The sequence below is a fragment of the uncultured Bacteroides sp. genome, assembly GCF_902491285.1.
GTDB lineage: Bacteria > Bacteroidota > Bacteroidia > Bacteroidales > Bacteroidaceae > Bacteroides.
Genome location: NZ_CABUHK010000040.1, coordinates 1 through 49,774, shown reverse-complemented (window position 1 = coordinate 49,774; position 49,774 = coordinate 1). Strand labels below are relative to the sequence as shown.

General features: G+C 43.0%; 28 protein-coding genes. 10 read left to right on the top strand and 18 right to left on the bottom strand.

The genetic code is table 11. The features are described 5' to 3' along the window. The 3 genes from RDN93_RS11910 to RDN93_RS11900 all read left to right on the top strand — a co-directional run. A partial coding sequence (locus tag RDN93_RS11910; RefSeq protein WP_308745741.1) for a nucleoside hydrolase occupies positions 1 to 1,620 on the top strand: 1,620 nt, incomplete at its 5' end. 10 nt (positions 1,621 to 1,630) lie between these two features. Then, positions 1,631 to 2,635 (top strand): GRP family sugar transporter, encoded by a 1,005-nt coding sequence (locus RDN93_RS11905; RefSeq protein WP_308745740.1) that lies wholly within the window; start codon positions 1,631 to 1,633, stop codon positions 2,633 to 2,635. Between the two features lie 2 nt (positions 2,636 to 2,637). Beyond that, positions 2,638 to 4,587: a glycoside hydrolase family 97 protein gene (locus tag RDN93_RS11900; protein ID WP_308745739.1), complete on the top strand. Its 1,950-nt coding sequence runs from the start codon at positions 2,638 to 2,640 to the stop codon at positions 4,585 to 4,587. Between the two features lie 76 nt (positions 4,588 to 4,663). On the opposite strand, the gene RDN93_RS11895 is transcribed toward RDN93_RS11900, so the two are convergent. The 3 genes from RDN93_RS11895 to ahpC all read right to left on the bottom strand — a co-directional run bounded on the left by RDN93_RS11895 (position 4,664) and on the right by ahpC (position 8,825). After that, positions 4,664 to 6,490, bottom strand: a complete 1,827-nt coding sequence (locus RDN93_RS11895; protein ID WP_308745738.1) for an endonuclease/exonuclease/phosphatase family protein — start codon at positions 6,488 to 6,490, stop codon at positions 4,664 to 4,666. A gap of 132 nt (positions 6,491 to 6,622) precedes the next feature. Further along, positions 6,623 to 8,173 carry an alkyl hydroperoxide reductase subunit F gene (gene ahpF, locus RDN93_RS11890; protein ID WP_308745737.1) on the bottom strand — a complete coding sequence of 517 codons (1,551 nt, stop codon included), beginning with the start codon at positions 8,171 to 8,173 and terminating at the stop codon, positions 6,623 to 6,625. Between the two features lie 85 nt (positions 8,174 to 8,258). After that, positions 8,259 to 8,825 carry an alkyl hydroperoxide reductase subunit C gene (ahpC, locus tag RDN93_RS11885; protein WP_308745736.1) on the bottom strand — a complete coding sequence of 189 codons (567 nt, stop codon included), beginning with the start codon at positions 8,823 to 8,825 and terminating at the stop codon, positions 8,259 to 8,261. Positions 8,826 to 9,094: 269 nt separating this feature from the next. Between ahpC and RDN93_RS11880 the strand changes: the two genes are divergently transcribed. The 5 genes from RDN93_RS11880 to RDN93_RS11860 all read left to right on the top strand — a co-directional run bounded on the left by RDN93_RS11880 (position 9,095) and on the right by RDN93_RS11860 (position 17,180). After that, entirely contained in the window at positions 9,095 to 9,619 is a 525-nt protein-coding gene (locus tag RDN93_RS11880; protein ID WP_308745743.1) for an NUDIX domain-containing protein, read from the top strand. A gap of 94 nt (positions 9,620 to 9,713) precedes the next feature. Beyond that, positions 9,714 to 11,261: an ATP-binding protein gene (locus RDN93_RS11875; RefSeq protein ID WP_308745735.1), complete on the top strand. Its 1,548-nt coding sequence runs from the start codon at positions 9,714 to 9,716 to the stop codon at positions 11,259 to 11,261. A gap of 932 nt (positions 11,262 to 12,193) precedes the next feature. Beyond that, complete coding sequence (locus tag RDN93_RS11870) at positions 12,194 to 12,397, top strand: hypothetical protein (protein WP_308745734.1); 204 nt, start codon at positions 12,194 to 12,196, stop codon at positions 12,395 to 12,397. Between the two features lie 23 nt (positions 12,398 to 12,420). Then, positions 12,421 to 15,438 (top strand): tetratricopeptide repeat protein, encoded by a 3,018-nt coding sequence (locus tag RDN93_RS11865; protein WP_308745733.1) that lies wholly within the window; start codon positions 12,421 to 12,423, stop codon positions 15,436 to 15,438. A 20-nt stretch (positions 15,439 to 15,458) separates the two neighbouring features. Then, the gene (locus RDN93_RS11860) at positions 15,459 to 17,180 is read left to right on the top strand and encodes a TonB-dependent receptor (RefSeq protein WP_308745732.1); all 1,722 of its coding nucleotides are present in this window, start codon (positions 15,459 to 15,461) and stop codon (positions 17,178 to 17,180) included. A gap of 65 nt (positions 17,181 to 17,245) precedes the next feature. Here RDN93_RS11860 and RDN93_RS11855 read toward each other — a convergent pair whose 3' ends face one another. From RDN93_RS11855 to RDN93_RS11790, 14 genes are all read right to left on the bottom strand, one after another. Then, entirely contained in the window at positions 17,246 to 19,246 is a 2,001-nt protein-coding gene (locus RDN93_RS11855) for a glycoside hydrolase family 97 protein (protein ID WP_308745731.1), read from the bottom strand. A 155-nt stretch (positions 19,247 to 19,401) separates the two neighbouring features. Next, the gene (locus RDN93_RS11850; RefSeq protein ID WP_308745730.1) at positions 19,402 to 20,490 is read right to left on the bottom strand and encodes a hypothetical protein; all 1,089 of its coding nucleotides are present in this window, start codon (positions 20,488 to 20,490) and stop codon (positions 19,402 to 19,404) included. Positions 20,491 to 20,499: 9 nt separating this feature from the next. Beyond that, positions 20,500 to 22,695: a glycoside hydrolase family 3 N-terminal domain-containing protein gene (locus RDN93_RS11845; RefSeq protein ID WP_308745729.1), complete on the bottom strand. Its 2,196-nt coding sequence runs from the start codon at positions 22,693 to 22,695 to the stop codon at positions 20,500 to 20,502. A 217-nt stretch (positions 22,696 to 22,912) separates the two neighbouring features. Next, a complete protein-coding gene (locus RDN93_RS11840) occupies positions 22,913 to 25,759 on the bottom strand; it encodes a sugar-binding domain-containing protein (RefSeq protein WP_308745728.1) in 2,847 nt (948 codons plus the stop codon). A gap of 31 nt (positions 25,760 to 25,790) precedes the next feature. Then, positions 25,791 to 26,879 (bottom strand): hypothetical protein, encoded by a 1,089-nt coding sequence (locus RDN93_RS11835; protein ID WP_308745727.1) that lies wholly within the window; start codon positions 26,877 to 26,879, stop codon positions 25,791 to 25,793. Between the two features lie 10 nt (positions 26,880 to 26,889). Beyond that, complete coding sequence (locus RDN93_RS11830; protein WP_308745726.1) at positions 26,890 to 28,062, bottom strand: hypothetical protein; 1,173 nt, start codon at positions 28,060 to 28,062, stop codon at positions 26,890 to 26,892. 15 nt (positions 28,063 to 28,077) lie between these two features. Next, positions 28,078 to 29,727 (bottom strand): BACON domain-containing protein, encoded by a 1,650-nt coding sequence (locus RDN93_RS11825; RefSeq protein ID WP_308745725.1) that lies wholly within the window; start codon positions 29,725 to 29,727, stop codon positions 28,078 to 28,080. A 32-nt stretch (positions 29,728 to 29,759) separates the two neighbouring features. Continuing rightward, positions 29,760 to 31,496: a DUF1735 domain-containing protein gene (locus RDN93_RS11820; RefSeq protein WP_308745724.1), complete on the bottom strand. Its 1,737-nt coding sequence runs from the start codon at positions 31,494 to 31,496 to the stop codon at positions 29,760 to 29,762. 17 nt (positions 31,497 to 31,513) lie between these two features. Next, positions 31,514 to 33,379 (bottom strand): RagB/SusD family nutrient uptake outer membrane protein, encoded by a 1,866-nt coding sequence (locus RDN93_RS11815; RefSeq protein WP_308745723.1) that lies wholly within the window; start codon positions 33,377 to 33,379, stop codon positions 31,514 to 31,516. 11 nt (positions 33,380 to 33,390) lie between these two features. Beyond that, the gene (locus RDN93_RS11810) at positions 33,391 to 36,531 is read right to left on the bottom strand and encodes a TonB-dependent receptor (protein WP_308745722.1); all 3,141 of its coding nucleotides are present in this window, start codon (positions 36,529 to 36,531) and stop codon (positions 33,391 to 33,393) included. 362 nt (positions 36,532 to 36,893) lie between these two features. After that, positions 36,894 to 38,105 carry a 6-bladed beta-propeller gene (locus RDN93_RS11805; protein ID WP_308745721.1) on the bottom strand — a complete coding sequence of 404 codons (1,212 nt, stop codon included), beginning with the start codon at positions 38,103 to 38,105 and terminating at the stop codon, positions 36,894 to 36,896. A gap of 192 nt (positions 38,106 to 38,297) precedes the next feature. Further along, positions 38,298 to 39,875, bottom strand: coding sequence for a hypothetical protein (locus RDN93_RS11800; RefSeq protein WP_308745720.1), 1,578 nt, complete (start codon positions 39,873 to 39,875; stop codon positions 38,298 to 38,300). A 53-nt stretch (positions 39,876 to 39,928) separates the two neighbouring features. Next, positions 39,929 to 40,534 (bottom strand): DNA-binding protein, encoded by a 606-nt coding sequence (locus RDN93_RS11795; protein ID WP_308745719.1) that lies wholly within the window; start codon positions 40,532 to 40,534, stop codon positions 39,929 to 39,931. 310 nt (positions 40,535 to 40,844) lie between these two features. Further along, the gene (locus RDN93_RS11790; RefSeq protein WP_308745718.1) at positions 40,845 to 41,030 is read right to left on the bottom strand and encodes a hypothetical protein; all 186 of its coding nucleotides are present in this window, start codon (positions 41,028 to 41,030) and stop codon (positions 40,845 to 40,847) included. Between the two features lie 233 nt (positions 41,031 to 41,263). On the opposite strand from RDN93_RS11790, the gene RDN93_RS11785 reads away from it, so the two are divergent. Together RDN93_RS11785 and topA are read left to right on the top strand one after the other, a co-directional pair. Beyond that, positions 41,264 to 45,331, top strand: coding sequence for a two-component regulator propeller domain-containing protein (locus RDN93_RS11785; protein WP_308745717.1), 4,068 nt, complete (start codon positions 41,264 to 41,266; stop codon positions 45,329 to 45,331). A gap of 185 nt (positions 45,332 to 45,516) precedes the next feature. Then, on the top strand, positions 45,517 to 47,868 hold the full coding sequence (topA, locus tag RDN93_RS11780) for a type I DNA topoisomerase (RefSeq protein ID WP_308745716.1): 2,352 nt from the start codon (positions 45,517 to 45,519) through the stop codon (positions 47,866 to 47,868). A 65-nt stretch (positions 47,869 to 47,933) separates the two neighbouring features. Here the strand turns inward: topA and argS are convergent, their stop codons facing one another. Next, the gene (gene argS, locus RDN93_RS11775) at positions 47,934 to 49,751 is read right to left on the bottom strand and encodes an arginine--tRNA ligase (protein WP_308745742.1); all 1,818 of its coding nucleotides are present in this window, start codon (positions 49,749 to 49,751) and stop codon (positions 47,934 to 47,936) included. Positions 49,752 to 49,774 lie beyond the last annotated feature (23 nt).

The following is a 49,774-nucleotide window of genomic DNA, read 5'->3' as shown; positions in this document are numbered from 1 at the left end:
TTCAAATCTTTTGAAGAAGTGGTGGCAGATAAAGATACTCGGGAATATGTCATGGAACAGATCCGAAACTTGCATTGCAATCATTTAGGCGGAATCACCTGGGCAGACTTCAACGAACCGGAATTTCAGAAAAATGCAGAGATATTACAAAAAGCTATGGGGTACCGGTTCATTATCAATGAGTTCTCTTACCCGAAAGAAATAAAAACGGGAGCACAATTCCCTATTTCTTTCAAAGTTGTCAACACCGGCTCGTCTCCATTCTATTATAACTGGCCGGTAGAAGTAGCTTTACTAGACCCTGAAAGTCATCAAAAAGTGTGGGGAAAAATAGTAGAAGGAGTAAACATCTCCGAATGGATGCCCGGAGATAATTGGTCAATGGATGAACATAAATACCAGACGGCTCCGAAGACTTACCATATCCGGAAGAATATCTCTATTGACGTCCCCATTGCTAAAGGAAAATATATCCTGGCTTTAACGGTGCTCGATCCGGCCGGCATGCAACCTTCGCTCCGATTTGCCAATGAAAATTATTTCGAAGGCGGTTATCACCCAATGGGCTATATCGGCATTGATGAATCAGTTACCGAGACCCGTCTGAATCCGGATTTATTCTTCGACATTCAAAGCGACAAGTCTTTAAAATATCAATTCGAACGACCCGTTCCTGTGATATTCGACACGGATGTCGGCAATGACATTGACGACGTGCTGGCTATGCAAATGCTATTCAACTATGAGAAAGCCGGAACAATAGATCTGCTAGGTATCACAATCAGCAAGTCCAACCCTTATTCAATTGAATATATTGACGGATATTGCCGCCTCAACGAGAGGGGAGACATTCCATTGGGATATGCATACAACGGAGCTACTCCCGAAGACGGAGGTTATCTCCGCCAGACTTTGGATACCATTATTGAAGGCAATAAGATACTGTATCCTCAAAGAAGCATAAAAGACAATCTGCCGGAAGGATATAAGTTATTACGGAAATTACTGGCTTCACAACCAGATAATTCCGTGGTATTTATTGCCGTAGGACCGGAAACGAACCTTTCACGCCTGCTACGCTCAGAAGCCGACGAATACAGTCCTTTGGACGGCAAATCACTCGTTGCCCAAAAAGTGAAGCTGTTGTCCGTAATGGGAGGACTCTATGGGAACGAGTTCGATTTCCCCGAATGGAATCTAGTACAGGATATAAATGCCGCACAAACCGTATTCAGCGAATGGCCCACTCCGGTCATTGCAAGCGGCTGGGAACTAGGCAACAAATTGTTGTATCCGCATCAGAGTATCTTGAATGATTTCCCGAACGCTTACAAACATCCTCTTTGTGTATCTTACCAGATATATGACAAAATGCCATACGACAGGCAAACTTGGGATTTGACTTCTGTCATACAGGCCATAGAGCCGGAGAAGGATTATTTTGAACTGTCAACAAAAGGAACGATTACAATAGACAGTGCAGGACACAGTCTATTTAATGCGTCAGACAAAGGACAACATCAATATCTTATGATTCAAGGAAATGAGAATATTCAGAGAACATTAGGTGCCATTGTCCGCCAGGTGACAGGGAAAGAAGAAAAGAATATAAACCAATAAAGAAAGAGTCATGTTTATAGTCAATAGTTATACACTAGCCATTATCTTTTGCTTCATAACCATGATATGTTGGGGTTCCTGGGGTAACACCCAGAAACTGGCCAGCAAGAACTGGCGTTATGAGCTTTATTACTGGGATTATACAATCGGTATCTTATTATTTGCCTTACTTCTGGTTTTCACACTCGGAAGTTTCGGAGATTCGGGTAGAGGTTTTCTGGAAGATATCCGGCAAGTAGATACCAGATACATAGTCAGTGCCTTGATCGGAGGAATTATTTTCAATGCTTCCAACATCTTACTTTCAGCTTCGGTCTCCATAGCCGGAATGGCGGTTGCTTTTCCGTTGGGCGTAGGACTTGCCTTGGTCCTAGGTGTGTTCATCAACTATTTCAGCACTCCTAAAGGAGATCCGTTCTGGTTGTTTACTGGAGTAATCTTGATTGTTATCGCTATCATCTGCAATGGAATAGCGGCAGGCAGACAACAAAAAAAGGGAAATAATAATAGCAAGAAAGGGATTATTCTTGCGGCTATTGCCGGCATACTTATGTCTTTCTTCTACCGTTTTGTGGCTGCTGCCATGGACCTTAACAATTTTGACTCTCCGACTCCGGGCATGGCTACTCCATACACCGCTTTCTTTATATTCTCAATCGGTATCTTCCTGAGCAACTTCCTATTCAATACAGTTGTTATGAAACGCCCGTTTGTAGGAACTCCTGTAAGCTATAAAGAATATTTTGCAGGAAAAGCAAGCACACATCTGGTAGGTATCCTCGGAGGATGTATATGGGGATTGGGAACTGCTTTAAGCTATATAGCCGCAGGAAAAGCGGGAGCTGCCATCTCCTACGCTCTCGGTCAGGGAGCACCTATGATTGCCGCCTTATGGGGTGTATTTATCTGGAAAGAGTTCACCGGTAGTTCCAAATCAACCGACAGGCTTTTAGGAGTCATGTTTATCCTGTTCATCACAGGATTATCATTCATCGTTTTATCCGGAGGAAACTAATTATGAAAATGAACCATATTCTTTTCCTACTAACAGCAGCCTTCTGTTTTCCTTCGATAACAGTTGCTAAAATAATTGAGGCCGGTTCGCCGGACAAGAAAAATGTGATAACTATCGAGACTGACAATCAGGTCAGTTACAGCTTATCCCGGAATGGAACAAAGATTCTTGATACTTGCCCGCTCTCACTTACAGTCGGAAACGACATTTGGGGAACAGACAAATGTAGAAAGGTAACCCATAAAAGCATTTCGGAGAAAGTGGAATTTATTGTGCCGCGTAAATATAAAGAAGCAATGAATAGTTATAACCAGGTTGAGCTAATCTATAAAGACTATAAAATCGAATTCAGAGTCTACAATGACGGAGTGGCCTATCGTTTCGTAAGTACTGCGAACAATAAACAACCTGTAAAGAAAGAGTCTGTATCTTTCCGCTTCAGACAGGATCATACCTCATACACTCTTTTAACCGACCAGCTACAAAACTGGTTTGAGCAGGATTATACGGTAAAGCCGATCAATGCATTACCCAAAGACAGTTTCTCCGTAGCTCCTGTAATGGTTGAAGTAGACAAATACAAAGTATTATTAGCTGAAGCCAATCTCTATAATTATCCGGGAATGTACTTACAACCCGCCCAAGAATCCTTCCATGGCATTTTTGCCAATTATCCGGATAAGGAAGTGCCATACGAAGGGGATAATAAAATCTATGCCTCCACACGCAAAAACTATCTTATCCCCAACTGCGGGAAACGGGTCTTTCCATGGCGGGTGACCGGTATCTTCGACAATGCCTCTTCCATATTACAAAGCGAACTTATATATTTACTCTCCGAAGAGAAAGAACAATCTGCCGATTATACTTGGGTTAAACCCGGTAAGGTTTTATGGGATTGGTGGAATGACCGTAATATCTATCATATAAATTTCAAGAGCGGCATTAACACCGATACATATCTCTATCTGGTAGACTATGCAGCCAAACATCATATCGAATATGTTCTGATTGACGAAGGCTGGTCAGCACGTAACGATCTGTTAACCCTCAATCCCGATGTTGACATTCCGCGTATCTGTAAATATGCAACAGAAAAAGGAGTAGGTATCCAATTATGGTCAAAATGGGTGAACATTATACGGCAAATGGATGAGGCTTTTGCACAATTCAGCAAATGGGGAGTGAAGGGAGTCAAAATAGACTTTATGGACCGTAATGACGCCAAAATGGTTAACTTCTACGAACAAGTAGCCGTTAAAGCCACTCAATACAAATTATTAGTAGACTTTCACGGTTCTTACCCCAACGAAGGCATGAGGCGCAAATATCCGAACTTGATGACACGTGAAGGCGTGATAGGGTTGGAGTATAATAAATGGAGTAAGAGAGCCACAGTTACACATGATGTAATCATCCCTTACCTGCGTATGTGGGTAGGTCCAATGGACTATACTCCCGGAGCTATGCTTAACGCACATCCGGAAACATTCTATGAAAATCAACATGAACCGATGAGCCAAGGCACACGTAGCCACCAGTTAGCAATGTATGTAGTCTACGAAAGCCCATTGCAAATGATTTCAGACAGTCCGACTAAATATGACGAGAATCTCCGGAGTTTCGAATTTATCAAAAGTATTCCTACGACCTGGGACGAGACAGTCCCTCTGGAGGGAGAAGTAGGTGAATATATCGCTCTTGCACGCCGGCATGGCGATACATGGTATATCGGAGTAATCAACGGAGCTGCCCCACGGCATATTGAGATTGATTTATCATTCATAGGAAACGGCCCGAAGAAAATAAAAGCGCATATAGACGGAGTAAATGCCGGACAACAGGCGAAAGACTCACAAATAATAGAACAAATAATCAAGAACAATGAAAAACTGCCCATAGATATGAGCAGAGGAGGAGGATATACAGGTATTATTCATATAGAGAAGTAACATTTTACGGTTACTCAACAAAGCAGGCTGCCTCTTTATATCGAGACAGCCTGCCTTTATTTTATTCCCAATCGTTTCAGACGGTAATATCCAGTAAAATCTTTCCTTTTGCGTTCAGAACTTTCACTCTCAGTTCGTCTTTTTTCTTTTCCAGAATCATCACCGTAGCGCCATCCATTTTATACCCGCCACCGATAATAACCGGATAATTGTTGCCCAGCTCACCTTTCGGATGATAAGCATATTTATGAGTATGTGCATTCAGACTGATATTGAAAGGTGCCTTCTCCAGTACTTTAGTCCACAAGTCGGCACAGAGATTCACTCCATCATTGCCATAAAGTGGAATATGGTGAATAAGAACACGTTTCTTGGCTTTTTTGAATTCTTTGGCAGACAGTTCTTTTTTCAGGAAATCCACTTGTTCATTACGCAATTGGGTAAAATCATTCAGACCATAATACACCCAATGAGAGTCCAGTTTGTCTTCTCCGCAGTCCAGCATAACGATACGGGTATCTCCCCAGTCAAAAGAACCGTAAGTCTTGTTTCCTACATAGTCATAGTGGTCACGCAGACCGATAGAATAGGCATTTCGTATTTCATGGTTACCACGCATAAAAAAAGTTGGTATGCGGTCGCCACGGACACCTTCGGTAAGTTCGCTGATAAAAGTGGTTGCCTGATTATGGTCAACAGGGTCGTCTACACAATCACCGTTGAAAACAACGAAGTCATAGTCGATATCCTGTATTTGCTTGCACAGGGCACGGAAAGTTTTAGTATGCTGATGCAAGTCATTAAAAACAATGGCAGTAAAAGAATCCGCATCTATTTCCGGAAGGGTAAACTCACTGAAAGACGACTGTGCCGTATTGCCGAACACTTTTTTATACGCCTGATAAAGTAGTATTTCTTGTGAGCATACACGGTAATAATATTTCTGACCGGGTTGCAAACCGTCTATGCGTATTTTGTGCAAGTAGTTATTGCAAACCACCTGTCCGTCTACGATTGTACGCGCACGTTTCAGTTGAGTAGTGTCCGTTCCATATTCTACCCAGCAATAAGCAGGTACAGTAGTTTCCCACATTACAGTTATGCCATTACCTACCGGATTCTGCAAATAAGGTTTAGTGCGAAATATTTTATTTTCCTTTTCAGCAGTCCGGAGTTCTACTAATATAGGACGATGGTCGGAAGCCATAGGTTCATGCAACACCTGCGCAGATATAAGAGCAAAACCGTTTGCATTGGATTTTAATGTCGCAATATAGTCTATCGTTTCCTTTGGCTCAGGAGCCGGATAAGTATGCTGTTTGGGATTGGAAAGAATCTGAAAATCCTTTTGCAGCTCTTTAATAAAGTCGGATTCAGGTTCGGCATTCATATCTCCGGCCAGGAAAAGAGGCTTTTTATAAGGAGTAGTAAACGATTTCACAATCTTCAATGATTCCATTCGGTCTTCTTCCGTCAGCGACATATGAGTGCAACAATAAATATAATCTTCAAACTCTGCGAGAATCAGGGCACGTACTTCTTCTCTTCCCGGCAAGGGGATAGTTTGCAGACGCACTGGAACTTGCCTGGTCAGTAACCCGATTCCATATTTTCCACCATCATAATCGATAGCAGGTGCAAAGTAAGCATGCATTTGTGTGCGTTCGGCAATTTCACCTAAGACATACTTCTGTCCGCTCCGGTTCGTCATGCTGTCCACTTCCTGTATAGCCACCACATCGGGAGAAGCGTTGTTTATCACATTCGCTACACGCTGGAAATCACAGACATCATCCATGCCATTTGCATTTTTGATATTGTAGGTCATCAGTTTTAATGTATTCTGAGCCTGTAACGGAAAAATAAATAGAGTAGCAATAATTAATAAAAGATTCTTTTTCATGTTTCTCATTTTGGGGGTTAATGTTAAGCGGCTCAAAGGTAGTGAAAAAACAAAAAGCCGCAAAGATATGTGTCCATACCTTTACAGCTTTTACCATGAATTGCTTGTGTGTGTCTATTATATCTGCACGTTTCAAATAACGCCCCGCACTCTGTCATCAAAAGCGGAAAGCGCAGCTTTCGCCCCTTCTCCCATAGAGATAATGATTTGCTTATAAGGTACGGTCGAAACATCTCCGGCTGCATAGATACCTGTCACGTTAGTTCGACAGTGCGCATCAATCACAATCTCACCCGGACGATTGGTTTCCACCACTTCGCGGAATGCGCTGCTATTGGCAGAAAGCCCGATTTGCACAAATACTCCGTCGAGTTCCACCAGACGTTCTTCCTCCGTTTTACGGTCCTTGATACGTAGAGCAGTCAGTTTATCACCGTTTCCTACCACTTCGGTAGTTTGTGAGCTGACAAAGACTTCTACGTTCGGCAATGTTTTAAGCCGTTCCTGAAGTACATTATCTGCCTTCAGTTCATCCATAAATTCAAAGACGGTAACTTTAGAGCAGATACCAGCCAAATCTATTGCCGCTTCGATTCCTGAATTTCCACCGCCAATTACCGCTACGTGCTTTCCTTTATAGAACGGACCGTCACAGTGAGGACAGAAAGCAACACCACGACCGATATACTCCGCTTCTCCCAAAACATTCAGCCTACGCCAGCTTGCGCCGGTCGCAATAATCAATGCCGGAGCCAGGAACTTTTCACCGACAGAAGTAGTTACCTGTTTCTGCTTTCCAAGTATTTCTACTTTCTCCACTTTACGATGCTCCAACAAATCCACCGGATAACGCAGTAAATGAGTTTTCAGATTATCAGCCAGCTCATTTCCTGTTGTTTCGGGTACAGAGATTAAATTCTCGATACCGACAGTTTCCTTCACTTGTCCGCCGACACGTTCGGCTACGATAGCTACACGCAATCCTTTACGAGCCGAATAAATGGCTGCCGATACTCCCGCAGGACCTCCTCCGGCAACAATCACATCATATTCTTTTACCTCAGCCACCGCTTTAGTTTCATCAACACCGTATTGTCCTTCCAATTTCGCAAGCAGCTCGCCAAATTCGCCGCGACCTACATGCAGCAGTTTACCATCTGCAAATACGGAAGGAACTCCCTGTATCTTCAACGCGTCTACTTCGTCCTGATAAAGCGCACCGTCTACCATCTCATGGGTGATGGAAGGATTCAGCGTTGTCATCGCATTCAAAGCCTGCACGACATCAGGGCAGTTCGTACAAGTCAGCGAGACGTAAGTTACCAAATGTATCGGGCCTTTCAATGCTTTAACCCGGTTGCAGACAGCCTCATCGGGGAAGTTCTTTCCTTTACCGTCCAGATTCAAGATAGCCAACAATAACGAAGTAAACTCGTGCCCGTTGGGGATTCCCCGGAAAGTGATTCCTGTACGGTCACCGTTCTTCAATAAAGTAAACTCGAGTCCGCTTCCTTCATTCACTACACAAGTGATATGGTCGGAACAGTCCGCTACATCTCCCAGCAGTTCAACCAGTTCAGTTCTGTTTTCGTGACTGGATGATACGGATATATCAAAAGTAAAGTTCGCCTCCAGTCCGGCAAAGATACCCTTCAATTGTTCTTTTAATGCAGATTCTAACATACCTGTTCTCCTTTCGTTTTTTGAGAAGAAAGGCCGGCAGCGTTTCCCGTTACCGGCCTTCCATAATCATCATTATCAAGATCTATCAAATCTTACCTACCAGGTCGATGCTTGGCTTCAGAGTAGATTCACCCTTCTTCCATTTGGCCGGACAAACTTCTCCGTCATGGCTGGCTACAAACTGTGCAGCTTCCACCTTACGAAGCAATTCGCTCGCATCACGGCCAATGTTGTTATCATTCAGTTCTACCACTTTAATCTTTCCTTCCGGATTGACTACGAATGTACCGCGGTATGCCATACCCTCTTCTTCGATATATACTCCGAGTGCACGACACAGAGCGCCTGTCGGGTCTGCCAACATCGGGTATTGAATCTTGCGGATACTTTCAGAAGCATCATGCCAAGCTTTGTGTACGAAGTGAGAGTCAGTACTTACCGAGTAGATTTCTACGCCCATCGCTTTGAACTGCTCGTACTTTTCAGCCATATCCACCAATTCAGTAGGACATACGAAAGTAAAGTCGGCAGGATAGAAGAACAGAATCGCCCATTTACCTTTCAGGTCATTGTTGGTTACAGTCTTGAAAGCTCCGTTTTGAAAAGCCTGAACACTGAATTCAGGAAGCTGAGAATTTAAAATTGGTTCCATAATCTTTATTGCTTTTATTGTTATTAATTGATTTGACTTATAACATCAGAAACTTCGTTTTGTTTCTTGTTTCTGATGCAAAGATAAGGGGCGGGTAACTGCCCTGCAAAGAAAGTCCAATCGAATAATTCTATGCGCTGATAGATGAAATTTATCATTCAACTTCCGGACAGATGTTGAATGATTCGTAGGCTGGAGCAATGTCCATCCGATATTTTTTATAATTTTGCGTACGGAAACATACTAATTGAAACCAGCTATATATGATTATGAAACATCCTCTTGACCAATTCCTATATTGCCCCGAATGTGGTTCTTCGCATTTCGAGGTCAACAATGAAAAATCCAAGAAATGTGCCGACTGCGGCTTTGTCTACTACTTCAATCCATCCGCCGCTACCGTGGCGCTGATTCTGAATGAAAAGAATGAGCTGTTAGTCTGCCGTCGTGCCAAAGAGCCCGCCAAAGGGACGCTCGACCTTCCCGGCGGCTTTATTGATATGGATGAAACAGGTGAAGAAGGCGTGAGCAGAGAAGTGCTGGAAGAAACAGGGTTGAAGGTCGAGAAAGCGACCTATCAGTTCTCTCTGCCGAACATCTATATCTATTCCGGTTTTCCTGTCCATACACTCGACATGTTCTTTCTCTGCACCGTAAAAGATATGAGCCATTTCTCGGCAATGGATGATGTGGCAGATTCTTTCTTCCTGCCTTTATCGGAGATACGTCCGGAAGATTTCGGGTTGGATTCCATCCGGCGGGGACTTATACGGTTTCTGCACCGGCATAGCTAACCACAGGATTTACAAAACTTTCGGTTTGCAAATTACGTTCTAAGTGGAAAAAGGTGTATCTTTGTAACATTAGAACTCTAAATCTATCCTAGTCATGAGCAAGATTTACCCCATCGGAATACAGAACTTTGAGAAGATTCGCAGAGACGGATACTTCTACATTGATAAAACCGCCTTAGTCTATCAAATGGTAAAGACAGGCAGCTACTTCTTCCTGAGCCGCCCGCGCCGCTTTGGGAAAAGCTTGTTAGTGTCTACCCTCGAAGCCTACTTTGAAGGCAAGCGCGAACTCTTTGAAGGACTCGCGATAGAGAAACTGGAAAAAGACTGGACAAAGCATCCGATATTGCACATAGACCTCAATACCGAAAAGTATGAAAATCTGGAAAGTCTGGAAAATATTCTGAACGATACTCTTTACAAATGGGAAAAGGTGTACGGCACTGAACCTTCTGAAACCTCGTTGCCTCTCCGCTTCAAGGGTATCATCCGCCGTGCTTATGAGCAGACCGGAAATCGTGTTGCCATTTTTGTTGATGAATATGACAAACCCATGCTGCAAGCTATCGGCAACGAAGAACTGCAAAAAGCTTTCCGCAACACTTTGCAAGCTTTTTACGGAGCTATCAAAACGATGGACGGCTACATAAAGTTCGCCTTTCTGACAGGTGTCACCAAGTTTGGCAAAGTAAGTGTATTCAGCGCGTTAAACAATCTGATAGATTTATCTATGGACGAGCGTTATGCAGCAATATGCGGTATGACGGAAAAAGAAATCCATGACAATCTGGAAGAAGACCTGCTCGAACTTGCCGACAAACAGAAAATGAGTTATGAAGAAGTATGCCGTGAATTAAAGACGTGTTATGATGGGTATCATTTCGTCGAAAATTCTGTCGGCATATACAATCCGTTCAGCGTGCTTAATACATTCTTCAAAATGAAGTTCGGCAGTTACTGGTTTGAAACAGGAACACCGACTTATCTGGTGGAATTATTAAAAGCCCATCACTATGACCTGCACTGTATGGCGAATGTAGAAACCGATGCGGACATACTGAACAGTGTCGATTCGGCTTCGACCAATCCTATTCCTGTGATTTATCAAAGTGGATATCTCACTATAAAGAAATTCGATCAGGAATTTGCTATTTATCAGTTAGGTTTTCCAAATCGCGAGGTAGAAGAAGGGTTTATGAAATTTTTGTTGCCTTTCTATGCAAATACAGATAAGGTTGAATCACCTTTTCAGATTCAGAAATTCGTTCGCGAAGTGCGCAGTGGCGATTATGAATCTTTTTTCCGCCGCCTGCAAAGCTTCTTTGCCGATACCCCCTATGAGTTAATACGCGACCAGGAATTACATTATCAAAATGTACTGTTCATCGTTTTCAAGCTTATCGGTTTCTATGTAAAGGCAGAGTACCACACATCGCAAGGCCGCATCGACCTCGTGCTGCAAACCGATGAGTTTATATATGTAATGGAATTTAAACTGGAAGGCAGTGCCGAAGAAGCTCTCAGACAAATAAACGAAAAGAATTATGCGCAGCCTTTTGCAGCCGACCCTCGTAAGTTATTCAAGATAGGGATTAACTTCAGCAGCCAGACAAGGAATATTGAAAGGTGGATTGTAGAATAATACAAGAGTTGGGAAAGTGAAGTACAAGAACGAGACAGAAGAAGTACAAGACTTTAACAAGTGAAGTAGACGAATCAGATAGAAGAAGTACTTAGTTTAAATCCGAACAGGCTCTTTTGATAGCTTTTATCCCATCCAACAAAAAGTAATCAAAGCCGCTTTCAGCTTTCAATTTCCTCTGCAATCCCCTATTCATCGGCGTTCCGGCTGAAAGCACTCATAAAAGTATCCTTTCAGCCTTCAGCTTCTCAAAAGCTCACCAAAATTAATAAATAAATTAAACACATGCATCTATACTAATATATTGGCTTATAACCAACATATTGGACATATAGATCCACCGTACTGTATATATATTGCCACCATGGTGTACATATATAGCCACCACAATGGATATATATACCCATTAAACAGCTTGATGTCTGCGCTGTGCATGTATCTATTCTATACCCAGCCCATACCTTTTCTGAGCACTGGGCATATCGAATTCGCCCCACGGTTCAGAGGTTCTGTTCCCACGGATTAGCACCTTTGTTCCCGCACATCAGAGCCTCTAATCTATAAGAACAGAGATTCTGATGTATGGGAACAAAGCCTGTATTTTTATTAAACAGAGCCTCTGTTTTTGCAAAATCGGGAAACTGAAAGCAAAACAAGGTGATTTCAGCAGGTGCTTTCAGCCAGAACACCGATGAATAGGGAATTACAGAGAAAACTGAAAGCTGAAAGCGGAGAAGTTGATGAAAAGTTGGGTTTAACCCAAAACCTATAAAAAGACCATTTAAAACCAAGGCACACAATCAGCCCATAATCTTAAATAAGTATATTATGCCACTCAAAATGAGAAGGATAGCATGACTTTCATTATCTTTGTAATCGTCATTAATTTAATGACCATTAAATTAACCGCCATTAAGAATAAAGCCTGCAGTATGAAATTTTATGACCGAAAGAAAGAAATAGCGATAAATCTGATAGCCCTCAACCGATTCAATAAAACCGCCCTTATCGGAGAAGTAAAAAGAACCCCCAGAAAAATAAGCATTTCCGTGTTGGAAAAGAAGAGCGAAACTTTACATAAAGAATTAAATGATTATAAAATAACTTTCAAAGGATTGTCTTTGGAAGATATGTAGTACTTTTGCATAAATACCCGATTATGAAAAAAGAAATTACCAGACTCATTTGTGCGGCTATCTGCTGCGCACCCATTATAGGATTTGCCCAGACAGGTGACAAGTTCACCTCGACTGACAACCTTTATAAAGAAGGAAAAGAACTTTTCCAGGAAAAGAATTATGCCGCTGCCCTGCCGGCACTGAAGGCATTTGTAAAACAAAAGCCAACAGCCAACCTTCTTCAGGATGCGGAGTATATGCTGGTCAGCTCGGCATACGAATTGAACGACAAGAACCGTATCGAACTGCTCCGCAAATATCTCGACCGTTATCCTGATACGCCTTACGCCAATCGAATTTATTCATTGTTGGCTTCCTGCTATTTCTACGAAGGAAAGTACAATGAAGCGATGGCGCTCTTTAATTCTACCGACCTCGATTTGCTCGGCAATGAAGAACGGGACGACCGCACGTATCAATTGGCTACCTGCTATCTGAAAACTGATAATTTGAGAGAAGCAGCCATCTGGTTTGAAACTCTCCGCGCCAACAGCCCCAAATATGCAAAAGATTGCGATTACTACATTTCTTATATCCGTTACACACAGAAACGCTATAACGAAGCATTGAAAGGTTTCCTTCCGCTACAAGACAATCCGAAATACAAGGCACTCGTTCCTTATTATATTGCCGAGATTTATGTACAGCTCAAAAACTATGATAAGGCACAGATTGTAGCACAGAATTATCTGTCGGCTTATCCGAACAATGAACACGCGGCAGAGATGTACCGTATCCTCGGAGATGCTTATTACCACTTCGGGCAATATCACAAAGCGGTAGAATCATTCAATGAATATTTGAATAAAGACCATTCGGCTCCCCGCCGGGATGCTCTTTATATGTTGGGACTTTCTTACTACCAGACGAAAGTCTATTCCAAAGCAGCCGAAACACTCGGTAAAGTGACAACTACCAATGATGCGCTTACACAGAATGCTTACCTGCATATGGGGCTCTCCTATCTGCAACTGGCAGAAAAAAACAAAGCCCGCATGGCTTTTGAACAGGCGGCAGCGTCCAACGCCAATATGCAAATAAAAGAACAGGCGGCTTACAACTACGCACTCTGCCTGCATGAGACTTCTTTCTCCGCTTTTGGTGAATCTGTTACCGCTTTCGAGAAGTTCCTGAACGAATTTCCGACTTCACCTTATGCTGAAAAAGTCAGCAGCTATCTGGTGGAAGTTTACATGAATACCCGTAGCTACGATGCGGCTTTGAAATCAATAGACCGGATTGCCAAACCAAGTGCGCAGATACTGGAAGCCAAACAGAAGATACTGTTCCAATTAGGTACGCAATCCTTTGCAAACGCTGACTTCGAACAGGCTCTGAAATATCTGAATCAGTCCATCGCCATCGGACAATACAATCGTCAGACAAAAGCAGACGCTTACTACTGGTGCGGAGAATCTTATTATCGCCTCAACCGGATGATGGAAGCCGCGCGTGACTTCAACGCTTATCTGCAACTGACCACCCAGCCCAATAACGAAATGTATGCGCTGGCTAATTATAACCTGGCATATATCGCTTTCCACCGGAAAGACTATACACAGGCAAGCAATTACTTCCAGAAATACGTCCAACTGGAGAAAGGTGAAAATACAACGGCTTTAGCCGACGCATACAACCGTATCGGTGACTGCCACTTGCATGTGCGCAACTTCGAGGAAGCCAAACATTACTATTCGCAAGCAGAACAGATGAATACTCCTTCCGGGGATTATTCTTTCTATCAACTGGCGCTTGTATCCGGTCTACAGAAAGATTATACCGGTAAGATTACTTTGCTGAATCGGCTGGTGGGAAAATATCCCGCTTCTCCTTATGCCGTGAATGCTATTTACGAGAAAGGACGGTCTTATGTATTGATGGATAATAACAGTCAGGCAATCACTTCTTTCAAGGAGTTGCTGAACAAATATCCCGAAAGCCCGGTCAGCCGGAAAGCAGCAGCGGAAATCGGCTTGCTGTATTATCAGAAGGGTGATTACAATCAGGCTATTGAAGCCTATAAGCAGGTCATCGAGAAATATCCGGGCAGTGAAGAAGCCCGTATGGCCATGCGTGATTTAAAGTCGATTTATGTAGACTTGAACCGCATAGACGAATTTGCAGCTTTGGCTAATGCCATGCCGGGACATATCCGCTTCGATGCCAACGAACAGGATTCACTGACCTATGCCGCCGCAGAAAAAATTTATATGCGGGGACGGATGGAAGAGGCAAAGACAAGTCTCAACAAATACTTGCAGACTTTCCCGGAAGGGGCTTTCAGCCTGAATGCACATTATTATCTTTGCCTGATTGGGAACGAACAGAAAAACTATGATATGATTCTTCTCCACTCCGGAAAGCTACTGGAATATCCGAATAATCCATTTGCGGAAGAAGCTCTTATCCTGCGTGCCGAAGTGCAGTTCAACCAACAACAGACGGCAGAAGCATTAGCTAGTTATAAGATGCTGAAAGAGAAAGCGACTAACGTAGAACGTCGCCAGCTTGCTGAAACGGGGATACTCCGCTGCGCCTTCCTGTTGAGGGATGATATTGAAACCATCCATGCTGCTACCGACTTACTGGCAGAAGCCAAACTCAGTCCTGAACTGAGAAATGAAGCTCTTTATTATCGTGCTAAGGCTTATGTCAAACAAAAGGCGGACAAGAAAGCGATGGATGACTTCCGTGAATTAGCAAAGGATACTCGTAATCCATACGGTGCCGAAGCTAAATATCTAGTTGCACAGTCATTGTATGACGCGAAAGAATATGCTGCCGCGGAAAAAGAACTGCTCAACTACATAGAACAAAGCACGCCGCACGCTTATTGGCTGGCACGTAGCTTCGTCCTTTTGTCCGATGTGTATGCCGCTATGGGCAAGGACCTCGACGCACGCCAGTATCTATTGAGCCTGCAACAAAATTACCAAGGCAACGACGACATAAAAAGTATGATTGAAAGCAGACTCGCTAAGTTGAAAGGTGAAAATTGAGAATTAAAAAATAGAAAAGTATGAAACGATCTCTTTATATAATAGGCGGACTTACATTGGCGATTTCCATGCCGTCCGGCCTTCAAGCCCAAACTACCCAGCCCAAGGATACGACCATGAATCGTACCGTTGTTGTGGAACAAGAATATAACCCGGATATTATGGATGCTTCGAAAGTAAACGTCCTGCCCAAAGTGGAAGAACCGACGGTAAGCAAGAAAGAAGTGGAATATGCTACGACTTTCTTTCCGGCAACTTCTGTCCCGGCGGGTCTGATGAATCCTTATACCGGAAAAGAAATCCAGCCGGGAAGCACTCCCGGATATGTGCGTGCCGGATACGGTAATTTAGGCAATCTGGATATTCTTGCCAATTATTTATTCCGTCTCTCGGATAAAGACAAACTGAATGTACGTTTCCAGATGGACGGAATGGACGGAAAGTTGACTCTTCCCTTCACAGACAACGAAAAATGGAACGCTTTCTATTATCGTACACGTGCAAACGTGGATTACACACACCAATTCAACAAATTGGATTTGAATGTTGCCGGAAACTTCGGTCTGAGCAACTTCAATCTCAAACCGGGAAGTGTAAACAGCAAACAGAAATTCACTTCCGGTGACTTTCATGCAGGTATTCATTTTATCGACGAAACTGCACCGCTCCGTTTCAATGCCGAAACGAATCTGTTGATGTATGAACGTCAGCATAACATGATTAATGATAATGAAGCCAATACAGCTCTTAAAGAAACAATCATACGTACCAAAGGCGATGTCACGGGAGCTATCGGTGACCAACAATCGGTGACTATCGCTTTGGAGATGAATAATCTTCTGTATAGCGGATATACAAAGAATATCTCTACTGGAGACGAATATTTCAAGAATTATACAACGCTTCTTCTGAATCCTTATTACGAACTGGATAACGATGACTGGAAATTACACATCGGAGCCAATGTAGACTTATCTTTCGGATTCGACAAATCTTTCCGCGTTTCACCGGATATTACTGCACAGTATATCTTCTCCGACAGCTATGTGCTTTACGCAAAAGCAACAGGTGGCAAGCAACTGAATGATTTCCGAAGATTGGAGAATGTCTGTCCTTACGGAGAACTGCCGGGGGCGAATACCACTGCTACTTTGGGATATGTACAACGTCCTTATGACACTTACGAGCAGATCAATGGCAGCGTCGGATTTAAAGCAAGCCCTTATCCGGGAGTTTGGTTCAATGTGTATGGCGGTTATCAGAACTTGAAGAATGATTTATCCTATTTGGGTTTCGACGATTCAACTGTCCCTCGCATTGAATATCTTGGTTTCGCCCAAGATAATACGGACAATTTCTACCTCGGCGGCGAAATCAGCTACGATTACAAAGACATTCTGGGAATATCAGCCAAATATACCTATCGTAATTGGGATAGCAAAAATGAAAAGGCATTATTGGTGGTAAAGCCTGTCAGTGAAATGTCCTTCAATGTACGTATTCATCCGATTTCCGCTCTTAATGTGAATCTCGGTTATGATTATATCAGCCGGGAAGAAGTAGAAGATTATCTCAAAATGACTGCAATCAACGATTTGCATATCGGAGCCAGCTACAATGTGTTCAAAGGAGTATCCGTTTATGCACAAGTACACAATCTACTGAATAAGAAATATCAATATTATCTAGGCTATCCTGCCGAAGGATTCAATTTCTTAGGGGGATTGAGTTTCCGGTTCTAAAAAATAAAGGGGCGTTTCCTATTTTCGGATAACGCCCCTTTATCAAACCAAAATTCAAACTTCAACTATTTTGTTATCTTCACCACAAAACCACCACCGGGCGCCATGTGAAGTTTCAATTTCCTATCTGCCGATACCCGAACCACTTCCCGCTTATAGTCTTTTCCTACACGGTCGGCATTGATGCCGTCTTTGAATATTTCAGCGTTAAATTCACCTTTCCCCAAGAAAGATAAATTAACTTCAACATCACGTGCATTCCAGTCGGTCAGCCCACCTACATACCAGATACCGTCTTTCTGACGAGCCATAACAATATGCTCACCCACTTTGCCACTAATAGGAAGCGTCTGATCCCATACGGTAGGAATAGAAGCAATAAACTTCGTACATTCTTCTTCTTTCATATAGTTGGTAGGAGCATCACATAGCATATTAATAGGAGAATCGAAGATTGTGTAGAGTGCCAACTGGCGGCAACGGGTCCCCTGACTCATCGGTTCCGTATATACCGCATGGAAGTTTTTCATAATCACGTTGTTCATTGCTCCCTGTGTATAGTCCATTGGTCCGGCTACCATACGGATGAAAGGTACGGTTACGTCATAAATCACCTGATCCGTACCCGGTTCCGCCCATTTCAGTTCTTCCAGTCCATGAACCCCTTCAAAGTTGATAGTGTTCGGATAAGTACGCTGAAGACCGGTCGGTTTGAATGTACCGTGCAGGTCAATCAATAGTTTATATTTCGCTCCGGTTTCGGCTGCCTTACGATTGAATTCAACGACGTGCTGGTCGTCACGATCCATAAAGTCAATCTTGAAGCCCTTAATTCCCATAGCTGCATAATGCTTGCATACACGGTCCATATCCTTCTCGAAAGCGCGATAACCGGCCCATAATATCAAATCCACATTCTTACTTTTCGCATAGCTGACTAATTCTTCCAAATCAATTTCAGGGATAACTTGGAACAAATCCGCTTTACCCGGAACTGCCCAACCTTCATCCAATATCACATATTCGATGCCGAACCTGGAAGCGAAATCAATGTAATATTTATAGGTCTCATTATTGATTCCTGCACGAAAATCCACGTTATAGATATTCCAGTCATTCCACCAATCCCAGGCAACCTTACCCGGTTTAATCCATGAAAAATCGGTGAATTGAGCCGGAGTAGCCAGTTTATATACCATATCATTGCACAACAGTTCAGTGTCATTCTTTGATATGACCATCACACGCCAGGGAAAAGCGGTAGCTCCCTCTACTTTGGCAATATAAGGTTCACGGGATTTCACTACGCCTTTGAGCCCACGTACTTCGTCCACCACTTTCTTAGGATAAGCGGCAAAAGTGCCTTCCAAAGAGAAACCGGAATCCCCATGCTTTACGTACATACCCGGATAATCCAATAAATCGGCCTCGGTAATACAGATTTTCTTTTGATTCGCTCCCTCTACCAAAACCGGCAAGAAGGCAATCTGCTCTTTGTTCCACGCAGACAAAGTTGTCTCTACATACGTATTTTGGAAAGAACTGTAAAAAGGATCTTTCTTGCCCTCGTTCATTCTTCCTTTCGGAGAAGCCACGAATATTTTCGGGTCATTCGGGAAACTGAAAACTGCCTGTTCGCTTTCTACCATAAACGGCTTTTTCAGATTAGAAACAAAACGATAGGCGGCACCGTCTTCGTATGCTCTGAATACCAGGCTATATCCACCCTTAAAGTCAATCGTCAGTTCATTGAACCTATCTTCGATTGATTTCTTTTTGTAGACAGGCGGGTAAATCGTTTCATTCACCGATCGCCTGCTGACTTTCCTGACTTTCGGATTCACGCCGAAAGCTGTTCCGTCCGTCAGTTTCATGGAGACAGGAGAGTGGTCTATCATCACATCTCCTTCGTGGAGAACAGAGTATTCAACGTCCTTATCATTTACACTCACATTCACCTGCACCCTACCGGATGCATCCTTCAGTTCATACATTTTTTGTGCACAAACGGTCAAAGGTGCGACAGCCATTAGAACCGGCAAAAGTCTTCTCATCATACGTTTCATAAACTAATACTTTTTATATCTTACATTCTTTTTATTTACATCTTAATAATGTTGCGACTTACGGATAAGGACAAAAGACGAATATAACAGAAAGAAATTCCTGTTAAGAAAGTGTTCTAAAAGCCCTTTCCACCTACACCTGTTACATTGTCCGTTTAGAAATCAATTGTCACCTGATAGGTATCCTTATTCTCAAAGAAAGTTTGTTGCACCTCATACTCCGGAAGCCATACATACTTCTTCTCTCCTTTATATTCCGCCTCGAGCAGGAAAGTGAACCAGCGATTGTAAGGCAACTTGTCAGTGTGTAAAGGCGGAGCCGGTTTATCATATAAGTCAGGAACGTCAGTAATCATATATTCTCCCTTTTTATCCGTCTCATAAGTACGATAGGGAGTTGCAATCAAGTCATTGAACTTTGCACGCGAACCGTACAGGTTTAATTTCACTCCCTTCTTCTTTTTGCCTTTTACCGTTACAGATACCTGAATATTTTCAGGAAACATCTGTTTGAAAAAGCCGGGAAAGTCACGGCTTGGACGTTTGGACTTTGCTGTATAATTAATGATATTGACAGCATAGGGACTCCATTTATACGTCTTATAATGACTATTCATAACACAAGAGTCCGGTTCATATTGCAAATTGTTCACCGGATTGTTTTTCGCCCGGATTCTGTCAGCATATAAATCCGTCACTCCACGATAGTGTCCGAACTCATGTGCCACTCCTCTATGAAAATAGTCGATTCCGAACAAATCTTCATGTTCCGTTTTACTACGGCCACGGCAAACAACCACACTCAGATTGTCCGCACCACCGCTACAATACCAACCTTTTGCACTTTCTTCATCATCAAAATCGAGTATGGAGTCAATAATCAACAGTACGTCATGGTCAGGAAAGCCTGCGCTCTTCTTATAGACATTCTCCAACTGTCGGGAAGAGCAATCGTAGATTACCTGCAAATCAGGAACATAACGAAAGTAATACTTGAGACGTCCCTCCCCTGCCTTATTCCAGAAGTCATTTACCTGTCCGAAGAAAGCGTTCAGTTTCTCCTGATAGGCTTCCTTTCCGCCCCAATGCTCTACTCCGGCTTTATCGACGGCAATAAAGACCCGATATTCAATCGTATCCAACGGTTGTTGAGTTACCTCCCCCTGCATTGTTTTCGCATCCAGCCCTAAGAAAGAAGGCAGTAATGCAGGAACGAGCAACCATTTCTTCCAGTTGTTTTTCATATTTGTTATTTAGTTAAGTGTGTATTTAATTTCTTGCAGGTCACGGCTATTTCCACCGACCATAAAAGTAAAGTCTCCCTTCTCAACCACAAACTTCATCTGATTATTGTAGAAGCCGAGTTGTTCATCTTTCACATCAAACGTTACCGTCCTGCTTTCACCCACTTTCAGCTTAATCTTATCGAATCCCTTTAACTCTTTGATAGGACGGGTAATCGAAGCTACTTCATCACGGACATACAACTGGACAACTTCTTCTCCTTCATACGTTCCTGTATTCTTCACAGTTACAGCTACACGCGCATAAGTATTTCCATTCCCCGGAAGCAGCTTCACATCCGAATACTCGAAAGTGGTATATGACAGACCATAGCCGAACGGATAAGCCGGTTCGGTCGGAATATCAATGTATTTCGCACACCAGCCGCCCAATGCAGTAGGGCGTCCGGTACTCTTATACTGATAGTACAGAGGAATCTGCCCGTTATGCTGCGGGAAAGTCATCGGGAGTTTTCCTGAAGGATTGTAATCCCCGAACAATACATTACAAATAGCATTGCCGGCCTCGCTTCCCAACCACCAGGTGCATAAGATAGCAGGAGCATCCCGGCGCACTTCATTGAAAATGACAGGACGGCCGCACATCATCAATACAACCACAGGTTTGCCTGTCTTTACAAGTTCGGAAACCAGCCTTTGTTGTTCCGAAGAAATAGAGATATCCCCCTTTGAGCGCATCTCTCCACTCTCCCATGCCTGTTCGCCCATCGCTATCACAACTACATCCGACTGGCGGGCAGCAGCCAATGTCTGTTCCAGATTCACAATCTGATTCTTTTTCAAGTCGTATCCGTCATTATAATTGACAGTTACCCCCCGCTTTTCCATTGCCTCATACAAAGTAACTACCTTACTCACCTCGGCACAAGACCATGCGCCACACATATCTTTCTGTGATTTAGCCAATGCACCAACTAAAGCCACTTTCTTAACGGAAGGAGAAAGCGGAAGGACAGCGCCTTCATTCTTCAAAAGTACAACGGAACGTTCAGCCACATAACACGCTTCCTTACGTGATTCTTCCGAACCAATCACCGTACGCTCTCTTTCCTCATCGCAATAACGGAACGGATCATCAAATAATCCCAGCTTATATTTCTGTTCAAGAATACGTCTGACTGCATCATCCACCAGTTTCACTGAGACTTTGCCTTCTTTTACCAGGGAAACCAAATTCTTTGAATAACATTCACTTACCATTTCCATATCCAGACCGGCTTTTATGCCTTTATAAGCAGCCTCTTTTTCGTCTTTCGCATAACGGTGGTTTATCATTTCTCCTACCGATCCCCAATCGGAGACTACGAATCCTTTGAATCCCCATTGATTTTTCAGAAGTTCTCTCAACAAGAAACTACTCCCGGTAGCCGGTTCGTTATTAAAATCATTGAATGCGCTCATAAATGTGGCGGCACCCGCCTCAACCCCGGCTTTATAAGGCGGCATATAGAAATTGGCGAACTGTCCCATTGACATATCCACGCTATTGTAGTCTTTTCCCGCAGTAGAAGCTCCATATCCCGCAAAATGCTTGATACAAGAAAGAATCGTGTTTTCTTTCGACAAATCATCTCCCTGCAAACCGTGTACACGTGCCTTAGCCACCAGTGAACCATAATAAGGGTCTTCTCCTGCTCCTTCCATAACACGCCCCCAACGGGCATCCCAACCAATATCCACCATCGGAGCAAAAGTCCAGTGCAATCCGGCAGCCGACGCTTCCTTCGCCGCACACCTCGAACCTCTTTCTATGGCATCCAAGTCGAAACTTGCAGCCTCAGCCAAAGGCAACGGAAAACCTGTACGGAAACCATGAATAACATCCAACCCGAAAATCAAAGGAATCCGCAGGCGTGATTTCATCGCAGCCTCCTGATATTTGCGGGTGTTGGCAGCACCGGATACGTTCAACAGGGAGCCTATCAAGCCTTTGCTTATGTCTTCCGTACGGCTAATGCGCGTATTATCGGGTCCTGTGGCAAAGCCACCGGAACATTGGCTCAACTGTCCCACCTTCTCTTCCAGTGTCATCTTCTTCATCAGACCGGACACAAAACGGTTCATCTTACTCTCGTCTGTCTGACCTTGCGCCGCACTAGTCAGCACAAAAATCATCATACACAAATATGCTATCAGTTTCTTCATGGTTTTATAGTAATAATTTGTTCGCTTTCTTTTAGTTTGTTCATAACTAGTATTGATTCATCACAAAGATAGCCGCTCGGTAAATTCATCAAGGCGAATTGCGTACAAAAGGACAATAATATTGTAAACCGCTCTTTTTTTCGCCTTTCCGGACCTTACAGTAAAACATACCAGTCTGTTTTTCGCCTGAACTTATACGATTTTAGCCTTCAAACATCTAGTCGTACGAGATATTATTCAGCACTTTAATTCCTTCCTTTTGTGCACCTGCCACAAACAAATTCTTAAAAGACTCTGTTGAAACAGATGTGGCAGGCTTAAATTCCGGAGAGTTCATATATTTCAGCAAACTGGCGTAGAATTGCAACCCTTCGGGAGTATTGCGTGCAGTCTCCAAATCAGCCATGCAGACTAACAGTTTACCGCCACCAACATTCAATTCGAATACCAAGCCCAGTTTATGATTACGCTCAACATTGTCAATCACTTGCACAATAGGACGGTATTCTTCTGGCATATTGTCCAAAATCAGCGGATAACTATTCTTGATTATCGGATACCACTGCCAGTTTGTATGGAAATCCGTTGGGAAGTCATTAAACAGGGCATGTTCAGGATTAGTCAAGATTCCTAATGTACCCGGCGATGCAGGTTTCTTAATACGGTCACATATACTTTTGAACATACGATAATTCCAATAATCAGTTTGAAAGAGTCCGCCTACTGTTACTTCCTTACAATCCCCTTTGCCCGGCATCAGCAAAACTTTTCCACCTTGTTTCAGAGCACTCAACACCTCATCCGTTAATTGACGGGCAACGACTATACCCTCCGTATTCAACTGCTTCTTTACCGGATATATCCATAAAGGATAAGTATTGCGATACGAAGTTCCGGCAATCTTCAAGGATAATTCCGCTTTATATGCTTTTTCAAGATTGGGTAATGTGAGACGAATCGTACCGGCAGTTAGCAATCCCAAACCGGAAGGAACAGGCATTTTACCTTTACCGAGCAACCGCTTTCCTGTTTTCAACTCCCACGACACACTTTTTCCTTTCAATGAATGTTCTCCATAATTAGCTATTTCAATATTACCTTCAAAGATTTCCTGTCCGGTCCAGCAGAACTTAGCTGTTGTCAGCAAAGGAACAACCTCACAACAAAATTCTCTCCATTTCTTCGGTTCAATCAATCCTTTACTGTCCATGAACGCATCCAAGATTCCGACATAAGCCGAACCTTGCCCCGGATAATCCTGCAAATCGAGTAACTGGAAACCTGCCATTCGTTCAGAGCGCAAATTCATCTCAATATCTGCCCGATAAAGTTCCACAGACCATGCACCGGATGCTTTAAAGAAATCATCAGCCTGTTCCAGCATACCCGCTTTCTTCAATCGGTCACGAAAGACTTCAAAGTTCCAAGGTGCCAATACACCTGTATATTTTTTCATTTCTTCATAATCCGGATAAGTCTGAAACTGCCCCGTTTCATGTCCTATCACCGGAACGGGAGACTTCTCTAAAGCTGCGTCAAAATTCATCACCGAGTTAGGATAGGTATTATTCAGATAACCTCCCTCTGCCGCATCTGCAAAAGAAAAAGATGCACGGGCATGTGTTGAATATCCCTCACCGCTACCTACACGGCAGGTTACTAAGAAATCTTCTCCCGGAATATGCCCTTTCGACCCTAAAAAGATATTCGAGCCATAAGTATAAAGATGTCTCGGTTCTATCGAACGGAAGCGGTTCACGAAATCTTTCATCACATTAATATCTCCCCCCAACTCATTTCCTAATGCAAAAAGAACGAAGGAAGCATGATTGCTATACTCACGCATGATATTTTCACCGTCTTTCATCAGGAAGTCCATTAGTTCGGCTGATTCTTTCTTGAAACCTCCCCAAATAGGTAGTTCCGGTTGCAAATAAACTCCTTCCAAATCAGCAGCTTCAAAACAAGCGGCAGGCGGACACCATGAATGAAAACGACAGTGGTTCAAGCCATACTCTTTACAGATTCTGAAATAACGACGCCATTGTTCCAAGTCCATTGCCGTATATCCGGTCAATGGAAATACACAGGCGTCATGCTTTCCTCTAAGAAAAGTCTTTGCTCCATTGATAGTGAAATGAGTCTGCTCCGCCTTAAAATCACGCAATCCAAAACGGACAGTCCGTTCGTCAATGCCATTGATTTCTGCCTTTAGCTGATACAAAGCCGGTTGAAGATCGCTCCAAAGCAATGCTTTACTGCCTAATTGATAAACAAACTCATATTCCTTACAGCCCTCTTTCAGAGCATATTCCGTAGCCTTTACTTTATGCTTTCTGGAAGAATTAAACGCAGCAGCCGACAGGCGGATTTGTTTTCCGTTGATACCATACTCTTTCGATAATGTGATTTTCACTTTTACAGAACGGTCTGCCACCGAAGGGAAAGTTTGAATGGATTCTATAAACAACGGATTCATTGCCTGCAACTCTATCCGTCCAATAATACCATTCCAATTGGTCTGTGTAGACTCCGTACAAGCATGTGAACTCGAACGAATCTGTTTAGGAATACTTTTTCCGTTATCAATGCGAATGGTCAGTTTATGTGAACCGGGAGTCAGGAAATGAGTCAAGTCATATTCCTGTGGGGTAGATAAATAATTATTCTTGCCCACTTCCTGACCGTCGATCCATACAGTTGACGGGCGGGTACGTTCCAAGAACAGCACGATATGCTTTCCTTCCCAACTGGCAGGTATCTCTATATTCCTGCTATACCATGCAACACCCTCGTATTTATAATATCTGGATAAATAAGTTGTTTCCGATTTATTGGTATTGGCAATCCCTTTCTTATTAGAGTCAGTTGTGCCAGGCAAAATTACAGTTTCCACCAATCGATTCTTCCACCATTGTTCCAAGTCACCTTTCCCGTCCGGGTCAAGCGCAAATTCCCAATTTCCACGCAAATCAACAACTTCACGCAAACACTGAGAAGTATTCGCCCATAGTGTCAATCCCGACAACAATAAACAGTAACCAAGTAATGCCAATCTCTTCATAGTACAAGTATTTTTTCTAGTTTATTTCCTTTTAGAAAGCTACATTCACCATATATGTATCGTTACCCGTTTCCAGATGTTCCCTTTGCAGTTCCACATCAGGAAGCCATACATATTTCTTTTGTCCCGCATCATCTATTATTTCCACCAAAAAACTGAACCAGTAAGAATATGGAAATAAATCCTGCGGTTCTTTCGGGGGAATATTCGGATCCGTCATATCCGGATGATATAACTTATACAAATCGGTTATTTCAACCATGCCACGTTTATTGGTAGTATAGGTTCTGTACACTTTTGGATATACATCCCGCTTGTTGTATTTGCCACCGGCACGGGTTCCATAGAAATTCACCGTATAGTTGGATTTCGGTTTACCTTTCTTATCAACCTTAATCACCAGCTTGCACGGGAAAACCTTGTCCGACAAATCTTTATCCAATGGCCTCATCTTTGCCGTATAATTAAACAGGGCAGAACAATAATCACTCCAGACACGATACCCGGTTCCCATATTACACTTGGGTGGAGTCAATTTTTCATGATTCACCGGATTATTCTCTGCAGCAATCATATACTGATATAAGTCCGTCGCACCACGAACATGCCCGTATTCATGTCCCAGATTGCTATATGTCCCCTGATTAGGATAAAGCGCATCCGTAAAAATATTGTGCGCTTCGCGAACATAGCACATCACCACCGATTGTCCGCTGGCTCCACCGCCTCCACAGGAAAGCCCTTCATTCTTCGCCCCTAATGCCAGGAACAGCACAAAGTCGTATTTTGACAAATCAAGCGGACCGAAAGCTTTTCTCTGAAACTCTTTGTATCTGTCCTTATCCCCTTGAATATCATATACACACAATTCGCCGGCAGGGACAAAACGGAAATAATAATTAAACTTATTAGGACTTTCATTCCAGAAACGGGTCGTATTGTGAAACATCTTCTGCAAGTTCTTCTTAAAATCCGCTTCTCCGCCATAACGTTCCAGATCTGCTTTGTCCACCCATACTTGTGCGCGATATTCAATCGTATCTTTCACATCCGCACTAAATACATGAGCTGCCCAGACAAGGCAGCTGCATGTTACTACTATATATCTTAAAACACCCATAGAAAACTCATTATATTTGTATTTCAAACACATAAGGCTCTTGTTGTCCTCCGTTCAGATATTCGGGAACGATGTCCAAGTCTGACAACCATACACACTTCGTCTGACCTCCGTCCAATTCCACTTCTACCACAAAACAATACCAACGGGAGAATGGGAACTCGTCAACAGGACTCTTAGGTGGCAGATTCGGAGTATTATTGTAATCGGGAATAAACATCCGGTATATGTCGTTAATCGTTAATTCACCGTTCGCATCAGTTTTTTTCTTCATGTAAGGCGAATTTCCAGGTGCTGCATATATATCCCTGAAAGACGCACGTGATCCCCAGAAATTTACCGTAGCGCGTTGTACCGGCTTACCATCTTTAGTTACCCGGACCAACATCTGCTTAGGATATGTACTTCTGGTCATATCAGAAGTAATCTGTTTATATTGCGCATTGTGATTAAATACCGCCGAGCAGTAATCACTCCATTCCTGATAACCTGTCCCCATGTTACACTTAGGATAATCATATGCAACATGGCTGATCGGATTATTTTCAGCCGGGATCATATACTGATATAAATCCTGTGCACCGCGAACATGACCATATTCATGTCCCAAATCGCTATATGTACCCTTTTCCGGCCATTTTTTGGCAAAAATATCATGGCTTCCTTCAAAATAAGACTGTACTACCGACTGTTTACTTGCTCCTCCACCGCCACAAGAAAGTCCGCCTTCACCCTTAGGACAATTCAAAGCCAGGAAAAGAACAAAGTCATACTTTTCGGTATTCAAAGTACCATATGCTTTATTTTTATACACATTATATTGTTCCTTGGTTTTCACGCCACTGCCTATTTCATAAATGACCAAATTGTCGTCTCCTTCACCCACAACCCATTCAAAACGGTAATCAAACTTATTGGTACTTTCATTCCAAAAAGTGGTAGTATTACGGAATAATGCCTCCAGATTCTGTCTGAACAGACGCTCACCACCATACAACTCTTCCATATCATTTTTCTCCACCCATACTTGCGCACGATAGGTAATCGTTTCTCCAACTTGAGGCTTATCTTGCGGCTTCTCAGCGATAAGTCCCGGATTGGTTATGTCGATTTCGAGATCACATGCAGCCAATACAAACAGGCTGCACGCTATTAATGCATATTTCTTTAAGTGCTTTATCATAACTCAATAATTTTATTATTCTACATTTGACCGATCCGAAACAAAGACTTCATCCAGACAAAGAGAGCCACTCCAGAATGTTTCATACATTGATATACGGACATATCGCTTCTGAATTCTCTCATCAGCCAATTTAGACCAATGAACAATACCCTCATAATGAGCATCATACCAATTACTATTATTGGATTGATCAGGATTCAAGTAATATATATCTTCTTTCTTGAAACCATTCCCTGTTACTTTTTCTACTACAGTCTCCCAACCACTTTCCAAATTATCACTAACCTCAATCATTATGGTTTGAGGAGCCGGAGCTGTCCATTGTAATCTCGGCATCAATCCGAAAGAGTCATATCCACGAGGATTCTCTCCTAGATCAAAAGTAAAGCTGACCGGATTACTATCCGTACCGGACTTCACCTCAATATGCGTATTCTTCGAACCTTGGTATGTAGCCCCTGCTTCAGCCTTATTCGCCGGCCAAAAATCATCAAACAGTTTAAAATAGCTGGCTACATTACTGGCACTACCTGTCCCCTCGCCACTATAGGCAGCCAAGCTCCACAAAGTCTTGCTTAATACAATACCATATCCCTGCATACACTGTTTAAAAGGAATTCTCACTTCCGCACCGGTTTTCTTGTTCTTTATAGCCACATCAGAGCGACGCTCCTTGTTAGTACTCACGTTTGCCAATACTTTCGCATATACTTTGCCTTCTTCCTGAGACAACTCCAACCACGTATTACTGCCGTTTAACTCCAAATCCGCAGGATTAATATTTTCACAAGTGGCAACCCAAATTTTATCATTTGCATCTGCGGCTACAATGAATTCGCTCTCTTGTTGACAGAACTCCTCATTCCAAACAATTCTTTCTACTCCATACTGCACAATCTTAACACTTTTTCTGGATGTTATATCTCCGGCAGTAGCAGTAAAATTAACTAATGCTTCACGGTAGATATTCCCTGTGTTTTCTTTAATTGTCAAAGCCAGAGTTTTAACTTCCGGTTCCGATGACGATGTTACCGAAGTCTCTGTAAACACGACCCAATCTACAACTTCTTCATCAGGATAAGTGATATCTATGCTTGGAGTAGCAGTTCCCTGATAAGTCAAGATATTGAGTTGTCGCTCGCCTTCCTCCGTAAATTCTTTAGGCAATGTCACATCAAAAGCCCCTTCAGCGTTCTTTGTAACAAAGACATCGTCCGGGAAACTTGCCTCATCAATCGTACCGACAATCAAGAGTTCCTCCACATTTCCCTGAACCACCGTAATTGTTTTCTTCACCGGAATCTCTCCTTTGGTGGAAATCACTACGGAAGCCTTGCGGTCTTTAGTTGTCTTATTATCAGCAATGCCCAATGACAACGAAGCAGAGCCGTTGCCCCCTTCTGCCGAAGGGGTTATCCATTCTTCGTCCTCAGTCGTCATATAAGAAACCTCTACTCCCCAAGCCTTATCAGTATGGATTTCCAACTTCACGGAACCTTTATATTCAGTAGGGAAAATCACTTTCCAGTGTCCGTCTCCTGCCTCTTCCAAAGTTTCGTTGCAAGATACAGTCAACGCATCGGGTGTCCAGTCCACCTCTTTCTCATCATTACAAGCCTGCAAACAAAGCAGACACGATAGTAATAAAAATATGTTTCTCATAAATATTTTATTTTAATCGTTTTTATATTCCATTATTTCTCAGAGACAAAGATTTCATCGAAGCAATGTGTACTGTACCATGAATCCCAAAAAGACAAACGTATATACCGATGATTCATATTCTCGCCTAGGTTATGCCATTTAATAAACTGTTTGGTAGTATACCAGTCATTCCAGTTACCGGCATCATGGGCATCCAGCTCACTTTTCGTAAATGCGTCTCTTTTCACACTACCTACAAGAGTCCAGTCTGTAATATCCTCACTACGTGTCAGTACGGCATCACTGACCTCTATCTTCATATACTTGGGAGAATTGCCCACCCATTGCAGGCGTGGCACTAACCCGACCGAATTATACGCGTGAGGGTTCTCACCCAAATCAAATACAATCTGTACAGGATCATCTTCCGAACCTTTACTGCTGATTTCTATGTATGACAACGTGTTTCCGGAACCTACCTCAGCTTTACTTGTCGGCCAGAAATTATCAAACAGCCTGCCCAAAGCGGATTCTTTGCCCGAAACATGGTCACTGTAACCTACTACGCTCCACAGAGATTTATTCAAGATGATTCCACAACCTTCCATACCTTGTCTGACAACAATCTCTTTTTCAAGCCAAGTCTCCTCATCAACAAGCTTAATCGTAGCAACACGCTCTTGCCATGTGGAAGTGTTTCTGCCGGTTACGGTAATACGGATTTTTCCGTTTGCATGGTTCACTTGCAACCAGTCCGGATTATCACCATACTTATCCTGAACAGAATATGATAAATCTCCAATCGCACTTACATCAGCAATCTCTTTATCAGACGGTATGTCGTCCGAAGCAAGGATAATATCGCCACCCTGCACATATTCTCCTTCCAAAATAACTTTACTGTCCAAAGAACCTTTGATTACAGTCAGCTTCAGCCAGTTTTCGTTCCCATCAGAAGCGACCTTGTCATTTGTCGTTCCCACACATACCGGAAGTATCCATTTGCCGTCCTGCATTTCCGCAGGTTTCAGGGTCAAGTAATTTTCCGCATATTTCTCACCGACAGGAATCTTCACGCTTGGCGCATACATAAATCCGGCAGTCAGCAAATGAGACTTTTCTTCTTCCGTAAGCAGGTTGTCTTCATCCTTATCATAACCATAAGTAACCACTAATTCCTCCGTCGTGTTAATATCCAGTTTGGCTGTAATATCAATCTGACGTTCAGTAGTCGCCTTGGACAAGTCTAGGAATACATTTCCTCTTTGCTCTCCTTCCGTGCCGTCAATCACCAATACCGGCTTCCTTATATCCAGCACCAAGATAAAATGAGATTTATCTACATAGACATCTTCTTCCGGTGTCAGGCTGCTTACAGACAAGGGAATGTAATAAACCCCATATCCTTTATCCTGAAGAAGCCGCTCTATTTTCAAGCTCAACGGCACTGCCACCTCATCCGTTCCTGCCTCGATCACAAAGTTACGGTCAAAGGAGTAATATTTCTCGTCCAGCATTTCATAGTCCGTACCGTTTTCCGTGTTATATTGAACCAGATAATTATAGTCCAGTTCCACTTTTCCCGCAAACTTGTTCTGATAATACCCTGCTTTATGAATCCATATATCATATACATGGTCATTGGCATTCATCACGTACAAGATTTCTTTCTGCAAATCACTTTTCGGGAAATAAGCAGTATCCCCCATCATGTAGTCAGTTCTGGTATCGGTACAGGAAGTTCCCAATAAAAGAGCTGCAAACAAAAAGCTTATATATTTTTTCATCGTTATCATCTTCTTTCTTACCATTTATAGTTCTGTACTAAATCTTGGTTCTTGTTAATCGCGCTCTGCGGAATCGGGAACAGATAGAAACTCGGTGTAAACACACGTTTCTCTATGACTGTACGCTGGAAAAAAGCATCTGGATACTCTTCCTTACCGGGAGTACCGGTAGCCTGGATATTCATGCCATGAATATTTCCCTTTTCTGTCGCTTCCGCTGTCAGCCAACGACGGCAGTCATAGAAGTTGACACCCTCGAAAGCAAATTCCACACGACGCTCACGATGAATCAGATCCCTTAATTTATCCTGGTCTTCCATAGCCTCAGGATAAGCTTCTTCTATGTTCTTCAATCCTGCACGGTTGCGCACCGCATTCCAATATGTCAGCAGATTCGGGTCTTTCAAGTCACCTACCTCGATAGTAGCCTCCACATAGTTCAGCAGAATTTCAGCGTAACGGATATAAGGCAATTCCCGTTTCACATTCTTTGTAGGACTGGCTTCATATTCCGGCATAGCCAACTTTGCCATATTATATCCTGTTGTAAAATGGTTGTGAGAAGCATCCGGCCCATTATTGCCGTTTTTATACATCTCCAGATAAATTCTTTCACCCGCTTTCTTTGGAATAAACCAAGACATACCGCCATACACTATCGACACATAAAAACGAGGTTCACGTCCCACAAACATATTATAAGTCTTCCTCTCCTTGTTCTCGCAGGGATTCGTAAACTGAGAATATCCGGCTTCCTTATACCCCGCTTCCGGATCAATAATCGGTGTGGTACGGTCTTCGTCCGCATACCCTATAATCGGGAAACGCCCGGTTTCCGACATTGCATACGCATCTACGATTTCCTGAGTCGGATTGTAGCCTCCTCCCCAACCACCGTTGCTGTTAGGAGCAAGACGCTTGTCAATAGTACCGCCGTCTTCGAGGTAAGAGAAAATCATTTCCTTATTCTGTGAAGTGGTAAATACGGATTTGTAAGAAGTATAAGGGTCAATCTCGCCCATATTGGCGCCACTTTCATACAGCACTTTGACAAGATCATAATTGCCGTCCTTTATCAGGCTCAAAGCAGCCTGACGTGCCAATTCCCATTTATTTTTGTCATACGTGGCAGAAAACAAAGGAGTACCATCCGCATTGCGAATATTAGCATACTTCGGGTTGCCATTGAATTGCGGGCTCGCCGACTGTAGGAGGATACGCGCCAGATAAGCCTTGGCAATTCCCCTGTTCATACGGACGTAGGTTTCACCCTCCGATTTCAAAGGCAGAGCGGAATTTTCTATTAGGTCGGTAAATTCATCCGTAATCCATTCAACGCATTCGTCCCATGTGTTACGTGCACGAAACATATCCGTACCGGTGAAATCCGGCTGTTCATCTTTCAACAGAATCACCGGACCGTACATACGCATCAACTGCGCATAGTAATAAGCACGTACACAACGTACCTCCGCTTTCCATTGCTCACGAGTGTCATAGGTCAGACGCGGATCCGGACATTTGTCTACATTCTGAAGAAAATACGTAGCTTCGCGGATCGCTTTATAAAAGGTGTACCATTTATCGTATTGCGCTGACGAAGCACTCCATACACCCATATCGAACGTATGCACATTCGTATAAGCCACATCAACGTCACTGGTGCTGTATGTATCCGGCATGCCAAAAGGATATGTATCACGGATATAGGAATAGACTCCGAACATGGCATTCTGTGTAGAGGAATAAGTCTCATAAATCTGGTCGGGCGAACGCAGGTCTTCGGGAGACGTATCCAGGAACGAATCACAAGACGACATTGTCAAGGCTGCAACAGCCGCAAACATAATACGTTTCATATAGTTGGATTTCATTATCAACATGTCTTTTAGTATTAGAAATTAATATTTAAACCTACATTAAACACACGTGTCGGAGGATACTTTCTTCCGTCGCCGGAACCCAAGTCCGGGTCGAACAGGTGCACATCCGGCGCCCAAGTCAGCAAGTTCACTCCCGATACATACAAGCGTAAATTCTGGATAGACATCTTTTCCAACCATCTTTTCGGGAAGGTATAACCTATTTCAGCATTCTTCAAACGAAGGAAAGCAGCATTACGCACCCAGAAAGATGATTTCTTTGTGTTATTATTGTCCAAGGCATCACTCGAACGTATCGTACGCGGATAACGGGCATTCGGGTTCGGATTGTCCACAGTCCAACGGTCTTCCATTACTCCTTTCAAGAAACCGTCGTTATTCTTATAACCGGAAGTAAACGGAACTATCGTAGAGCCTTCTTCAAACAATGATACACGAGCCGTACCCTGAAAGAAAATAGATATATCAAAACCTTTCCATTCTATCGCACCACCAAAACCATATGTAATTTCCGGAACATCACAATAACCGATAGGCATCTTGTCATAGTCATCAATCACACCGTCACCGTTCAAATCACGATACTTGATGTCACCCGGACGCAAACGGCTATGATTACCTTCGCTAAACTGAATCGGGCTACGATTGATTTCTTCCTGCGACTCGAACAACCCCACTGCTTCCCAACCAAATTTCTGATAGATTTTCTGACCGACAGAATTCATCCACGGATATTTATTCAAGGCATCACCGTTGCGTAGAATTTCATTATTGGCGTAGGTAAATGTTCCACGTCCGGTCACATTCACCTGCCCGATTCTGTCATGGTATTCCAACGAACCGTCAAAACCCCAGCTTTTCATCTTACCCACGTTTACCATAGGTACGGTAGTCATACCCACATAAGCAGGGATATTGTTGTTGCGCACAAAAATATGATCGCGCACATCGTGGTACCAGTCACCTTGTATTTCCAGTTTGTTGAACAAGCCCAACTCAAAACCATAATTCTGCTTGGTTGAAACCTCCCAGCCGACATTCGGGTTGGCAACTTCATTTACACGCTCGCCGCCAGTCTTTGTATAATTGCCATATACATAATTGCCCGTAGTAGCCACAGTGCCCAAATAGATAAAACGGACATCCCCGCCAATCTGGTCATTACCTACCTGACCGACAGATGCCTTCAATTTCAACTTGGAAACCACATCAGCCAACGGAGCAAAGAACTTTTCATTGGATATGTACCATCCCACAGCCACAGCCGGGAAGAAACCGACGCGATGACCGGCAGCGAAATTCTCGGAACCATTATATCCGAAGTTTCCCTCAATAAAGTAACGGCTATCGTAATCATAAGTCAGACGTCCCGCAATACCTTGATTCTTATACGGCAATGATTTGATAGAAGATATATTGTCTTTATAACTCTTATTCCTGTATGTTTCATTCTTCACCCGTTGATTATACAGGAACAGGGCGCCTACACGATGTTTTCCGAACAAACGGTTGTATGTAATAGAAGCCTCCAGGTATGTGGCATTATTTCCACCGGACTTATTATCAAACCACGGTCCGCCCTTCGCAGTCTCCGGTTCGGAGTTGAATACCAAATCCCCATTTGCGTCACGCCGTATCGCATGCCAGATTTCATCTTGCTGCGTGTACTTGTTGCCATGCCATGCTTGCGTATCAAAGGCAAACTTGACATTAGCCTTCAATCCTTCGGTTATAAAAGAAAAATCCTGATCCAGGCTGACCATTGAGTTCAATGTACTTTGCCAATCCTCCACATATCCGGCTCTGGTCACCTGCCAATAAGGATTCGTAACTCCTTTTTCTCCTCCCCAATATCCATTGGAATATTGAATAGGGAAAGCATTAGGATTCAAAATAAAAGCACTTTTCCAGACTCCTTCCGAGTCAGCGGCATCTCTCCTTTTTGTAAGGAATCCTCCCAAAGTCAGTGAAAGAACCGTAGTAGGATGCAGGTTAATATCCACATTCGAGCGGAAGTTATAACGCTGATAATCCGGATTACCATTATAAGAATCTCCTTTTCCAGTCATGAACAGACCGTCTTCATGGTAGTAACCGGCAGAAATAAAGTAACGCGCAATCTCACCACCACCGCTTACGTTGGCAGTCACACGCTGATTGAAAGTATGTTTTTTGAATACGGATTTCAACCAGTTCACATTCGGATACAAATCCTGATCGGTACCGTTTCTGTATTTTTCTATGTCACTTGCACTATATGTTCCGGGAGCCGCTTCATTATACATCGTAGCAAAATCCACCGCATCCGCCATTTGCGGAATCTTGGTAGGTTGCACCATACCGGCTTCCATCTTAATGGATATTTTCGGTTTCCCTTCTGAACCGCGTTTTGTCTTCACCAACACAACACCGTTTGCTCCACGCACACCATAAAGCGCTGTAGCCGTTGCATCCTTTAATAAGGAAAAACTTTCAATTTCTTCCGGGTCGAGCAAATCGAGCGAGCGCTCCACCCCGTCCACCAGAATCAATGGTGTCTTGTTTGCACCGAACGTAGAAATACCGCGAATCCAAAATTCAGCCGAACTACCCGGAGAACCGTCACGCTGGATAGACACGACGCCACCCAACTGACCTGCCAGATTAGTGGAAATAGAAGCACTGGGCACTTTCAGATTGCTGACACTCAACGTACTGATAGAACCGATCACGCTCTCCTTGCGTTGTGTACCGTAACCTACCACCTGCACTTCTTCGAGCACAGTATTGTCAGGAGCCATCTCAATAAGCAGATTATTGGCCGAAGGGGAGATTTCTTTTTCTATCGTAGCATAACCCAAATAGCTAATCACGAGCGTCACAGTTTTCCCTCCCGGAATATTTATATTAAAATTGCCATCCATATCGGTGGTACCTCCCACACTGGTATCCTTCAACCACACACTGGCACCGATAAGTGTCTCCTTTGTACCTTTATCTACAATCTTGCCGGTAAGTTTTCGAGCAGCAGCTTTCTTACCTTCCTGATATATTTCAGTCACTGCGTCAGAAGCGTGCACCGACGCAAAAGGTGCTGCAAAAAGATAAATAATGATAAGAGCACTACCCAATCGTTGCAATGAAAAACTTAACTTTCGTGCAATTCCATTCATAATACATGATTTAATGTTATTAAAATAAGTTTGAGATGCTTTAGATTGTTGCAACTAATATCTAAATTCGCACTGACAAAGATAACCGAGAAAACAATTCTCCCTGGCGAATCCCGTACAAAAGAACAAGAAAATAGTAAAACGACACTTTTTTCTCATACTTGCACAGGACCTTCACCAATTATTATCCAAGTCTTGAACTATTTTATCCAAGTTCGTTTTTCAATGCTTTTACTATCAAAAGTGCCTTACTTCAATTAGCATCATAAGGTGATTAAACTAATTGAAGTAAGGCACTTAGCACAAAGCAACTAGCACTTGCGGGATTTAGAACTCCCGAATATTTGCCATCTACGAGTCCGCTATTTATTTCTCATTTTAGCAAAGAGAACCACATTATTTCCGTCTTCATCCAACGAGCTCATTAACGCTTGAGTACGTTTCCGTACATCACTGGGAAGCTCTTTTCGCGCCAGCTCTTTTTCTAGCGTCTCTTTTAATTGCGCAGGTTCCATGTTGGCAATATAATAGCCATTACTGAACGAAGGCCATATCTGCATCTTCTTCGTTCCCAGGAAATCATTATACAAATGGAAATAGTTGCCGTGCAGGGTTTGTTTGTCTACGATATATTTGGCCGGTTTACTTCCACTCCAGGTATTTGCCGACACTTGCACCGGAACAGAAACATCTCCGACAAAGTGACGCGGATATTCGGTATAACCATGCCATGGAATTTTTTCCTTATTCGGATAATTCGCTGTAAACCGGGCTTCGAGCCTATTTTGCTGCGCATTATAATGATACAAACTATCCACACGCGGAGAAGGTACGATAGTCATCAACATAACGCTGTAATCGGGAGTGTTCTTGTCCATAAATACTTCATTGCTGAAATCACGCGGAACCGTGAGATGCCGGGCAGGAATAAAATTTTTGCGTTTTCCTTCAAAATCCTGCGTCCATACTACAGCCGGAGAACCTTGGAAAGGCAGTGTTGTCACCGTTACTTCCGACTTCCCGGTGTCGACTCTGAATTGTCCTTTAGGGACGCGCAGACACAAAGGAATGGGAGTTTGCGGAACTCCTTTCAAGTCGAATACCAGCAGTTTATCACTTTGCCAGGGTAGAATATAAATACGGTTGTGTGCCTCGTCCAATTGTTCGGAGTAGGTGTTTGCATACTCATTCGGCCCTTGTCCGTAAGCCCCGATAGTAGTGATGAATTTGCCATCACGGGTGAAAAGCTTGTATGGAGTCTGTTTTTTGTTACTCACCAAGATATAATTATCACTGACTGTGGTACGAACCCAGCCTCCTACCAATGCCTCATCCTTATCTTCCAACTTCACCACTTGAAGTTCTTCGGTCAAATAACTAAGTGGTATATCCACGGTATCTTTCAACGCTTTTAAATCACAGGAAATCAACGTCCCAGTAGGTGTTGTGATTCGCTTTGCCGCAACTGGAGACAGAGCCAAAGGGTCTTTTGTCGCTTCACTATTGCATATAAAAGCAACCAATGAAAATAGACAAAAAGTACACAAAGTCAAAATCATAATTTTCTTTTTCATACGAACATATATTTAGTTAGTTTCAAATGAATATTGAGACAAAAGTAGAGTGAAACCAACTGAAAAACAAAAAATGTGGCGGACAAAAAGAGTAACACGTATTGCCGACATACCATTGATTATCAATATAATAAACAACAATTCCATTCATTAAGAGGTGGACAACTCTACTGAAACGACCCAAATCAACAGCTAAAACGCCTTAAAAAAACTGTCTAAACTTACATTTTCATCTATAATCCCCAACTTGTCTGTTTTAATACGATATTTGCGTTTTGTAATGGCTGCTTTACTAACACAATAAATATCTGAAAGGTCTTGCATGTTAACATTAATCTTGACGAGACAACAGAAACCAATATCCTTATTGTTCAATGACGGATAGGTTTGTTCCAGCCTTGCCGCAAAATGGTCAAAAGCTTCGTTGACAACAGAAATCACCTCTATCCACTCCGCATCGGTCACCACTATCTTTCGACTAGAAGCCACCTCATCCTGACTTTCATCATTATGGAGCGAAGGTAATTTCCGGAAAAAGGCTATCCGTCTGAAAAGTGCCTCACGCAATTCCGCTTCTTTATTTTGCAAACGGATTTCTTTCTCCCGTAGTCCGCTTAGCTCCGCCTCTTGATGCAGCAAAAGATTTTCCCGTTGCAGCCGTTTCTTCTTCTCCTTCTGATAAAAGAAAAACGCTATAAAACCAATACTAAGCAAAGCTGTTACAATGCCCAGCATCCATAGTTCTTTTTCGCGTTGTTTCAAATGCAACTGGTAGAGTTCGTTTTTTAATTTAAGCTCATTATATTCTCTTCTTTGTATTTCCGCCTTGGTACTAGTCAGTATATCGTCCTTGATCTTATTTTCTTTTTGCTTGATATAGAAAGCCTGTTCCGGATATTCTTTCTCATTGATTAAGTTAAATAAGAGCGCGTTCGCTTCCACGGCAATAAAATCTGAAGAGGAAGTCGCAGCCTGCTGATAGTAATACTTGGCAGAGTCCACTTGATTCAAAGCCGCATAAGATTTGCCGCGAAGGAGAAAATAGTGCGGAATGACATGACGGCTATGTCGTTGAGCTGACAATTGACGAAGATACAATTGTGCTGCCTGAAAATCTTTTCTTTCCAAACTGGTAGTCAATAAGTTCTCCAATATATGATAATTCAAATATCGGTAATTGGGAGAATCCGCAAACTCTTCCATTAGTTGCAGAGATTCTTGTGTATACCTGTCATGCTCCTGCACCTTTTCCAAAAGTTGAAAATATAACTTACTTGCAGAAAAATAGGCAAGAGTATCTTTGTGCTTACGAGTTAGCTGCCGACTGCTGTCTGCCATGTCCAACGCCTGTTCATAATCCTTATTTCTTGAATATGCCACTCTTTTAAGACCATACAATTGTGTTCTTAATGTATCATTCAGCAATCGTTCGTGCAGAAGAGCATCCGAAAGCAATAATGTAGAATCCGGCTGGTTCCGATATAAATAGGAAGCACTCTGCTCCACACGTGCTTGCAAACATTGAGATAACTGCCTATTTTGCGTATAGTGATGAATGGCAGTCTGCAATAAAGAATCAACAGGTTTCCCGGTCTTCCACAAAGTTGCCTTATAGGATAAAAAGTAATAATCTCCCTGCTGCTTAGAAGATAAATTCTCCGGCTTGTCTATTTGTTGCAAATAAAAGAATATACTATCGACGGAAACATTCTCCATCTGCATAGCCTTCTTCAAAAGAGAAGATGGGGCATGCTGACAACCGACCAGCATGATGAGCCATCCGGTGAACAGAAATATACTACAATGATACTTATTTTTATCTCTTACACTACTTTTATATACACCACCGAACGCCCCAATCCATATTTCTGCAACACGCCTTGTTCGATAAAAGCATTGATATCCTGCAGTGCCTGCTTTTTAGTTTTCCCCGTAAGTCTCATATAATCTTGTCGGTTAATACATGGATGCTCTTCAAAAAAAGAGTTTAAGCGTTGCAAGCATTTCTTTTCATCCAACGGATTTTTCACACGAAAAGGTGAATTGCAGCGTTGAAGTTCCAATGAAGTCTCAATATCTTTCTTAAACTGACGATTAATCCGTAAATTGATACCTTTAAGAGATACCGATGGAGAACGTAAGTCTTCCGGTTCCACCACCTTTTTGTCAACACTTAGAGAAAGAGAGAAATAACCGATATCCCCCAGCTCTACCGAAAAACCTTTCAGAAGCAAATGCTTCAACGTGCTCGAAATTGCTTCAATAGAGCCTACCAACTGCGCATGAGGAATATGCTCAAGGGCTGTCACCATATCTATAAATTCACTTGCCGTATAGCTACCTTTCAATACCACACGTGCATGTAAAGGCAGTTCTTTCCCATCCTTATCAGGATTAGGGGTTTCATAGAGATCATAATTTACACTCATTATCTTTTCTTTTTTTATTAGGGAAGTTTAATTTCCCTTCTCTCTTATATTAGTATTCCAACCTGCAATTCAATTATCGTTCAACAGATGTGGAACGATTGTTCTATAAATGTAGAACTGTTGTCCGACAACTGTTGAACGATAATTGAGATGCTAATGAGGCAAATGTACGTAGAATAAATGTATATTATTCTATGCAAAGCGGATTTTTATTTCCACCATCTCATCTGTTTGTCTATTTCTTCATCCCTAATTATCGACACTCAATTCATGAACTTTAGATTTTACACAACCAACAGTTCAAACAAGTTCACTTTACTTCTTCAGCATTCAAATACTTTATGGCAGCTTCCAAAACTTCATCGCGCCCCTGGCGTATGCCTTGAATTGTACTTTTAACTTCAATATCAGGAAGAATGCCGATTTGTTGGTTTTCCGACTTATCGGGATAGTAATCTGAATCAGTATATTCCCACATGGATATTTCTACCGGCACGTTATTATTCCTGTGCAGAAAATAGTAGCTATGCTAGGTTCATCAAATAATGCCCATATACCCGAACGGTGAATATTCACCAATAATTATCCAAGATTTGAACGATATTTTCGTTCACTCTCAAAAGTTCTTTTTCAGCGCCAAAAAGATTGTGTATCATTTGTTTTTGCTACTTATTCTTCCTAATATTGTCCTATACTAAATGAAAACAATACGGATTAAACGATTCTCCCATGAAAAAACTACTCCTTCTGATAGTCGTACAAATCCTGTGTATGCACACATTCGTTGTGAATGCACAGCGTATTTTCTCCACTTCATACACGATGGACGACGGGCTGGCTGCCAACAGGGTATATAGTATCCTTCAGGATTCATGCGGTTTCATGTGGTTCGGTACGGACGACGGGCTGAGCCGGTTTGACGGAATCAAATTCAAGAATTACTATTTATCAGAATACATAAACGCTACGACAAGCAACAGCGTCAAGAAGATATTTATTGACCGCAGGGGTAAAATGTGGATCGGACTGGACAGCGGCATTGTCATTTATGATTCCCAAACGGATACGTTCAGACCTTTCAACGCGAAAACAGAAACGGGGGAGACGATACAGACTTATGTTGTCGACATGATAGAAGACAATGACGGAGAAGTGTGGATTGCGACAAACGGCAAAGGACTTTACCGGTTTTCTCCTAATGACGAAATCAGGCTCCGTGTCTATCGGAACATTCCCGGAGAATCGAATTGTATCTCACAGAATATTCTGATGACATTGCAACAAGACAGTAAACAGAATATATGGATAGGTACGTATTCGGAAGGGTTATGCTGCTTCGACAAACACAAAAATACATTTGTCACTTACAAAAGAAGCAATCTGCCCGACAGTTTATCAGATAACTCTATCCAAAAAATATTAGAGGACTCACACGGCAACCTGTGGATAGGAACTTTCCAGAACGGGCTCGACTTATTTAATCCCGCAACACGGACATTTACCAATTATCAGGATAAAAGTCCGAACAACCTATTATATCATATTCACGATATTAAAGAATACCGGCCGGGAGAATTATTTATCTCGTCCGATAACGGCATAGGAATCTTCAAGGCAGACAAAGGAGAAATCATACAATCCGACAATCCGAATCTTAAGATAAGAACCGGAGCGAATAAGTTTATCTATTCTATTTATATAGATAAGGAAGAAAGCCTGTGGTTGGGGTCCTATTTCGACGGCATCAAGTTTTATTCGGCTTTTCAGAATAACTTTAAATATTATAGTTGCTCATTATCGGCTACCGCACAGGCAGGAAAGGTAGTGAATGTAATAAAAGAAGGCAAGGACGACCAATACTGGATAGGAACTGACGATAACGGAATTTTCCGGTTCAACGCCAAGACACAGGAAATCACGCCCTTCCGGGATGCAGCAAGTATAGGTACTACTTACTATTGCATACATGACCTGCTGGTAGACGGTGACAAATTGTATGCCGCCACTTATGGACGGGGGATGGAAGTATTTGATTTAAAAACCGGAAAAGTGGAAAGCTACCTGTATAATCCGGAAGATTCAACATCCATATCCTCTTCCCGGGTTTTCATATTATATAAAGCCAGCAACGGATACATCTACGTAGGTACTTCCAACGGTATCTGCTGCTATAATCCCCAACAAAAGAAATTTACCAGAATGGGGTCTTTTGCAGGCAGAATATCTGCTATCATAGAAGACTATCACGGAAAAATATGGATAGGAACAAGCATCAGCGGTCTTTACTCATACAACATCAAGACCGGGAAAACCACCGCCTATCAACGTTCGGACAACCCGAATTCAATCACTAAAAATGTGATTACCACATTAGCTATCGACAACAGAAAACGACTATGGGTAGGAACTTACGGACAAGGATTATGCAGATATAATGAAGATTCGGACAACTTCACCCGATATGACCATTTGGAACTGCCCAACAAAATCATCACTTCTATCATCCCCAAAGGAGATTTATTATGGATTAGCACTAATAAAGGACTTGCCGTATATAATCCCGACACGGAATATCTGAAAACTTACTCCAAATCAAACGGACTTTATAATGAGCAGTTTACGCCTCGTTCGGGAGTTGAATCTTCTGACGGAAAATTATTCCTAGGGTCAACGGGCGGCTTCTGTTATTTCTTTCCACAGGATTTGCGTGAAAACACATACAATCCGCCTGTTGTTCTCACCAACATGACCATTTTCGGAAAGGAAGTACAGGCTAATATACCCGACTCGCCTATCCAACGGTCTATCGGATATACGGATGAAATCATTCTGGAATATAACCAGTCCATGATAGGATTCGACTTTGCGGCTCTCAGCTATATCGCCCCTAAAGAAAACAACTACCAATATATGCTGGAAGGCTTGGACAGCGGTTGGCAATTCACAAAAGGGAACAACAATCATCTTTCTTATGCCAACCTTCCTGCCGGCGAATATGTGTTAAGAATCAAGGGAACCAACAGCGACAAAATATGGAGCAGTAACGAGATCCAACTAAAAATCAAAGTGCTGCCGCCATTTCTCCAGTCTCAACTGGCATATATTATTTATGCAATTATGCTGCTGATTATACTGTTACTCACCGTATGGTATTACATCAAGCGCACGGAAAAACGGCAGAAAGCACGCATGAAAAGGTTGAATGATGAAAAGGAAAAGGAACTATATAACGCAAAGATTGATTTCTTCACCAACATCGCCCACGAAATACGAACTCCGTTGAGCCTTATCATCGGTCCGCTGGAATATCTGATGAAGACCACGAGCATCAACAATGTCTACGGAGAATACCTGAGTATCATCGAACAGAACTATAAACGCCTGTACGCACTCGTCACCCAACTGCTGGACTTCCGGAAAGTGGATTCGGGAGCTTACAAACTGTCTTATGACTCTTACCGGGTGAAAGACACAATAGCCAAGGTCACCTGTATCTTCGAACTATCTACAAGACAAAAGAAAATAAGCATTGATACTTCATCAATCTCCGAAAAGCTGACTATGATCACAGATGAGGAAGCATTCACCAAGATTATCAGCAACCTGTTAAGCAATGCCCTGAAATACGCCAAAAGTAGGATTAGCGTCACTGCGATGGAAAATGATTCAGAAATAATAATTACCGTCACAGACGACGGTATCGGCATCACCGACCAGGAGAAGACTAAAATATTCGATGCTTTTTATCAGGTTAAAAACAACAGCGAACTGAATAAACTGGGAATCGGTATCGGACTCCACATGACACGCTCTCTTATCCAACTGATGAATGGTAAGATTGAAGCTAAAGACAGGGAAGACGGCAAAAGCGGGGTTGCCATTTCCGTACACTTCCCAAAACAAGCCGCCATCAGTGCCGCCCCACCAATGAAACGGGTAGAAGACACGATTATCGCAGAAATCAACGCGGAAGAAGGAGAGCCGGAAAGTGTTCTGCCGGATGAACCGATAAAGAAACAGTACGCCGTGATGGTAGTAGACGACAATCCGGAAATTCTTGATTTCCTCTCCAAGATATTGTCCGAGGAGTATTTTGTCATCTCCGCATCAAGCGGCGAAGAGGCTTTGCTGATTCTTGAAAAGAATAACATAGACCTTATCATCAGCGATGTGATGATGGAAGAGATGGACGGATTCGAGTTGTGCGGCAAAATCAAAACAGACATCAACATTTCCCATGTCCCTGTTATTCTCCTTACCGCAAAGACGGACACGGAAAGCAAGATTAAGGGACTGGAATCCGGTGCCGACGCCTACATAGAGAAACCGTTTTCCCCTTTCCATCTGAAAGCGCAATTGCGCAATCTGCTAAAGAAGAGGGAAAAGCAACAGAAAACATATGCTTCCACTCCATTGTCCGACTTGCACTCGGCTGTTCATAATAAGTTGGATGAAGAGTTTATGAAGAAATGCACGGATATTATATTGAATAATATCGAAGATTCGGAATTCTCCGTCAGCACGCTGGCACAGGAGCTGGGCATGAGCCGAACCTCGGTATTCACTAAAATCAAAGGGATTATCGGCATGACTCCCAATGACTTTATCAAAATCACCCGGTTGAAGGAAGCTTGCCGGATGATGATAGAGGGTGAATACAGGGTGACTGAAATAGGATTCCTTGTCGGCTTCAGTTCTTCTTCTTATTTTGCCAAGTGTTTCCAGAAACAATTTGGCATGCTGCCGACAGAGTTCCTCAAAAAAGCCAAGGAGAATCCTTCATCCATCATGGAGTAAACACACACGGGCAATCTGTTTTTCTCAAAACTAAATCTTAAGATTTACCAATGTTAATCTTAGCTTTTACACATGTAAATCTTAAGAATTTATTAAATTCTCCTTATATTATAAGGTAGGGAGAATCTTTTTTTCTACTTTTGTTCCCGAATATTGTGGTACAAGCCATTATAAAAGAAAGAATTATGCAGAAAAACCTTGTCATTGTCGAGTCTCCGGCAAAAGCAAAAACGATTGAAAAGTTTCTTGGGAAAGATTTCAAAGTCCTTTCAAGTTACGGACATATACGCGATCTGAAGAAAAAAGAGTTCAGTATCGACGTAGAGAAGAATTTTAAACCCAATTATGAAATTCCGGCAGACAAAAAGGCTCTGGTTAGCACACTGAAAGCAGAAGCGAAAGAGGCAGAAACCGTATGGCTCGCATCCGATGAGGACCGCGAGGGAGAGGCTATCGCCTGGCATCTGTATGAGGTCTTAAAACTAAAACCGGAAAACACAAAACGAATCGTATTCCATGAAATTACGAAAAGCGCTATCTTAAAAGCTATCGAACAACCGCGCGATATTGACATCAATCTCGTGAATGCACAGCAGGCACGACGTATCCTGGACCGTATCGTAGGTTTCGAACTGTCTCCCGTCCTTTGGAGAAAAGTGAAACCGGCCCTTTCGGCAGGACGCGTACAGTCGGTTGCCGTCCGCCTGATTGTAGAGCGCGAACGCGAAATCCATGCTTTCAAGTCAGAAGCGGCTTATCGTGTGACCGCCGTTTTCCTCGTGCCCGACACTGACGGGAAACTGGTGGAAATGAAAGCCGAACTGGCCCGCCGTATCAAAACGAAAAAAGAAGCAAAGGCGTTCCTCGAAGCTTGCCAGGGAGCTAAATTTGCTATCGAAGATATTACCACCCGTCCGATAAAGAAAACACCGCCCGCACCGTTCACTACGTCTACATTGCAACAGGAAGCTGCCCGCAAACTGGGATATACCGTTGCACAGACCATGATGCTGGCACAGCGCCTGTACGAATCGGGATTCATCACTTATATGCGTACGGACTCTGTCAACCTGTCGGAATTTGCAACGACGGGCAGCAAGGACGCTATCATCAAGATGATGGGCGAACGTTATGTACATCCCCGCCACTTTGAAACGAAAACCAAAGGGGCGCAGGAAGCGCATGAGGCAATCCGTCCTACCTATATGGAGAATCAGTCCGTAGAGGGTTCGGCACAAGAAAAGAAACTGTACGACCTGATTTGGAAGCGTACCATCGCCTCACAAATGGCAGACGCGGAACTGGAAAAGACAACTGCAACCATTACCATTAGCGGAAGCAGCGATGTGTTCACTGCTGTCGGCGAAGTGATTAAGTTCGACGGATTCCTGCATGTTTACCGTGAATCTTATGACGATGACAGCGAGCAAGAAGATGAAAGCCGCCTGTTGCCACCTTTAAAGAAAGGTCAGAAACTGGAACACGGTCCCATCATCGCAACCGAACGTTTCACCCAACGCCCGCCACGCTATACGGAAGCCAGTCTTGTACGCAAGTTGGAAGAACTGGGTATCGGCCGTCCGTCTACGTATGCGCCTACTATTTCTACTATCCAGCAACGCGAGTATGTAGAAAAGGGAAACAAGGACGGGGAAGAACGCAACTTTAATGTACTGACACTGAAAGACAATCAGATTGAAGACGAAAACCGTTCCGAAATTACCGGAGCGGAAAAATCCAAATTATTCCCCACGGATACGGGTACGGTAGTAAACGACTTCCTGACCGAATACTTCCCGGATATTCTGGATTACAACTTTACGGCAAGCGTAGAAAAGGATTTCGACGAGATTGCAGAAGGAGGAGTGCAATGGACTTCCATCATGAAGACTTTCTATGATAAATTCCATCCATCGGTAGAAAACACATTGGCAATCAAGACGGAACATAAGATAGGAGAGCGCATTTTGGGAGAAGACCCGGCAAGCGGAAAGCCTGTTTCGGTGAAAATCGGACGTTTCGGGCCGATGGCACAAATCGGCACGGCGGAAGATGAAGAAAAGCCGCGGTTTGCCCAATTGAAAAAAGGACAATCCATAGAAACTATCACACTGGAAGAAGTTCTGGAGTTGTTCAAGTTACCCCGTACGTTGGGCGAATACGAAGGAAAGACGGTCAGTGTAGGTATCGGGCGCTTCGGTCCTTACGTTCTGCATAATAAAGTATATGTATCACTGCCGAAAACAATGGATCCGATGGAAATCACGCTGGAAGAGGCAGAACAGTTGATTCTGGAGAAACGTACAAAAGAAGCCGAACGCCACATCAAGAAGTTTGAAGAAGAACCGGAACTGGAAATTCTGAATGGTCGTTTCGGGCCTTATATTACTTATAAAGGTAACAACTATAAGATTCCTAAAGATATCGTCCCACAGGATTTGAGTCTGCAAAGTTGCTTGGAGTTAATCAAGATACAAGACGAAAAAGGGGAAACGTCTTCCTTCAAACGAGGAAAACGAACCACCAAGAAAAAATAAAAAACAGGGTGTTGGCCATATCTGACCAACACCCTGTTTTTTTATTTAAAAAGTTCCAGAAGTTCTTACATTCTGGAAGGTACTTCGATACCCAGCAAACCCATTCCCAGACGAACGACTTTTGCAACATTGGCCGACAGAGCGATACGGAACACTTTCACCGCTTCATTCTCTTCTCTCAGAATGCTATAATCATGATAGAACTGGTTGTATTCTTTCACCAGGTCGTAGGTATAATTTGCGATAATAGACGGGCTGTAATCCTCGCCTGCCTGCTTCACAACAGCGGCAAAGTCGGCAACCATTTGAATCAGACCTTCTTCTTTGTCACTCAATTCAATACCGGCAGGAATCTGTTCGGGTATCACAATTCCCGATTCGGCAGCCTTGCGCAGTACGGACTGGATACGGGCATAAGTATATTGGATGAACGGTCCTGTGTTACCGTTGAAGTCGATAGATTCTTTCGGGTTGAATGTCATATTCTTACGGGCATCGACTTTCAGGATGAAATACTTCAAAGCACCCAGACCGACGATACGGGCAATATCATCCGCCTCTTCCTGTGTCAAACCGTCCAGTTTGCCCAGCTCCTGAGAAGTTTCTTTGGCAGTGGAAATCATCTCTTCCATCAAGTCGTCAGCGTCCACCACCGTACCTTCACGGGATTTCATCTTACCTTCCGGCAGTTCCACCATTCCGTAAGAGAAGTGAACCAGGCTCTTGCCCCATTCGAAGCCGAGCTTGTCAAGCAGGATAGAAAGTACCTGGAAGTGATAGTTCTGTTCATTTCCTACTACATAAATCATCTTGTCAATGGGATAATCGGCAAAACGGAGTTTAGCCGTGCCGATGTCCTGCGTCATGTAAACAGATGTGCCATCACCACGGAGAAGCAATTTATGGTCTAGTCCTTCGGCAGTCAGGTCAGCCCATACAGAGCCGTCTTCCTTCTTGAAGAAGAAACCTTTTTCCAGTCCTTCCATCACTTTCTCTTTTCCTTCGAGGTAGGTATTGGATTCATAATATATCTTGTCGAAGCTGACACCCATCTTCTTGTAGGTTTCATCGAAACCGGCATATACCCAATTGTTCATCATTTCCCACAGTCCGCGTACTTCCGGGTCACCCGCTTCCCACTTCACGAGCATTTCACGGGCTTCCTGCATCAACGGGGAAGCAGCTTCCGCTTTCGCCTTCGCTTCTTCGTCATTCATTCCCTGTGCTGTATATTCAGCCATCAGTTCCTTGACTTCCGCCTTATAATGCTTATCAAAAGATACATAATAATCACCGACCAGATGGTCGCCTTTCTTGCCGGAAGTTTCGGGAGTTTCACCGTTGCCGTATTTCTTCCATGCCAGCATGGATTTACAGATATGGATACCGCGGTCGTTTACGATATTGGTCTTTACTACCTTGTTGCCGTTTGCTGCCACGATATTGGCCAATGCGTTACCCAAAAGGTTGTTACGCACATGTCCCAGGTGAAGCGGCTTGTTCGTATTCGGAGAAGAATACTCAATCATCACCAGCGGCGAAGTTTCGGTAGCTTTCACCACGCCATATTGTTCGTCAGCCTGAATTTCATTCAGCAACCCAATCCACGTAGCCGATGCGATAGTCAGGTTCAGGAACCCTTTTATCACGTTAAAAGCGGCTACTGCCGGTTCGTTAGCCTTCAGATATTCGCCGATTTCCTGCGCCGTCTGTTCCGGGCCTTTCTTCGACATTTTCAGAAAAGGGAACACGACCAACGTCAGATGTCCTTCAAATTCTTTTTTGGTCTTTTGGATTTGCACCATCTTTTCAGGGACTTCCTGACCGTAGAGTGCCTTCAGTCCGCTGATAACGGACGCTACAAGTTTATCTTCTATCTTCATAATCAAGTTGTTTCTTGCGCGCA

Excerpts from the sequence above, each read along its gene's own strand:
- RDN93_RS11905 (WP_308745740.1), top strand. The coding sequence starts at position 1,631 with ATGTTTATAGTCAATAGTTATACACTAGCCATTATCTTTTGCTTCATA.
- RDN93_RS11900 (WP_308745739.1), top strand. The coding sequence starts at position 2,638 with ATGAAAATGAACCATATTCTTTTCCTACTAACAGCAGCCTTCTGTTTT.
- RDN93_RS11895 (WP_308745738.1), bottom strand. The coding sequence starts at position 6,490 with ATGAAAAAGAATCTTTTATTAATTATTGCTACTCTATTTATTTTTCCG.
- ahpF (WP_308745737.1), bottom strand. The coding sequence starts at position 8,173 with ATGTTAGAATCTGCATTAAAAGAACAATTGAAGGGTATCTTTGCCGGA.
- ahpC (WP_308745736.1), bottom strand. The coding sequence starts at position 8,825 with ATGGAACCAATTTTAAATTCTCAGCTTCCTGAATTCAGTGTTCAGGCT.
- RDN93_RS11880 (WP_308745743.1), top strand. The coding sequence starts at position 9,095 with ATGAAACATCCTCTTGACCAATTCCTATATTGCCCCGAATGTGGTTCT.
- RDN93_RS11875 (WP_308745735.1), top strand. The coding sequence starts at position 9,714 with ATGAGCAAGATTTACCCCATCGGAATACAGAACTTTGAGAAGATTCGC.
- RDN93_RS11870 (WP_308745734.1), top strand. The coding sequence starts at position 12,194 with ATGAAATTTTATGACCGAAAGAAAGAAATAGCGATAAATCTGATAGCC.
- RDN93_RS11865 (WP_308745733.1), top strand. The coding sequence starts at position 12,421 with ATGAAAAAAGAAATTACCAGACTCATTTGTGCGGCTATCTGCTGCGCA.
- RDN93_RS11860 (WP_308745732.1), top strand. The coding sequence starts at position 15,459 with ATGAAACGATCTCTTTATATAATAGGCGGACTTACATTGGCGATTTCC.
- RDN93_RS11855 (WP_308745731.1), bottom strand. The coding sequence starts at position 19,246 with ATGAAACGTATGATGAGAAGACTTTTGCCGGTTCTAATGGCTGTCGCA.
- RDN93_RS11850 (WP_308745730.1), bottom strand. The coding sequence starts at position 20,490 with ATGAAAAACAACTGGAAGAAATGGTTGCTCGTTCCTGCATTACTGCCT.
- RDN93_RS11845 (WP_308745729.1), bottom strand. The coding sequence starts at position 22,695 with ATGAAGAAACTGATAGCATATTTGTGTATGATGATTTTTGTGCTGACT.
- RDN93_RS11840 (WP_308745728.1), bottom strand. The coding sequence starts at position 25,759 with ATGAAGAGATTGGCATTACTTGGTTACTGTTTATTGTTGTCGGGATTG.
- RDN93_RS11835 (WP_308745727.1), bottom strand. The coding sequence starts at position 26,879 with ATGGGTGTTTTAAGATATATAGTAGTAACATGCAGCTGCCTTGTCTGG.
- RDN93_RS11830 (WP_308745726.1), bottom strand. The coding sequence starts at position 28,062 with ATGATAAAGCACTTAAAGAAATATGCATTAATAGCGTGCAGCCTGTTT.
- RDN93_RS11825 (WP_308745725.1), bottom strand. The coding sequence starts at position 29,727 with ATGAGAAACATATTTTTATTACTATCGTGTCTGCTTTGTTTGCAGGCT.
- RDN93_RS11820 (WP_308745724.1), bottom strand. The coding sequence starts at position 31,496 with ATGAAAAAATATATAAGCTTTTTGTTTGCAGCTCTTTTATTGGGAACT.
- RDN93_RS11815 (WP_308745723.1), bottom strand. The coding sequence starts at position 33,379 with ATGTTGATAATGAAATCCAACTATATGAAACGTATTATGTTTGCGGCT.
- RDN93_RS11810 (WP_308745722.1), bottom strand. The coding sequence starts at position 36,531 with ATGAATGGAATTGCACGAAAGTTAAGTTTTTCATTGCAACGATTGGGT.
- RDN93_RS11805 (WP_308745721.1), bottom strand. The coding sequence starts at position 38,105 with ATGAAAAAGAAAATTATGATTTTGACTTTGTGTACTTTTTGTCTATTT.
- RDN93_RS11800 (WP_308745720.1), bottom strand. The coding sequence starts at position 39,875 with ATGCTGGTCGGTTGTCAGCATGCCCCATCTTCTCTTTTGAAGAAGGCT.
- RDN93_RS11795 (WP_308745719.1), bottom strand. The coding sequence starts at position 40,534 with ATGAGTGTAAATTATGATCTCTATGAAACCCCTAATCCTGATAAGGAT.
- RDN93_RS11785 (WP_308745717.1), top strand. The coding sequence starts at position 41,264 with ATGAAAAAACTACTCCTTCTGATAGTCGTACAAATCCTGTGTATGCAC.
- topA (WP_308745716.1), top strand. The coding sequence starts at position 45,517 with ATGCAGAAAAACCTTGTCATTGTCGAGTCTCCGGCAAAAGCAAAAACG.
- argS (WP_308745742.1), bottom strand. The coding sequence starts at position 49,751 with ATGAAGATAGAAGATAAACTTGTAGCGTCCGTTATCAGCGGACTGAAG.